41 protein-coding genes, 1 tRNA gene and 2 pseudogenes (1 of these 44 running past the window's edge) are annotated in these 57,671 nt (G+C 69.5%); 35 read left to right on the forward strand and 9 right to left on the reverse strand.

The features are described from left to right. Nucleotides 1–97 precede the first annotated feature (97 nt). A pseudogene (locus NBM05_RS07195) lies at nt 98–5,140 on the forward strand (Lhr family ATP-dependent helicase); the annotation flags it as partial. A 1,171-nt stretch (nt 5,141–6,311) separates the two neighbouring features. Further along, entirely contained in the window at nt 6,312–6,530 is a 219-nt protein-coding gene (locus NBM05_RS07200) for a hypothetical protein (RefSeq protein WP_254166159.1), read from the forward strand. Between the two features lie 90 nt (nt 6,531–6,620). On the opposite strand, the gene NBM05_RS07205 is transcribed toward NBM05_RS07200, so the two are convergent. Beyond that, nucleotides 6,621–7,694: an aldo/keto reductase gene (locus NBM05_RS07205; RefSeq protein ID WP_254166161.1), complete on the reverse strand. Its 1,074-nt coding sequence runs from the start codon at nt 7,692–7,694 to the stop codon at nt 6,621–6,623. Between the two features lie 167 nt (nt 7,695–7,861). After that, nucleotides 7,862–8,383 (reverse strand): isopentenyl-diphosphate Delta-isomerase, encoded by a 522-nt coding sequence (idi, locus tag NBM05_RS07210; RefSeq protein WP_302183779.1) that lies wholly within the window; start codon nt 8,381–8,383, stop codon nt 7,862–7,864. Nucleotides 8,384–8,797: 414 nt separating this feature from the next. Between idi and NBM05_RS07215 the strand changes: the two genes are divergently transcribed. The 6 genes from NBM05_RS07215 (at nt 8,798) to NBM05_RS07240 (ending at nt 15,333) form a co-directional block, all read left to right on the forward strand. Further along, a complete protein-coding gene (locus NBM05_RS07215; RefSeq protein ID WP_254166165.1) occupies nt 8,798–10,324 on the forward strand; it encodes an amino acid permease in 1,527 nt (508 codons plus the stop codon). 50 nt (nt 10,325–10,374) lie between these two features. Next, nucleotides 10,375–11,334, forward strand: coding sequence for a pseudouridine synthase (locus NBM05_RS07220; protein WP_254166167.1), 960 nt, complete (start codon nt 10,375–10,377; stop codon nt 11,332–11,334). 208 nt (nt 11,335–11,542) lie between these two features. Next, entirely contained in the window at nt 11,543–12,670 is a 1,128-nt protein-coding gene (locus NBM05_RS07225) for a glycoside hydrolase family 76 protein (protein ID WP_254166169.1), read from the forward strand. Nucleotides 12,671–12,762: 92 nt separating this feature from the next. Beyond that, nucleotides 12,763–13,308 carry an NUDIX hydrolase family protein gene (locus tag NBM05_RS07230; RefSeq protein ID WP_254166171.1) on the forward strand — a complete coding sequence of 182 codons (546 nt, stop codon included), beginning with the start codon at nt 12,763–12,765 and terminating at the stop codon, nt 13,306–13,308. 201 nt (nt 13,309–13,509) lie between these two features. After that, complete coding sequence (gene tgt, locus NBM05_RS07235; RefSeq protein WP_254166173.1) at nt 13,510–14,823, forward strand: tRNA guanosine(34) transglycosylase Tgt; 1,314 nt, start codon at nt 13,510–13,512, stop codon at nt 14,821–14,823. Between the two features lie 12 nt (nt 14,824–14,835). After that, on the forward strand, nt 14,836–15,333 hold the full coding sequence (locus NBM05_RS07240) for an SRPBCC family protein (RefSeq protein ID WP_254166175.1): 498 nt from the start codon (nt 14,836–14,838) through the stop codon (nt 15,331–15,333). A gap of 97 nt (nt 15,334–15,430) precedes the next feature. Here NBM05_RS07240 and NBM05_RS15650 read toward each other — a convergent pair whose 3' ends face one another. Continuing rightward, nucleotides 15,431–16,507 (reverse strand): FUSC family protein, encoded by a 1,077-nt coding sequence (locus NBM05_RS15650; protein WP_254166177.1) that lies wholly within the window; start codon nt 16,505–16,507, stop codon nt 15,431–15,433. A gap of 101 nt (nt 16,508–16,608) precedes the next feature. Between NBM05_RS15650 and NBM05_RS07250 the strand changes: the two genes are divergently transcribed. The 4 genes from NBM05_RS07250 (at nt 16,609) to cls (ending at nt 21,826) form a co-directional block, all read left to right on the forward strand. Further along, a complete protein-coding gene (locus NBM05_RS07250; protein WP_254166179.1) occupies nt 16,609–17,904 on the forward strand; it encodes a hypothetical protein in 1,296 nt (431 codons plus the stop codon). Next, a complete protein-coding gene (locus NBM05_RS07255; RefSeq protein ID WP_254166181.1) occupies nt 17,901–18,869 on the forward strand; it encodes a hypothetical protein in 969 nt (322 codons plus the stop codon). The genes NBM05_RS07250 and NBM05_RS07255 overlap by 4 nt, the downstream gene beginning before the upstream one ends. 568 nt (nt 18,870–19,437) lie before the next feature. Next, nucleotides 19,438–20,250: a hypothetical protein gene (locus tag NBM05_RS07260; RefSeq protein WP_254166183.1), complete on the forward strand. Its 813-nt coding sequence runs from the start codon at nt 19,438–19,440 to the stop codon at nt 20,248–20,250. A 100-nt stretch (nt 20,251–20,350) separates the two neighbouring features. Beyond that, the gene (cls, locus tag NBM05_RS07265) at nt 20,351–21,826 is read left to right on the forward strand and encodes a cardiolipin synthase (RefSeq protein ID WP_254166185.1); all 1,476 of its coding nucleotides are present in this window, start codon (nt 20,351–20,353) and stop codon (nt 21,824–21,826) included. A gap of 50 nt (nt 21,827–21,876) precedes the next feature. Here the strand turns inward: cls and NBM05_RS07270 are convergent, their stop codons facing one another. Both NBM05_RS07270 and glsA read right to left on the reverse strand, forming a co-directional pair. Next, nucleotides 21,877–22,569: a hypothetical protein gene (locus NBM05_RS07270; RefSeq protein ID WP_254166187.1), complete on the reverse strand. Its 693-nt coding sequence runs from the start codon at nt 22,567–22,569 to the stop codon at nt 21,877–21,879. A 148-nt stretch (nt 22,570–22,717) separates the two neighbouring features. Next, complete coding sequence (gene glsA / locus NBM05_RS07275; RefSeq protein WP_254166189.1) at nt 22,718–24,556, reverse strand: glutaminase A; 1,839 nt, start codon at nt 24,554–24,556, stop codon at nt 22,718–22,720. 136 nt (nt 24,557–24,692) lie between these two features. On the opposite strand from glsA, the gene NBM05_RS07280 reads away from it, so the two are divergent. Then, nucleotides 24,693–24,765: transfer RNA gene (locus tag NBM05_RS07280), tRNA-Lys, on the forward strand. A 91-nt stretch (nt 24,766–24,856) separates the two neighbouring features. Here NBM05_RS07280 and NBM05_RS15875 read toward each other — a convergent pair. Beyond that, a pseudogene (locus tag NBM05_RS15875) lies at nt 24,857–25,078 on the reverse strand (helix-turn-helix domain-containing protein); the annotation flags it as partial. Between the two features lie 111 nt (nt 25,079–25,189). Between NBM05_RS15875 and NBM05_RS07285 the strand changes: the two are divergent. The 9 genes from NBM05_RS07285 to NBM05_RS07325 all read left to right on the forward strand — a co-directional run bounded on the left by NBM05_RS07285 (nt 25,190) and on the right by NBM05_RS07325 (nt 32,214). Further along, nucleotides 25,190–25,429 (forward strand): helix-turn-helix domain-containing protein, encoded by a 240-nt coding sequence (locus NBM05_RS07285; protein ID WP_254166191.1) that lies wholly within the window; start codon nt 25,190–25,192, stop codon nt 25,427–25,429. Beyond that, nucleotides 25,413–26,336 (forward strand): winged helix-turn-helix domain-containing protein, encoded by a 924-nt coding sequence (locus NBM05_RS07290; RefSeq protein WP_254166192.1) that lies wholly within the window; start codon nt 25,413–25,415, stop codon nt 26,334–26,336. The genes NBM05_RS07285 and NBM05_RS07290 overlap by 17 nt, the downstream gene beginning before the upstream one ends. Further along, nucleotides 26,329–27,450 carry a DUF2637 domain-containing protein gene (locus tag NBM05_RS07295; RefSeq protein ID WP_254166193.1) on the forward strand — a complete coding sequence of 374 codons (1,122 nt, stop codon included), beginning with the start codon at nt 26,329–26,331 and terminating at the stop codon, nt 27,448–27,450. Before NBM05_RS07290 ends, NBM05_RS07295 begins: the two co-directional genes overlap by 8 nt. A 3-nt stretch (nt 27,451–27,453) precedes the next feature. Beyond that, nucleotides 27,454–28,566 (forward strand): helix-turn-helix domain-containing protein, encoded by a 1,113-nt coding sequence (locus NBM05_RS07300; RefSeq protein ID WP_254166194.1) that lies wholly within the window; start codon nt 27,454–27,456, stop codon nt 28,564–28,566. Beyond that, nucleotides 28,566–29,399, forward strand: coding sequence for an RNA polymerase sigma factor (locus tag NBM05_RS07305; RefSeq protein WP_254166195.1), 834 nt, complete (start codon nt 28,566–28,568; stop codon nt 29,397–29,399). The genes NBM05_RS07300 and NBM05_RS07305 overlap by 1 nt, the downstream gene beginning before the upstream one ends. Before the next feature lie 34 nt (nt 29,400–29,433). Then, nucleotides 29,434–29,742, forward strand: coding sequence for a hypothetical protein (locus tag NBM05_RS07310; protein WP_254166196.1), 309 nt, complete (start codon nt 29,434–29,436; stop codon nt 29,740–29,742). A 2-nt stretch (nt 29,743–29,744) separates the two neighbouring features. Next, nucleotides 29,745–30,926: a transglycosylase SLT domain-containing protein gene (locus NBM05_RS07315; protein WP_254166197.1), complete on the forward strand. Its 1,182-nt coding sequence runs from the start codon at nt 29,745–29,747 to the stop codon at nt 30,924–30,926. Next, nucleotides 30,923–31,501 (forward strand): hypothetical protein, encoded by a 579-nt coding sequence (locus tag NBM05_RS07320; RefSeq protein ID WP_254166199.1) that lies wholly within the window; start codon nt 30,923–30,925, stop codon nt 31,499–31,501. Before NBM05_RS07315 ends, NBM05_RS07320 begins: the two co-directional genes overlap by 4 nt. A gap of 266 nt (nt 31,502–31,767) precedes the next feature. Then, the gene (locus tag NBM05_RS07325; RefSeq protein WP_254166201.1) at nt 31,768–32,214 is read left to right on the forward strand and encodes a hypothetical protein; all 447 of its coding nucleotides are present in this window, start codon (nt 31,768–31,770) and stop codon (nt 32,212–32,214) included. Between the two features lie 58 nt (nt 32,215–32,272). Here NBM05_RS07325 and NBM05_RS07330 read toward each other — a convergent pair whose 3' ends face one another. Further along, entirely contained in the window at nt 32,273–32,458 is a 186-nt protein-coding gene (locus NBM05_RS07330; protein WP_254166203.1) for a hypothetical protein, read from the reverse strand. Between the two features lie 159 nt (nt 32,459–32,617). Between NBM05_RS07330 and NBM05_RS07335 the strand changes: the two genes are divergently transcribed. The 12 genes from NBM05_RS07335 (at nt 32,618) to NBM05_RS07390 (ending at nt 50,873) form a co-directional block, all read left to right on the forward strand. Continuing rightward, a complete protein-coding gene (locus NBM05_RS07335; protein WP_254166205.1) occupies nt 32,618–33,271 on the forward strand; it encodes a hypothetical protein in 654 nt (217 codons plus the stop codon). Between the two features lie 36 nt (nt 33,272–33,307). Continuing rightward, entirely contained in the window at nt 33,308–33,640 is a 333-nt protein-coding gene (locus tag NBM05_RS07340) for a hypothetical protein (RefSeq protein ID WP_254166207.1), read from the forward strand. A gap of 34 nt (nt 33,641–33,674) precedes the next feature. Next, entirely contained in the window at nt 33,675–34,634 is a 960-nt protein-coding gene (locus NBM05_RS07345; RefSeq protein WP_254166208.1) for a type IV secretion system protein, read from the forward strand. 3 nt (nt 34,635–34,637) lie between these two features. After that, the gene (locus NBM05_RS07350; RefSeq protein ID WP_254166209.1) at nt 34,638–36,200 is read left to right on the forward strand and encodes an SCO6880 family protein; all 1,563 of its coding nucleotides are present in this window, start codon (nt 34,638–34,640) and stop codon (nt 36,198–36,200) included. An 11-nt stretch (nt 36,201–36,211) separates the two neighbouring features. Then, complete coding sequence (locus NBM05_RS07355; protein ID WP_254166210.1) at nt 36,212–37,837, forward strand: putative type IV secretion/conjugal transfer ATPase; 1,626 nt, start codon at nt 36,212–36,214, stop codon at nt 37,835–37,837. A 25-nt stretch (nt 37,838–37,862) separates the two neighbouring features. Beyond that, nucleotides 37,863–39,656, forward strand: coding sequence for a type IV secretory system conjugative DNA transfer family protein (locus NBM05_RS07360; RefSeq protein WP_254166211.1), 1,794 nt, complete (start codon nt 37,863–37,865; stop codon nt 39,654–39,656). A gap of 405 nt (nt 39,657–40,061) precedes the next feature. Beyond that, nucleotides 40,062–40,289 carry a hypothetical protein gene (locus tag NBM05_RS07365; protein ID WP_254166212.1) on the forward strand — a complete coding sequence of 76 codons (228 nt, stop codon included), beginning with the start codon at nt 40,062–40,064 and terminating at the stop codon, nt 40,287–40,289. 2 nt (nt 40,290–40,291) lie between these two features. Further along, nucleotides 40,292–41,149 (forward strand): hypothetical protein, encoded by an 858-nt coding sequence (locus NBM05_RS07370; RefSeq protein ID WP_254166213.1) that lies wholly within the window; start codon nt 40,292–40,294, stop codon nt 41,147–41,149. 3 nt (nt 41,150–41,152) lie between these two features. Further along, nucleotides 41,153–41,917 (forward strand): hypothetical protein, encoded by a 765-nt coding sequence (locus NBM05_RS07375; protein ID WP_254166215.1) that lies wholly within the window; start codon nt 41,153–41,155, stop codon nt 41,915–41,917. A gap of 151 nt (nt 41,918–42,068) precedes the next feature. After that, the gene (locus NBM05_RS07380; protein ID WP_254166217.1) at nt 42,069–42,545 is read left to right on the forward strand and encodes a single-stranded DNA-binding protein; all 477 of its coding nucleotides are present in this window, start codon (nt 42,069–42,071) and stop codon (nt 42,543–42,545) included. 160 nt (nt 42,546–42,705) lie between these two features. Beyond that, entirely contained in the window at nt 42,706–43,071 is a 366-nt protein-coding gene (locus tag NBM05_RS07385; protein ID WP_254166219.1) for a hypothetical protein, read from the forward strand. A 41-nt stretch (nt 43,072–43,112) separates the two neighbouring features. Next, nucleotides 43,113–50,873: a helicase-like domain-containing protein gene (locus NBM05_RS07390; protein WP_254166221.1), complete on the forward strand. Its 7,761-nt coding sequence runs from the start codon at nt 43,113–43,115 to the stop codon at nt 50,871–50,873. Between the two features lie 76 nt (nt 50,874–50,949). On the opposite strand, the gene mobF is transcribed toward NBM05_RS07390, so the two are convergent. Further along, entirely contained in the window at nt 50,950–54,576 is a 3,627-nt protein-coding gene (gene mobF, locus NBM05_RS07395) for a MobF family relaxase (protein ID WP_254166223.1), read from the reverse strand. Next, nucleotides 54,573–55,250: a hypothetical protein gene (locus tag NBM05_RS07400; protein ID WP_254166225.1), complete on the reverse strand. Its 678-nt coding sequence runs from the start codon at nt 55,248–55,250 to the stop codon at nt 54,573–54,575. Before NBM05_RS07400 ends, mobF begins: the two co-directional genes overlap by 4 nt. Nucleotides 55,251–57,092: 1,842 nt before the next feature. Between NBM05_RS07400 and NBM05_RS07405 the strand changes: the two genes are divergently transcribed. Further along, nucleotides 57,093–57,671, forward strand: partial view of a toll/interleukin-1 receptor domain-containing protein gene (locus NBM05_RS07405; protein WP_254166227.1) — the 5' portion only. Its footprint extends 330 nt past the window's final position; the window shows 579 of its 909 coding nt (coding positions 1–579); the start codon lies at nt 57,093–57,095; the stop codon falls past the right edge of the window.

Here is a 57,671-nt window from a genome sequence, read left to right on the forward strand (position 1 = left end):
TTTCAAGGAAAAGGCCGGCTACGGAGTTCATCCCTAGCCCCGGGGCCTGGGAGATGTGTAAAAGAGCCGGGCGCCGCCCCCCGCCGTCCCCGCCACCCCCACCGGGCTCGGCCCCCCGGAGGAGCCCGAGCCCTCCCCGGGCCGCGGCCGCCGGAAGGCCGCCCGCGAGGTCAACCGCACCAAGGTCCTGTACATCTCGCCGCTGAAGGCGCTCGGCGTCGACGTCGAGCGCAACCTCCGCGCCCCGCTGGTGGGCATCACGCAGACCGCGCGGATCCACGGCCGCGAGCCCCGCGAGATCTCGGTCGGCGTGCGCTCCGGGGACACCCCCGGCAAGGAGCGGCGCCGCCTGGTCACCGACCCGCCCGACATCCTCATCACCACGCCCGAGTCGCTGTACCTCATGCTGACCTCCAAGGCGCGCGCGAGCCTGACGGACGTGCACACCGTGATCATCGACGAGGTCCACGCCGTCGCCGGCACCAAGCGCGGGGCGCACCTGGCGGTCTCGCTGGAGCGGCTGGACCAGATCCTGCAGCGGCCCGCCCAGCGGATCGGGCTCTCCGCGACCGTGGAGCCGGTCGAGACGGTCGCGCGCTTCCTGGGCGGCACCGCGCCGGTCAGCATCGTGCGGCCCCCGCTGGAGAAGCGCTGGGATCTGCGAGTTTCGGTGCCCGTGCCGGACATGTCCAACCTGACCACGCCCGTGCCGCGCTCCGAGCTGCCGAAGGTACGCACCGGGCTCGACGCCGGCTCGGCCGCCTCCGGCAACGCGACGCTCGAGGACGCGCTCGGGCTCGACCTCGAGTCGCCGCTGGCGGTGGCCGAGGCCGAGCGCGGCGGCTCCGCCAAGCTGCCGCCGGACACCCCGCACGAGGTCGTGGCCTCGATCTGGCCGCACGTCGAGGAGCGGATCGTGGACCTCGTGGAGGCCAACCGCTCCACGATCGTCTTCGCCAACTCCCGCGGCCTCGCCGAGCGGCTGACCTCCCGCCTCAACGAGGTGCACGCGTTCCGGGAGGAGCAGCGCGGCAACGTCGCGCCGTCCTCGGGGCCCTCGACCCGCAGCGCGGGCTCCGGGATGCGGGTGGAGGCCCCGCGCCGCGGGCCGGCCGCCGCCCCGGCGGGACCCGGGGCCGCCACGGCCACCCTCGACGACGCCCGCGAGGACGCTCGGACGGGGAGCCGCGAGGACGCCCGGCCCGGGAGCTCCGAGGCCGCCCGGCCGGACGTCAACGACGCCGCCCACGACGCCGGCGCCCCCGAGATCCCCTACGCCCCGCCCGCGGTGAACCACCTGACCTCCGGCACCGCGCCGGCCGAGCTGGCCCGGGCCCACCACGGCTCGGTGTCCAAGGACCAGCGCGCCCTCATCGAGGACGCCCTGAAGTCCGGGCGGCTGCGCTGCGTCGTCGCGACCAGCTCGCTCGAGCTCGGCATCGACATGGGCGCGGTGGACCTCGTGATCCAGGTCGAGTCGCCGCCCAGCGTGGCCAGCGGCCTGCAGCGCGTGGGCCGCGCGGGCCACCAGGTCGGCGAGGTCTCCCGCGCCGTGATGTACCCCAAGCACCGCGGCGACCTGCTCTCCGCGGCCGTGACCGTGGACCGGATGCGCGCGGGGCGGATCGAGCCGCTCTCGATCCCGGCCAACCCGCTGGACGTGCTCGCCCAGCAGACCGTCGCGGCGTGCGCGCTCGGGCCCATCGACGTCGAGGCCTGGTTCGAGGCGCTGCGCCACACCGCGCCCTTCGCCGCGATGCCCCGCTCCGCCTACGACGCCGTGCTGGACCTGCTGAGCGGCAAGTACCCCTCCGACGAGTTCGCCGAGCTGCGCCCCCGGCTGGTCTGGGACCGCGACGCCGGCGTGCTCGAGCCCCGGCCCGGCTCGCAGCGGGTCGCGGTCACCTCGGGCGGCACCATCCCGGACCGCGGCCTGTACCCGGTCTATATCGTCGGCTCCGACGAGACCGACCGCGGCCCCAAGCGCGTGGGCGAGCTGGACGAGGAGATGGTCTACGAGTCCCGCGCGGGCGACGTCATCGCCCTGGGCGCCACGAGCTGGCGGATCGAGGAGATCACCCACGACCGGGTCAGCGTGACCCCGGCCCCCGGCCAGGTCGGCAAGCTCCCGTTCTGGCACGGCGACGGCCCCGGCCGCCCGGTGGACCTCGGCGAGGCCACCGGCCGCTTCACCCGCGAGCTGGCGAGCGCCTTCGAGGACGGCGAGGACGACGCGCGGGCGGCCGAGCGCCGCCTCGCCGAGTCGGGCCTGGACCAGTGGGCCGTGGACAACCTGCGCACCTACGTCACCGAGCAGACGGCCGCGACCGCGCAGGTGCCCAGCGAGAAGACCATGATCGTGGAGCGCTTCCGGGACGAGCTGGGCGACTGGCGCGTGGTCCTGCACTCCCCCTACGGGATGCCGGTCCACGCCCCGTGGGCGCTGGCGGTCGGCGCGCGCATCGACGAGAAGTACGGCCTGGACGGCTCCGCGATGGCCGCCGACGACGGCATCGTGCTCCGCGTGCCCGCGATGGAGGAGGAGCCCCCCGGCGCCGACCTGTTCATGTTCGACCCCGAGGACCTCGACGCGATCGTGACCGAGCAGGTCGGCTCCTCCGCCCTGTTCGCCTCCCGGTTCCGCGAGTGCGCGGCGCGCGCCCTCCTGCTGCCCCGCCGCGACCCCGGCAAGCGGACCCCGCTGTGGCAGCAGCGGCAGCGCTCGGCCCAGCTGCTCGACGTCGCGCGCAAGTACCCCAGCTTCCCGATCATCCTGGAGACCGTCCGCGAGTGCCTCCAGGACGTCTACGACCTGCCCGCCCTGCGCGGCATCCACGAGCGGATCGCGGGGCGGCAGATCGCGGTCCGGGAGGTCGAGACCTCGGAGCCCTCGCCCTTCGCCAAGACCCTGCTGTTCGGCTACGTCGGGCAGTTCCTGTACAACACGGACGCCCCGCTGGCCGAGCGCAAGGCCGCCGCGCTGTCCCTGGACCCCTCGCTGCTCGCCGAGCTGCTGGGCCGGGACGAGCTGCGGGAGCTGCTGGACCCGGACGTCGTCGAGGAGACCGAGGCCCAGCTGCAGCGGCTGGCCGAGGACCGGCGGATGCGCGGCGCCGAGGGCCTCGCGGACCTGCTGCGGCTGCTGGGTCCCCTGAGCGTCGAGGAGGCGGCCCGGCGCCTGACCGAGCCCGACGCCGCCGGCGCGGCCGCCGAGGAGCTGGTCGCCGCGCACCGGGCCATCCGGGTGCGGGTCGGCGGCGAGGAGCGGATCGCCGCGGTCGAGGACGCCGCCCGGCTGCGCGACGGCCTCGGCCTCCCCCTGCCGATGGGCGTGCCGGCCGCGTTCATCGAGCCCGTCCCGGACCCGCTGGGGGACCTGGTCTCCCGGTACGCGCGCACGCACGGGCCCTTCACCACCGCGGAGGCCGCGGCGGCGCTGGGGCTCGGGCGGGCCGTCGTCGAGACCGTGCTGGAGCGCTTCGCCGCGGACCGGCGGGTGGTCTCGGGCCGGTTCGTGCCCGCCGAGCTGCTGGCCCGGCGCCGCGGGGACGCCCCGGGCGAGGAGGCCGAGGAGTGGTGCGAGGCGGGGGTGCTGCGGACCATCCGGCGTCGTTCCCTGGCGAAGCTGCGCTCGCAGATCGAGCCGGTCGACGTCGCGACCTACGCCCGGTTCCTGCCCGCCTGGCAGCGCGTGCGCGCCGACGGCTCCGCCGAGGACCCCCGGGTGGGCGACGCCGACGGGCTGCTGACGGTGATCGACCAGCTCGCCGGGGTGCCCGTGCCGGCCTCCGCCCTGGAGACGCTGGTGCTCCCCTCGCGCGTGAAGCGGTACTCCCCGGCGATGCTCGACGAGGCGATGTCCGGCGGCGAGGTGCTGTGGACCGGCGTCGGGACCATCCCGGGGCAGGACGGCTGGGTCGCGCTGCACCTGGCCGAGTCCGCCGACCTGACCGTGCGGCCCGAGCCGGCGATCCCCCTGGACGACCTGAGCGCGGACGCCCGGGCGGTGTACGCGGCGATCGGCGACGGCGCCGACTTCGTCCCGCGCATCGCCGCCCGGGCCGGGTTCTCCCTGGCCAAGACCGGGGACGCGCTGTGGGAGCTGGTCTGGGCGGGCCTGGCCACCAACGACACCGCGGCGCCCCTGCGGGCCTTCCTCGACGGCGGGCGCGGCGCGCACTCCCGGCCCAAGGCGCCCGCGCGGGCCCGGTCCGCGGGTCGGCGCGGGGCGGGGCGGATCGCGACGGCGCGACGCGGCCGGGCCCCGGGCCTCGGCGGCGCGGCCGGCGGGCTGAGCGCGACCGGCCCCACCGGCTCGATCACGCCCGGGATGAGCGGGCTGACCCCGCAGCGCGAGCGCGAGCTCTCGGGCCGCTGGTCCCGGGTCAGCGCGTTCCTGGACGAGGAGCCGCTCGAGGAGACCGTGCGCGCCGTGGCCCTGGCCCAGCTCATGCTCGACCGCTACGGCGTGCTGACCCGCGGCGCGGTGGCCCAGGAGGAGACGCCGGGCGGGTTCGCCGCGGTCTACCAGATCCTCGCCGCCCAGGAGGACCAGGGCGACGCCCGCCGCGGGTACTTCGTGGACGGCCTGGGCGGGGCGCAGTTCGCGGCGCCCTCGACCGTGGACCTGCTGCGCTCCTCGATGATCGACGAGCAGCTGGAGGGCTCCGCCTCGACGCCGCGCACCCCGCAGGTGCTGGTGCTGGCCGCCACGGACCCCGCCAACGCCTACGGCGCGACGCTGTCCTGGCCGGACCCCGTGCCGGCGGCCGAGCTGCTGGGCGGCGCCGACGACGACGGCCGCCTGGCGCGCCCCGGCCGCAAGGCGGGTGCTCTGGTCGTCCTCGTGGACGGGCGGCCGGTGCTCTACGTCGAGCGGGGCGGGAAGACCATGCTGGCGTTCAGCGCGGACGCACGGGACCTCGAGCTCGCGGCGCCCGCGGTGGCCCGGGCCGTGCGGCTGGGCGCGGTGGACAAGCTCGTGGTGGAGAAGGTCAACGGGCTGGGGATCCTCGAGCGGGTCTCCGGGTCGCACGAGGGGCCGGACGCCCTCGGCTCCCTCCGCCAGGCCCTCGTGGACGCGGGGTTCTACACCACGCCGCGCGGCATCCGGATGCGCCGCGAGGCCGGGACCCGGTGAGGCGGGGATGACGCCGGCGCCGGGGCTCGGGCCGATCTCCCGCGCGCTGGGCCGGGCCCTCACGACCCACGCCGACCGGCGGGCCGCCCACCGCGCCCCGCGCGAGGAGGGACCGGGGTGACGCTGCACCGCCGCGCCGACGACGCCGCCCGGGCGGGGCGGCCGGCGGAACGCGAGCGGAGCCCGGCCGACCGTGCCACCGCGGCGGCGCGGCCGGCGGGATCCGCTACCACCTCGACGTCGGCCGCCTCGGCTCGACGCCGCCCACCGGCCTGGTCGTCTACCTCGACGGCGACTACTGGCTGCCCTCGCTCTCCCGCTTCCACTCCCCGCGCGGCCGCACGATGCGGGCTCGCGGCGGCCGCGGCGGAGCACGGCGCGGCGCTGCTCGCCGTCGACACCCCGACCGCGCCGTCGGCCTCGCCGGGTTCACCTGGTGGGTCCGCCACCGGGAGAACGCCGAGGCCCTCGTCCGCCTGGTCCGGCGGGTCGCGCGGGAGCTGCCGACGCCGCCGGGGCGCGTGTGGCTCATGGGCTACTCGGGCGGGGCGGAGCTCATCGGCTTCGAGCTGCCCCGCCTGGTCGAGAGGCTCGCTCAGGGGGCAGGGGGTGCGGGGCTGGACGGGCTTGGGATCTGCGGACGACGAGGGCTCGCCGCCCCGGCCCTCCGGGTCGCGGGCGCCGTCATGGTCGGCGGCGGAGGACCGTCCGGCGACCCCGGTCCGCCCCGGCGAGGCGCCGCGGGCCTGCCGCTGCTGTGGTGGGTCGGGGACCGCGACGGGTCGCCCGCGGGTCCCGCCTGGGCTGGTCGGCGGCCGCGGCGGCTCGGCGGGGCGCCCGGGCCTACCGCGGGGCCGGGTGGGCCGGCGTCGTGCTCCGGGTGGTCCCCGGGCCACGCACCGCTCGTACGACCTCCCCGCGATCCTGCGGGAGAGCCTCGCCTCCGGCGGGCCGGCGGACCGCGGCTGAGCTGAGCCGCGCGCCGGGCGGCACCGGGGTGCGCGGGCCGGCCCCGTCCACCGGCCGCGCGGCGTTATCACTCACGGCGTATCTCGTGGCGGCGCGCCCCGATGCGGGTACTGTGAGAGTGAGACCCGTCACGGGGAAGCATCAGGGACGATCCCCCGCCCGTCCCTCGACGAGCCGACCGGCTCGGAAAGGAACACTCGTCATGAACCACCGCCCGGAACGCTCCCGCAAACAGGTGCTGACCGTCTTCATCCTGACGATGGTGGTCGGCGCGGTCGCCGTCATCCTCATCGCCACCGCGACCAGCGCCTCCAACCTCTGGATCATCCCGGTCGTGATCGTCGTCGTGCTCCTGCTCGCCGGGCTGATGTTCTACGCCACCGGGGGCAAGAAGTCCAAGGAGCACCACCGGGGGCCCTGATCCTCCCCGGCCGGCGCCCGCGCGGGAGGCCCGCTCCCCGAGGGGAGCGGGCCTCCCGCCGGTTCGGGACGGGGCGCGGCGGCCGCGGCGTCAGTCCTGCGCGTCGATCCGGTGCTTCTCGAACTCCGCGTAGAACTCGGCCTCGGCGGGCTCCGGCCGGTCCTTGCCGTTGAGCAGCCGGTGCCAGATCGGGTAGTAGGCCGGCAGCTGCGTCGCCGCGGTGATGCGGTCCCGGGCCTCCGCGGGGAGGGCCGTCTCCCCGGCATCGAGATCCTCCGTCAGGTGCTCGAACCTGCGGGCGGCGACGACGATCCCGTTGACCCCTGGCCGGTCCATGAGCCACGAGATGACTACCTGCGGGATGCTCCAGCCGAGGTCTCGGGCGATCTCGTCGAGCAGCTCGATGAGATCGTAGGCCCGGTCCCAGTCGGTGACGTGGGGCTCGGGCCACCCGGCGCCCTGCCGTGTGTCCGAGGGGGTCTCCCGCCCGCGGCGGACCTTGCCGTTGAGCAGGCCCTCGCCCAGCGGGCTCCACCCGAAGGTCGCGACGCCGAGGTCCCGAGCGGCCGGGATGATCTCGTACTCGGCCTCCCGCGCCTCGGGCGTGTAGTAGACCTGCTGGGACACGGGCCCCTCGAGGTGCGCGAGCTTCGCCTCGTACACGGTCTTGGCCAGCTGCCAGCCGTTGTAGTTGGAGACGCCCCAGTAGCGGATCTTGCCCGCCCGGATGAGCTCGTTGGCGGTCTCGATGCTCTCCCGGATCGGAGTCTGGCCGTCCCAGGCGTGCAGGTAGAGCAGGTCCAGGTGGTCGGTGCCCAGGCGCTCCAGGCTGTCCTCCACGGCGCGGGTCAGGTGGATCCTGCTGGAGCCGCCGTCGTTGGGCCCCTCGCCGGTGGGCATGCGGGCCTTGGAGGTCAGGACGACGCGGTCCCGGTCGGAGCCCAGCGCCCTGCCGACCACACGCTCGGAGTCGCCCGCGGAGTACAGGTTGGCGGTGTCGATGAAGTTGATGCCGCGGTCCAGGCACTCCCGGATCGCGCGCGACGCCTCCTCGACGCCCACTCCGGCGATCTTCTCGAAGCCGCCGCCCGAGCCGTACGGAATGCAGCCCAGCGCCATGCGGGAGACGAAGAGCCCGGAGCTTCCCAGTCGTGTGTAGTCCATCAGCTCATCGTCGTGGCGGACTCGAGGGTCGGTCAAGGGGGGGGGCGGGCCTGGAGACCGGCACGGCCGGGCCTGGCCCGGGCGCCGGCGTCATCGGCCCGGACCCGGGCACCAGCGCGGTCGAGCCCGGGCGCCAGCGCGTTCGGGCCTGCCTCCGCGGCACCTGCTCAGCCGGCCAGCGCCTCGCGCAGCTCACGGCGCTCCAGCTGCCAGCCCATCCAGGGGCTGAAGGCGGCCGGCACCGCGCGCACGGCCGCGACGGCGTCGCGCGCTGGCACCCAGCTGATCTCGCAGACCTCCGCGGGGCGCGGCTCCGGGGTCGACGCCGCCCGCGCCACGTACACGGGGCAGAACTCGTCCTCGACGATACCGCTGGCGTCCACTGCCCGGTAGGAGAAGTCCGGGACCACCTCGCGGATCTCGGCCAGCTCCAGGCCGAGCTCCTGGCGAGCGCGGCGGGCGACGGCCGCGGGGAGGTCCTCACCGGGCCCGGGGTGCCCGCAGAGGCTGTTGGTCCAGGTGCCCGGCCAGGCCTTCTTCCCCAGCGCGCGGCGGGTCAGCAGCACGCGGCCCTCGGCGTCGAGGACGTAGCAGGAGAAGGCGAGGTGGCGCGGGGTGTCCTCCGTGTGGACCCCGGCCTTGGGGGCGGTGCCCACCGGGCGGTCCTGGTCGTCGAGGAGGACCACCAGCTCCTCCGAAGGTTCCGATGCTGCGGACGGGGATGCCGCCGCCGCGCCGGCGGCCGGAGCAGCGCCGGCGGCCGGAGCGACCTCGGCGGCCCGCGCGCCGTCGGCTCCCGGCGTCGCGCCGCGGGCCCCGGGCGCTCGGGGGTCGTTCCTGGGATCGCTGCGCACTGGGTGCCTCTTCTCGACGTCGTCCGGTGGGTCCGGCCCGCGGCCGTACCCCGCGAGCGCCCCTGAGAACACTACCGAAACCCCAGGCGGGGCGGAATATTTTGACGCCGCAGCGGTGGAGGGTTCACTCTTGACCTTCGTATAATAATCTTCACGTCGCCGGCGGTGGCAGCCCCGCCATCCGGCGTCGTGCCGTCGCACCGATGCCCCCGCATCCGGACCGCGCGGCTCTCCATCGAAGGAATTCCCATGTCACTCGGGCTATTTCGCACCAAGTCCATCGAGCAGAGCATTCGGGACACCGAATCGCCCGAGCACAGCCTCAAGAAGAACCTGGGAGCGCTGGACCTCATCGTCTTCGGCGTCGGAGTCTGCATCGGCGCGGGCATCTTCGTCCTCACGGGCACCGCCGCCGCGACCAACGCGGGACCGGCCATCGCCCTGTCCTTCGTCATCGCCGGCCTGGCCTGCGGCCTCGCGGCCCTCTGCTACGCCGAGCTCGCCTCGACCGTGCCGGTCGCCGGCAGCGCCTACACCTACACGTTCGCCACGATGGGCGAGCTGCTCGCATGGATCATCGGCTGGGACCTGATCCTCGAGTTCACCGTCGGGGCCGCGGCCCTGGCGACGTCGTTCAGCCAGTACCTCAACGTGGTGCTGGCCGGGACGCCGCTCGAGATCCCGACGGCCCTGGCCACCGCCGAGGAGGGCTACCTCAACCTCCCGGCCGGGCTGCTGGTGCTGGGGCTCACGGTCGTCCTGGTCACCGGCGTCAAGCTCTCCAGCCGCATCAACCAGGTGGTCACCGCGCTCAAGCTCGCGGTGGTCCTCGTGGTGATCGTCTCGGGCGTCTTCTTCATCAAGGTCTCCAACTGGGTGCCGTTCATCCCGCCGGCCGAGGGCGCCTCGGGCGAGCAGGGCAGCGCGCTGCACCTGCCGCTGGTGCAGACCATCTTCGGCATCGAGCCCAGCGTCTTCGGCGTCGGCGGCGTCTTCGCGGCCGCGGCCATGGTGTTCTTCGCCTTCATCGGCTTCGACATCGTCGCGACCACCGCCGAGGAGACCCGCAACCCGCAGAAGAACATGCCGATCGGCATCTTCGGCTCCCTCGCCATCGTGACCATCCTCTACGTGGCCGTCTCCCTGGTCATCACCGGGATGCAGAACTTCCGCGACATCGACCCCGACGACGGCGCCCCGCTGGCCACCGCGTTCGTCCAGGCCGGGCTGCCCTTCATGGGCGGGCTGATCGCGATCGGCGCCTGCATCGGCCTGATCGTGGTGTGCATGATCCTGTTCCTCGGCCAGACCCGCGTCGGCTTCGCCATGGCCCGCGACCACCTGCTGCCCGCCTACCTCGGCAAGACCCACCCGAAGTTCGGCACGCCGTACCGGTTCACCATCATCGCCGGGGTGTTCATCGCGATCCTGGCGGCGTTCCTGCCGCTGTCGACGCTGGCCAACCTGGTCAACATCGGCACGCTCTTCGCCTTCGTGCTCGTCTCGATCGGCGTCGTCGTGCTCCGCCGCAAGCGCCCGGACGTCCCGCGCGCCTTCAAGGTCCCGTTCGTCCCGGTGCTGCCGGTGATTTCCGCGCTGATCTGCGTCTACCTGATGATGAACCTGACCCTGGAGACCTGGATCCGCTTCGTCATCTGGCTCGCGCTGGGCATCGTCGTCTACTTCGCCTACTCGCGCCGGCACAGCCGCCTCAACCCGGCCAACGGGACCCAGGAGGAGCTGCACGAGGGCGCCTCCGGCACGCCCCGCGCCTGACCGAGCCTCCCCAGCCCGCCGATGGCCCGCCGCCCCCGCCGCAGCCGCCCGTGCCCCCGCGCGACGGCGTCTCCCCCACCCGGGTGCGTCTGCCGCGCGAGGGGCGCTGGGCGTGCCTCGCCGCGTTCCTCACCGAGCGCTTCCCGCCGTACGACGCCGGGGCGACGGCGGCCCTGTTCGCCCGCGGCGACGTCCTGGGGCCGGACGGCGGCCCCCTCGGCCTCGACGCCCCGTACGAGCCCGGTGGGCACGCCTGGGTCTTCCGCCCGCTGCCCCCGGAGGCCGGGCCCCCGATCGAGCTGCCCGTGCTCCACGAGGACGAGCACCTCCTGGTGGTCGACAAGCCGCACGGGCTGGCCGTGACCCCGCGCGGCGCCCACGTCCGGCGCACCGTGGTCACCGCCCTGCGCGCCTCCACGGGCAACGGGCTGCTCACCCCGGCCCACCGGCTGGACCGGCTGACCGCCGGCGTCCTGCTGCTGGCCAAGACCCGCGAGGCCCGCGGGCCGCTGCAGGCCCTGTTCGAGACGCAGCGGGTGGCCAAGGCCTACGAGGCCCTCGCCCCGCTGGACCCGCCGGGCGCCCCGGAGGTGCCGCGGCACCCGGCCGCCCCGCTGGAGCTGGCCTCCCGCATCGACAAGCGCCCGGGCGTCCTGCAGGCCCGGGAGGTCGAGGGGCCGCCCAACGCGTTCACGGCCGTGAGCCTGCTCCGGGAGGTCCCCGGGGCCGCGGGGCGCCTGGGGCTGTACCGGGCGATGCCGCGCACCGGCAAGACCCACCAGATCCGGGTCCACCTGAGCTCGATCGGGCGCCCGATCCTGGGCGATCCCCTCTACCCGCGCGTGCTGCCGCCCGAGGAGGCCGCGGAGCTGCCCTGGCTGCAGCTGCTCGCCCGCGGGGTGTCGCTGACCCACCCCCTCACCGGCGAGCGGCTGAGCCTGCGCTCGGCGCGTACGCTGGAACCCACGGCAACCGAGCAGCAGCGACCACCAGCGCGGGAGGCACCATGACCCCAGACCCCACGGCACCCGGACCGGACGTCCCCGCGTCCCGGCGCGACGCCGGCCCCGGCACGGCCGCGCCCGGCCCGGCCGACCCCGGCTCCGCCGCGGACCCGCGCCCACCCGCGCGGGCCGCCACGGGCGGGGCCGCGCCGAGGGCGGAGACCCGGCGGCGGACCGGGGCCGTCCCGAGCGCCCGCGGCGGGCGGCCGCCTCGGTGACCAGGCTCTACGTCCACCGGCTCCTGGGCGTTCCGGGGACCCTCATCGCCCGCTCCTGCGTGCCCCCGCGCGAGGGTCTCGCCGCGCGCGCGACCCGCTGGAACTACTGGTGGCAGGCCCACCTGCTCGAGGCGATGGTCGACGCCGGGGAGCGCGAGCTCGCCCTGGGCCGCCCGGACGAGGCCGCGCTGTGGCTGGACCGCGGCGGGCGCCTGCTGCGCGGGATCCGCTGGCACAACCTCGGCAGCTACACGAACTCCTACTACGACGACATGGCCTGGCTGACCCTCGCGGCCCAGCGGCTCAACGCCCTGTCCCGCCGGGCCACGGGACGCGGGTCCGCGATCGCGCAGGAGGCGGGCCGCGCGCTGTACCCGCGGCTGGCCCGGGCCCTCACGCCGGAGCTCGGCGGCGGTGCGTTCTGGAACACCGCCGAGGACTACAAGAACGTCCCCTCCACGGCCCCGATCGCGATGGCGCTCGCACGCGCCGGCCGGCACGAGGACGCCGCGCCCCTGCTGTCCTGGCTGCGCGAGAACCTCTTCGACGAGGAGCGCGGATACCTCGACGGGATCCGCCTGGTGCCCGCCCGCAGCGGGGAGCGGGTCCCGCAGGTCGATCGGAGCGTGCACTCCTACAACCAGGGCACCGTCCTGGCCGCGCACCTCGAGCACCCCGCGGGGGACCTGCGGCACGCGGAGCAGATCGTGGCCGCCGCGGCGCGGAACCTCGCGGTCGACGTCGAGGTGGAGGGCACCACGGTGCGCGTCCTGGACACCCGCGGCAGCGGGGACGGTGGCCTGTTCGCCGGCATCCTGGCCCGGCACCTCGCCGCGGCCGCGCAGGACGAGCGCCTGGCCGCGGAGACCCGCGCCACGGCCCGCGACCTCGTGCTGGCCACCGCGGAGATGCTCTGGAGCGGGCGCCGCGAGTACGACCCGGACCTGCCGCTGAACGAGATCGGGGTGGACGTGACGGAGATCCGGAACAGCGCCGTCGCGGTCTTCTCCCCCGACGCCGCCCGGCACTGCTCCGATGTGCTGGGGGCCGGCGTCGGCGCGGAGCTGTCCTCCCAGGTCCAGGCGTGGACGATCCTCGAGGCGGCCTGGCGCCTCGAGCGGTGAGGAGCCGCCCGCTATTCAGCGGGTAGCCGAACCTCGCCGATTTCGGCCCGCGCGGCTAGGTGGGCCGCCCGCGGGTGAGATAGAACCGACACATGAGCAGTGTACGTACCCCGGATCCCACGCCGGGCTGGCTTCCCGAAGAGGAGCTCGCCCAGGCCCGCCAGCGCCTCCCCATGGTCTACATCCAGGCCATCCCCGTGGTCCTGGACCCGCTGGGGAACATCACGGAGGTGGGGCTCCTCCTGCGCCCCAACGAGGAGGGGACCATGGTCCGGTCCTTCGTCTCCGGCAGGGTGCACTACCGCGAGACGGTGCGCGCGGCCCTGCTGCGCCACCTCGAGAAGGACCTCGGGCCCCTGGCCATGCCGCAGATGCCCTTCACCCTCGCCCCCTTCACGGTGGCCGAGTACTTCCCGGCGCCGTCCCAGTCGGGGCTCACGGACGAGCGGCAGCACGCCGTGGCCCTGTGCTACATCGTGCCGGTCACCGGGGACTGCGAGCCCCGGCAGGACGCGCTGCAGCTGTCCTGGCTGACCCCGGACGAGGCCGTCAGCCCCTCGATCCAGGAGGAGTTCGAGGGGGGCGCCGGCGACCTCGTCCACCGCGCGCTGGCCCACGCCGGCTGGGGCCGGTGCTAGCGGCCGCGTAGGCAACCGGGTGGGCCGAACGGGGCGTCCCCGGGCCGGTGTCGAGTCGGACGGGTCGTCGCCGAACGGGTCGTCGCCGGGCCGGCGGCGGACCGGGTCGACCGCCTCGGCGTCGGGCCTCCCCGGACCGGGTGGCCGGCGCCATGACGGCCGTCGCAGACCGCTCTCCCCTCGACCCCCTAGGATGTACGGGTGCTAGATACGACCTTCCCCAGCGACCAGTTCGGCTTCCGGATCGGCGCGCGCCTGACCGAGACGGTCGGCGCCGACTCCTCGGCCGACGCCCGCGCCCGCAACGACGGCGGGGAGTTCCTCGGCCGCACCGGGGTCATCAGCACCCCGCACGGCGAGATCCGCACGCCCGCGTTCATCCCGGTGGGGACCAAGGCCACGGTCAAGGCGGTGCTGCCGGAGTCGATGCGCGAGCTGGGCTCCCAGGCCCTGCTGGCCAACGCCTACCACCTGTACCTGCAGCCCGGCTCGGACGTGCTCGACGCCGCAGGCGGCCTCGGGTCCTTCATGAACTGGCCCGGCCCGACCTTCACCGACTCCGGCGGCTTCCAGGTGATGTCGCTCGGCTCGGGGTTCCAGAAGGTCATCGACATGGGCACGGTCTCCGGGGCGGCCGGCGCGGACGGGCGCCCCCTGGGGGACGACGACGTCGCGGCCGGCAAGCTGCGCATGGCGCACGTGGACGACGACGGCGTGACCTTCAAGTCCCACCTCAACGGGGACCTGCACCGCTTCACCCCGGAGGTCTCGATGGGCGTGCAGCACCGGATCGGGGCCGACGTCATGTTCGCCTTCGACGAGCTGACCACGCTCTACAACTCCCGCCCCTACCAGGAGCAGGCCCTGGAGCGGACCCGACTCTGGGCGCTGCGCTGCCTCGCCGAGCACCGCCGGCTGACCGAGGAGCGCTCGCACCGGCCCTACCAGGCGCTGTTCGGCGTCATCCAGGGCGCCCAGTACGAGGACCTGCGCCGCACGGCCTGCCGCGACCTGGGCGCGATGGGCTTCGACGGCTTCGGGATCGGCGGCGCGCTCGAGAAGGAGAACCTGGGCACGATCGTGCGCTGGTGCAACGAGGAGCTGCCCGAGAACAAGCCGCGGCACCTGCTGGGCATCTCGGAGCCGGACGACATCTTCGTCGCCCTGGAGAACGGCGCGGACACCTTCGACTGCGTCTCCCCCACGCGGGTCGCGCGCTCGGCGGCGGTCTACTCGCCCGACGGCCGGTTCAACGTCAACAACGCCCGCTTCAAGACCGACTTCGGCCCCGTCTACGAGGGCTGCGACTGCTACACGTGCGCGAACTACTCGCGCGCCTACCTGCACCACCTCTTCAAGGCCAAGGAGCGGCTCGCCGCGACCCTGGCCTCGATCCACAACGAGCGGTTCATCGTGCGCATGGTCGACACCGCGCGCGAGACCATGGCCTCGGGTGACTACTTCGCGTACCGTGACGAGTTCATGGGACGCTACTACGCGAGTTCCCGGGGCTGAGAAAGGCACCTCATGAGCATTCTGGCCACGGTCCCCCCGGACCACATCGTCTCCGTCTCCGCCGACGTCGCGGCCTCCCCCGCGGAGGTCTTCGGCGCCTTCGTCGACCCCCTGCGGCTGGCCGGCTGGTACGGCCCCGAGGGGTGGCTCGTGCCCGTCCACACCATCTCGCTGGACGCCCGCCCGGGCGGGACGCTGCGCCTGGTCATGGTCAACCACGCCGATCCGAGCCAGGCGGTCCCGATGTACGCGACCTACGTCAGCGTCGTCGAGGGCGAGCTGCTGGAGCACCGCGAGTCCCTGCCCGGGCCCAACGGCGAGGCGACCGACGCGAGCGTGTTCCACCGGATCGAGTTCCTCGAGCGCGAGGTCGAGGGCCGGGCCGGGACGCGCGTGGTCATCAGCCAGGGTCCCATGCCCCCCGAGATCCACGAGACGGTGGCCGCGGGTTGGCGCTCGGCGCTGCGCAAGCTCGCCGCCACCGTGGAGTCGCAGGTCCGGACCGCATAGGGGCGGCGCGGGACGGCAGGATCCGGCCCGCATAGGGGCGGCGCGGGACGCCGGGTCCGCCGCGCCCCGGAACGGCCCCGTCGGCACCGCTCCGGGCCTACCCGGCCCGCTTCCCCCCGCGGCGCCCGATCAGGCGCAGGATCGGCAGCGCCCGCGTGTCCGCCTCCCGCTCCTCCGTGGTGCGGAACAGCAGCACCAGCGCCAGGCCCACGGCCGCGCCGATCGCGGTCTCGGCCATGCGCGCCGTCAGGATCTCCTGGGTCGACGTCGGGTGGGCCAGCTGCAGCATCAGCAGCGCCAGCGGCGTGATGAACAGCAGCGCGAACCCGTAGTTGCGGATCACGAACAGCTCGGCCAGGAACTGGAAGAGCACCACGTAGACCACAAGGTGCCACTGCTGCAGGCCGGTCGAGAGCACGAAGGCGGCGACCAGGATCCCGCCGAAGGTTCCCACCACCCGGTGGATGCCGCGGTACAGGCGGGCCGCGACGTCGGGCGCGGAGATCGGGGCGACCGCCGCGACCATGGCCCAGTAGAAGTGGCTGAGCCCCGAGGCCTCGCCGAGCACGCCGGCGATCAGCGCCGCGCCGGCGTACAGCAGCCCCTGCCGCGCGATCTCCCGCGGGGGCATGACGAAGCGCGCGGCCACGGGAGAGACCGGGCCGCGGTGGCCCTCGCCGATCAACCGGGCCAGCAGCCCCACGAGGAGGCACCACACCACCGACAGCGCGGCGACCGCCAGCCCGAGGCCGAGGTCGGCGGAGGGCGGCAGGCTGCCGATCGCCCCGGCCGCGAAGAGGTAGAAGATGGCCCCCGGCGGCTTGAGCCCCAGCATCGAGCTCACGACGGCGCCGACGCCGCCCGCGAGCGCGACCACCGGGATCACGACCCACGCCGAGGCGCCCGTGAAGGACAGCAGGGCGCCCAGCATGATCATGGCCAGCAGCAGGCCCCCGGCCTCGCACTGGTGGCGGAAGCGCTCGCGCAGGGGTTCCTGGCGCCCGTAGATCGCGGTGAAGGCGCCGAAGGAGGCGAAGATCGTGAGGTCGGGACGCCCCAGCAGCAGCATCGCGACGAGGGGCACGGCGATGCTGACCGCGATCCTGAAGGCGGGGACCTGGTCCGATCGACCGGGCGAGAAGGCGAGCAGCTGGCGGATGTGACCGGTGGGCACGGGGACGGGGGCTCCTTGTCTGACGGGGCGCGGCGAGACGCGCCGTTTAATAGTAAGTCCATCGCCCCACATCGGCGGACGCGAGCTTGTAGCTTTAAACCATGCCCCGCGGAACCCCCCTCGCAGACGATCCCCTCGATCTCTGGCGCTCGATCGCCGAGCTCAGCCCGAGGGCCCTGCCCGAGCCCGGATTCGCCCGGCGCGACGTGACCATCAAGGACTACCTCCGGGACCACCGCTTCCCCTGGGATCCCGTGACGGGCCACCGGGACGGCCGCGGGACCTGGCGGCACACGGTCTTCGCCGGGCTGCTGCCCTACCGGACGCTGCTCGTGAGGGCGGGTCTCGCCTTCGACGCCGACGGCGCCCGCACCGGCACCGGCCCGTCCTCCCGGGACGACCGCGCGGACGCCGCGGGCCGCCCGGCGCCCGGACCCGGTCCAGAACCCGATCCCGCCCCCGGGCCCGCCCCCGGAGGAGCGGACCCCTACCGCATCCCCTCCTCGGACCTGACCCCGCTCCTCGCGCTGCAGGTGGATCAGGACGGCGTCGTGGACGTGGGCACGCTCGCGGTCTCCCGCGCCTGCTGGGCCGCGCTGGCCCTCTCCGGCTTCGGCCGGGCCGTGACGGACTTCGGCTCCGACTCCCGGACGTGGCGCGAGGCGATGCTCGGGACGCTGCGGGCCCGCGGGGTCCGGCTCTCGGACGGGTCGGGCGGGGGTTCCCGCGCCCTGGAGCGCGCGGACCTCGTGGAGCTCGTCGAGGAGACGCACCGGGTCTTCGAGGCCGGCGCCCTGCGCAGCGAGCGCATCGTGAACTCCCCCGTCCGGGTGGCCAGCCTGCGGACCGACGGCCCGACGGCGCGCATCCCGGCCCTGCCCCTGATCGACCACCCCGCGGCCGCCGCGCTGGACGAGGCCGCCCGCGGGAGCCGGTTCCGCCAGGCGGCGGCGGGCCTGCTGGGCATCGAGGCGCCCGAGGTGCGGGAGGACGTGGCCGCCGCGCCGCGCCTGATGTACTCCGGCGTCGCGCCGCGCGAGCTGCCCCTGGGCGTCGCCGAGGCCGAGGGGGCCTCCGTCGCGACGCAGTTCTCCGTCAACCGCGCCCTGGCGGAGCTCGGCGGGGACGAGGGTCTCTGGTCCGTCCCGGCCTCCCTGGTCCACGGCGTCGACCCCGCCCGGGCCCGGCGCATGCTCGTGGCCGCGCTCCTGACCCGCCGGGGCGCGCCCTCGCCGACCTGCCGGACCCCGCCGAGGCCTTCGACCCCGAGCCCGCGGCGTCGGCCGGTCACCGCTCGGTGCACGCGCTGCACCCGGACCTCGCGGGGTTCGGCGTCGTCAGGGCCCGCCCGCTGGAGCGGGTCCTCGCCGGGCGGGGCGGCTACGGGGCCCGCGTGAGCCTCCTGCCCGGGATGGAGGAGGCCGGGCTGTACCCCGGGCTGGTCCCGGGGGAGGCGGTGGACGCGGTCGACGCCGTCGACGCCGTGCTCGGAGCCCTGGAGGAGCGCGAGGGCGCCCCCTCGCCGGCCGAGTACGAGGAGTGGGACCGGCTCGCCGCGCGCGTCGTCGAGAGCCAGGATCGCGTCGAGGCGCTCCTGGCCGCCCGGCAGCGCTGCCACGAGGTCGTGCCGATGCTGATGCGCGCGCAGAACACGATCAGCCGGACCGCCCGGCAGCTCGGCGGCGTGCGCGGGACGGAGCAGGCCCTCGAGGAGGAGCTGCGCGCGGCCGAGGCCGAGCACCGCGCCGCCTGGGACCGCACCAGCGAGCTGAGCGACGTGATCGCCGCCCACCTGGGGGCCGCGCCGGGAGTCGTCCGCCGCACGGTGACGCTGGGCCGGGCGGGGCCACCCTGGCGCGCGCGGCTCGAGGAGCTGCGGGACCGTCGGGCGGAGACCCAGCGGACCGAGGAGGCCTCCCGCGCCCGCCGTGACGCGCTGCAACGCGAGCTGAGCCGGGCGCGGGCCGACGCGGAGGCCCTGCGCGAGGAGCTGCAGGAGTCCGCCGCGACCGTGCGCTCCCTGCAGGACGAGCTCGCGGCCTACCCGCACCGGCGGCACGCCGTGGACCAGGAGTGGCTTGCGGGCGACTGGCAGGAGGACACCGCCTCCGCGCCGTGGCTCGACGCCGAGGTCCAGGCCGCGCGCGTCGAGGCGTACCGCAGCGCGGCGCGGCTCCACGGGCTGGTCCTGCGGCTCCAGACCGCGGAGGTCCGCGCGGGCCTGCTGCTCGCCCGTGAGCTCCTCGGCGCCGGGGCGGAGCAGGCGCCCGACGCCGCGGCGGCCGGTGAAGACGCCGCACCCGACGCTGCGGCGGCCGGCCGGGACGCGGCCTCGAGGCCGCACCGACCGGCCGGGACGTAGCTCCCGACGCCGCCGCGGCGGCCTGGGAGACGCTGCTCGCGGTCTTCCCGGAGGTCGACGTGCCCGTCGAGCTCCTCCGCGGATGCTCGCCCGCTCGGGCACCACCGGCTGGACTGGCTGATCGTCACCGAGGCCGACCGCGTCGGGCCCGGCGTCGCCTACGCGGCGCTGCGCCGAACCCGGCGGGCCGTGATGCTGCCGTCCCCGGAGGCCGGGCGACGCCGCGCCCGCGGGCCGGCGGACGGACGCCGTGAAGCGGCCGGGAACGGGCGCCGCACGGAGCGCGGCACCACGCCCGGCACCACGCCCAGCCCGGTGCCCGGCACCGCGCCCGACGCCGGGGCCCCGTTCGAGCACCCGACCCCGGACGTCCCCCGGACCGTGCTCTACCACGTCCCCCCGGAGACCGCCCAGAGACGCCTGGCCGAGATCGCCGGCTGCTCCCCGGACTGGGCTCCGGCCTGGACCGATGCGCTATCGTTGGCTCGGCGGCAGTCGCGTCATCCCGCCTAGATACGGCGGCAACCACGAGGAGAGGCAGGGTGGTCGGAGCATGATGGAGCACGGCATGCCCACGCTGAGCTCGACGCCCCTCCGGCGCCTCGGGCCCTGGACGGCGCTGTTCAAGCACACCCCGCTCTACTGGGCGGGCCTGCTGGTCGTCTGGGGCAGCGCCACCGTCGACCGCCTGGCCCAGGACATCGCCGGCGCGCCCTCCACCCTGCACGAGGCCCTGCCGCTGATCCAGACGATCTCCTGGCTGGTCCTCGTGGCCTACTCGGGCTTCCTCGTGCTGCTCTGGCCCCGGGCGGAGAGCTTCCCCGACCTGCCCTCGGGGCTTCCCCACCGCCTGGTGCGCGCCGTGCCGCCCACGGTCATGACGGTCGTGTTCCTCACCGTCATCCAGGCCGGCGTCGTCCTCATCGAGCACCTGGCGGGGTCGGTGGGCCCGGAGCGGCCGCTCGTCGCCGCCACGGTGTACGGGCTGGAGGCGGCGAGCGGTGCGGCGGCCTTCTGCGCCCTGATGGTGGCCGCGGCGTCGCTGGCCTCCCGGATCCGCTCGCGGGCGCTGTACGTGCTCCTGGGCTGGGCGGGCTACCTCGCGGTAACGGCCGTGCAGAGCCTGGTGACGACGCTGGTGATCTCCCCCGGCGGCGGCAGGTTCTGGAACGGCATCAGCGCCGACGGCTCCGGCATCAACGTCTACCTCAACGCCATCCCTCTGCTCTTCCCGTCCTCCGTCCCCGGCCGGGACGCCCTGAGCACGGGGGCGCCCGAGATGCTGAGCGTCGCGATCAACCTCGTGGTCACCGCGGCGTGTGTGGCGATCGCCGTGAGCCGTGCGGCGGCGGAACGGGCCGAGGAGCGGCCGGCGGGCTGAGGTTCTGCCGGCGGGCTGATCCGGTCCCGCCGCAGGTCACGGGCGTCATGCGTCAGGGCACGGCCGGGCCGTCCGGCAGGCTTCCCGTACACTCGGACGGGTGAACTTCTCCCTGCTCAACATCCCGTGGTTCCCCGGTTGGGTCGACGGCATCATCTTCGCGCTGGACATCATCATCCGCATCGTGGCGTTGTGCTGGATCCCCTACAACCGCAAGCCCTCGGTGGCGTTGGGCTGGCTCATGGCCATCTTCCTGATCCCCTACGTCGGCATCGTGATCTTCCTGGTCATCGGCTCGCGCTACCTGCCCAAGAGCCGGCGCGAGCGGCAGTCGCGGATGAACGAGCTGATCCGGGAGCGGATCGGCAACAAGCCCATCCTCGGGGACCAGGGCCACCTGCGGGAGTCCGACGTCGCCGCGGCGATCCTGAACTACCGGCTCGGCTCCCTGCCCATGGCCGGCGGCAACCGCTTCTCGCTGCTGCCCGACAACCACGAGGCCATGAAGGTCATGGCGCGCGCCGTCGACGAGGCGGAGGAGTACGTCCACTTCGAGTTCTACATCGTCGCCTACGACTCCTCGAGCGCTCCCCTGCTGGACGCGCTGTTCCGCGCCCACGCCCGCGGCGTGAAGGTCCACATCCTGATCGACCACATGGGCTCCGTGGGATACCCGGGGTACGCGCAGCTGGTCAAGCGCCTGGACCGGGAGGGGGTCTCGTGGCGGCGGATGCTGCCCCTGCGCCCGTGGCGCGGCGAGTACCAGCGCCCCGACCTGCGCAACCACCGCAAGATCCTGGTGATCGACGGCGAGGTGGGCTTCTCCGGCTCGCAGAACATCATCGACCGGTCCTACAACAAGAGGGCGAACCTGCGGAAGGACCTCGCCTGGAAGGACCTGATGCTGGACATCCGCGGGCCCATGGTCGCGGAGCTCAACGCGCTGTTCATCTCCGACTGGTACGCCGAGACCGGCGACCTGCTCCTCGACGAGGTCGACCAGGACCTGCCCTCCCTGGACTCCGGGGTGATGGCCCAGGCGGTGCCCTCGGGGCCCGGGTTCGAGACGGAGAACAACCTGCGCCTGATCAACCACCTGATCTACAACGCCGAGCGGCGCATCATCATCTGCAGCCCGTACTTCGTCCCCGACGACTCGCTCAAGATGGCGCTGACCACCGCGGCCCAGTCGGGCATCGACATCACGCTGATCGTCTGCGCCAAGGGCGACAAGTTCTTCCCCCACTTCGGGCAGCGCTCCTACTACGCGGGCCTGCTGCAGATGGGCGTCAAGATCCAGCTCTACCCGGCGCCCACCGTGCTGCACACCAAGTTCATGCTGGTGGACGACGACGTGTCCCTCATCGGCTCCTCCAACATGGACCAGCGGTCCTTCTCGCTGAACCTCGAGGTCTCGATGCTGATCCTGGATCCCCAGATCAACGCCGAGGTGGACGAGCTGGCCCGGCAGTACATCGAGGTCTGCGACGAGGTGGACTATGCGCAGTGGCTGCGCCGCCCGCTCTACACCAAGGCGACGGAGAACGTCTGCCGGCTCACCTCGGCGCTGCTGTAGGGGCGGGGCGGCACCGCGACGGATCCGTCGTCAGGTCGGCCCGCGGCGGGTCAGTCGAGCTGCCCGTGCCGCCAGGCGCCCGCGGCGGACTCCAGCTCCTCGGCGGTGGTGATCAGCCGGCGGGAGGCGCGGGTCAGGCGCGCTCCGACGCGGCTCGAGCCGGGGTCCGTGAAGAACTCGCTGGCCCGGGCGCCGGCCTCGGCCCCCGCCGGGTGCACCGCCACGTCGTTGCGGTCGGCGGCCACCGCCTGGCCGAGCGCGACGACGCGGCAGAAGGCCGCGAAGCGCTCGAGGGCGACGTCGAACTCCCCCGTGTACGCCCCGGTGAGGATCGCGTCCACGGTGCGGCACAGCTCGTCGGCGGCGGGCGGGTCCGCGACCCCCGCGACCACCCGGGCGACCTCGGCGCTGCCCTGCCCGAGCTCGTAGTACCGGCCCACGACGTCGGGATTGCGGCGGACCGTGTCCCGCAGCGCGTAGATGCGCCAGAGGGCGCCGGGCAGAGAGACGCCGGGGGCCTCGGCCCACATCTCGGCGATCGCGTCCAGCCCGTAGTGGTCCGTGAACTCCACGAGGCGCGCGGTGACCGCCGGGTCGCTGGTGCCGCGGCCCTGGCACAGGATCGCCCAGGCCGACGAGTGCGCGGCCTGCGAGATGGTCTCCGGGTCCTCGCCGCCCTCCCAGTGGTCGAAGAGCTGGGGCGAGAACTTCACGGGCTTGTGGTGGCGTTCTGTGGAAGACATCGGTCCCAGCCTACGCCTGTCGCCCGGGAGCGCGCCCGGTGCCGACGGCCCGCACCGTCCTGTCCGGCGGGCCGCACCCAGCTGGCGGGCCTCACCGCATCCGGCGGGCCGCATCGCACCCGGCGGCCCGCACCCCGTCCAGCCGGCCTCACCCCATCTGGCTGGTGCGCAGGCCGATCTCCCGCAGCTGGTGGCCCACCTGGCGGTACCCCTCGCGCGCGATCGCCTGCCAGACCAGCAGCGCGAAGGCGGGGTCCTCCCGGTCCAGGCGGTCCAGGACCGCGGCGGGGAGCAGGAAGTACTCGACGTCGTCGAGCGCGGTGACCCGCAGGATCTGCCGGTCGGAGAAGCCCAGGCAGCCCTCGCCGAAGGTCATGCCCGGGGACAGCTCGCCCACCGTCAGCTCCTCGCGCGCGGCGTCGCCGCTCGGCCGGTCCCCCGCCTCGTCCATGCGGACCGGCAGGCTCTGGCGCACCCGCCCGGAGATGATCATGTGGATCCCGGCGAAGTCCTCGCCGGGGGTCAGGATCTCCTCGCCCTCCCGCGCCTGGCGGCGCTCGAGCAGCCCGCCCAGCCGCTGCCGCTGCTCCGCGGAGATGTGCGCGGCGAGCGGGCTGTCCAGCAGGCCCACCCGCTCCGGCCGGCTGTCCTCGGAGCCGTAGCGCTCGATGATGAGGTCCTCGGCCCAGGCCGCCGCGCTGTCCTTGGTGTCGAAGGTCCGGATCCCCTCCGGCAGGGGCAGCAGGCCCTCCGGGTCCACCACGACCAGCTCCCTCCCCTCGCCCGCGAAGCTCTCGCGCAGGTTCCGGAAGATCTCCGCGGAGGCGTCGAGCACCTTGCCCACGCGCCGCCCGTCCACGATCACGGTCACGACGTCGCCCTCCACCGCGTCGATGATCGCGCGCACCGAGGAGTCCACCGCGGCGAACATGAGGTCCCCCTGCAGCTCGACCACCATGGCCCGCGCCGCGTACTCGTCCAGCACGTCCTGCGCCTCCTGGTTGCGCCGGACCTGCGAGGGCGACTCGGAGACGGGGTAGACGCCGCGGACGGTCGCCTGGGCGGCGGCGGTCGCGTGGGCGAAGTGCAGCTGGAGGTCCCCCGCGAGCCGGCGGCAGGTCTCGACGCCGCGCACGCTGCTGCCGTGCTCGTCCAGCGGCGGCGAGTACACGGCCAGCCCCATCTCGCCGGAGAGGACCGCGATGATCCCGCCCCCGACGCCGGACTTGGCCGGGATGCCGACCTCGGTCATCCAGTGCCCCGAGTCGTCGTACATCCCGCAGGTGGACATGACCGACAGGACCCGGGCGTTGACCGCCGGCGTCGCGGCCCGCACGCCGGTGACCGGGTTGACGCCGTTGTTGGCCAGCGTGGCGGCCACGAGCGCGAGGTCGCGGGCGGTGACCGAGATCGAGCACTGGAGGAAGTAGTCGTCCAGCGCCTGCTCGACGTCGCCCTCGATGATCCCGAAGGACTTCATGAGGTAGCCCATCGCGCGGTTGCGGTCCCCGTAGCGGCTCTCCTGCCGGTGCGAGGCCTCGTCGACGTGCAGCTCCCGGCCCGCGAACCGGCCGTAGGCCTCGAGGATGCGCGCGGCCCGGCCCTCCCGGCCCGGGTCGATGAGCGCCGTCGTCGCGATGGCCCCGGCGTTGATCAGCGGGTTGTCGGGGCGGCCGTTGGTCTGGAGGGAGATCTCGTTGAAGGCGTCGCCGGAGGGCTCGACGTCGATCCGCTCGTCGACGAACCCGAAGCCGTGGTCCTCCAGGGCGATCGCGTAGGACAGCGCCTTGGAGATCGACTGGATGGTGAACTCCTGGCCCGCGTCGCCGACCTCGTAGACGTGCCCGTCCACGGTCGCGATCGCGATCCCGAACCCGTCCGGGTCGCCCTCCGCCAGCACCGGCGTCGAGTGGCTGGGCTGGCCCTCGTCCAGGGTGCTGATCTCGCGGTGGACGGTGCCCAGGTACTGGCTGATCGGTGACTCCATGCCCCCAGCCTAAAGGGCCGGGACGGGACCGGGGGAACGACGCCGGGCGCCCCCTCCCGAGGCCCCGCGACGTTCGCGGGGGTCCGCCCGGCTCGTGTACAGTGGGAGTGCTCTGCACGCCGTCGCGTGCGGGCGTGCGCCTCTAGCTCAGTTGGTAGAGCATCGGACTTTTAATCCGTGGGTCGTGGGTTCGAGCCCCACGGGGCGCACAGACGAGGATCCCGTTCCGGCCATGGCCGGGGCGGGATTTTCTGCATCCTGAGCGGGAATCTCGATCGGTGCTGAGGCAACGGGCCCAAGAAGGTCGCCGACAGTGATGCCGAAGTAGCCAGCAATCACTGCCAGGTCATGGATCACAAAGGCGGTCTTGCCTTTGAGGCGCGTCGAGAGGTTTGGCTGTGAAATTCCCAAGGCCCCAGCCAGCTCAGTCTGACTGACTCCCTTCCGGGCCATCCAGGCTCGCACCTCATCTCGAACTGCAAGTTCGAACTCAGAGATGCCCTCTGCGGAACGTCGTCGCATCTCGTCCTCCTCATCGCTTGACGGCTAGCTGATACGACCAGCGTATACACAAGACGATACAAGTGCAATATACGTTTTGCATATAGACTTTTTTCGTATACCGTTGCTCCCATGACGACAGCACTTGAAGTCGGACTCAACGTCCGCGCAGTCCTTGCACGGAAGGGCTGGTCACAGGCCAAAGCAGCTGAGGCCATCGGCATGAGCCGCGTGGCGTTCAGTCATCGGATCAACGGGAAGTACCCGTTCAACGTGAAGGAACTAGCTGATCTGGCGAGAGCTCTCGGAGTCTCGTACAGCTCTCTGGTCACGATCCCAGAGGAAGGAAAGCGCGATGAACGAGCAGATTGAGCACTACGAGACGACCCTGGTTGATGAAACCGAACAGCTGACCGAAGCACAGGCGAGTCGCCTGACGAAGGAGATCCGCAAGGGGCTGTCCAGCACTCATCACCTGATCCGCATGGCGTGGGAGAAGCGCGCGTGGGTCTCGCTGGGGTACGAGAGCTGGGACGCGTATTGCTCGGATCAGTTCGGAGATCTGATGCTGACGCCGCCGAAGGAGGACCGTACAGCTACCGTCGCTGAGCTGAGCGAGTCAGGCATGAGCCTTCGTGCGATCGCGTCAGCTACTGACCTCTCGAAGAATACGGCGGCACGCCTGCTGAAGCAGGCCGAGGACGAAGGGCTGGTGGATGCCCGGGAGGACCGAGTCGGTGTCGACGGCAAGGTCTACGCGTCGCCGAAGCCTAAGCAGGAGAAGAAGGCCTCTGCGCCCGCTCCTGAGTCGGAGGCCTCGGAGGGGAAGCTGGATGAGCTCGATGAGTCGATGCTCGACATGGACGCCGATGACATCGGGATCGAGGGGTTCACCGCTGCACCGGAGACGGTATCTGCTACTCCCGACCTCAGCGTTGAAGATGCACTGGAGGAAATCACTTTCCCCGGCATGGAGACCGCCGAGGACACGGTGGAGGACCACGGTCTCGAAGAGGTGATCGAGAAGGTCAAGGCCGCTGAGATCTCGATGAAGTCCTCGTTGGAAGCCTCCAGCATGAAGTACGCGCCGGAGGAGATCACCGACCGCATCGTGGGCGTGCTGACGAGCTCCCTGCTGGCCTCTGCCGGGATGCTCGACTGCTTCCGCCTGAACCAGGCTCCGATTACCCAGCCGTCAATGATCTCCAAGCACCTCGAGGTCGCGGTGGCAACGCTGGACCGCGTAGTGGAGCAGCTGAGGAGTGATGCAGATGCCTAGCAGTCACAGGCGTGAAAAAGCGGAGGCCGTCAATCCTTTGACCGAGACGACGACCCCCGCCCAGTTGAAAACCACAGCAAGAAACCGGGCCCAACTGCGCTCATCCTACCAAGCAGGAGATACCCCCGTGTCGAAGTCTTCCGGCCCTCGGATCAACCCGGACTCCCGGTCCACGCTCTGGCTGACCGTCGTGCTGATCTGCACACTCGGGCTGACGTCGTTCATGGTCAGCTTCAACGGCCTGCACGATGTTGCCGGGTGGGTCGGTTTGCCGGTGTGGATGCGCTGGGCGGTGCCGGTGTTCATCGACATTGCGATCCTGGCGTACTCCATGGCCGCGGTGATCCATCGTTCTCGACAGGAGAAGGTCTGGCCGACCTGGACGACGCTGGGAGCCTTCACTCTGATCTCGGTGATCGCCAACGCAGCGCACGCGCTGGCGGCCGGCGAGACGGAGACGACTATGCAGAGCTGGATCGGTGCTGGCATCGCAGCCATGGCCCCGGTGGCGGTCTTCGCCGCCACGGAGGAGATCTCGCGTCTGGCCTTTGCCGCGGCACCGGCGCTGCCGGAAGTCGTCGCGGAAGCGGAACCGGAGGCCACGGAAGCGGATGACGACGCTGCGGAAGATACGGCGGCACCCTTGCCGCTTGCCGAGGTGCCAGCGGAAGCGACCCCGGCGGAAGCACCGGTGGTCGCGGACGAGCAGCGGCCCGCTGATCGCCCGGTCTCTGCACCGGCAGCACCGTTGCGGAACGAACAGGCGGCATCTCGCATCTTTGACCCTCAGCCGGCTACTCAGTTTGCGTCTTGGAAGCCAGGCGAGCCCGTGAGGGAGCCGCAGGGGCCCGTCAAGGACGTCCCGGGGCCGGTTGAGCGGCAGGGGCAGAAAGAGCCGGCGGAAAGCCGTTCCGCCCCGGCTGAGCCTGCTCCTTCCGAGTCGGATCCTGATGGTCTGGTCGCGTGGGTGAAGTCCCAGCACGCGGAAGGCGTGGCCGTCACTGGGAAGATGGTCGGCGCGTTCCTCGGCAAGTCCGACCGGACCGGCCGGAACCGGCTCACCGCTCTGAAGGAAGAGCGGCCGGAACTGTTCGAGCTCGAGGAGGCGAAGTAACTAATGTCGATCGCGGCCACCAGTTGGGTGTTCACTCACTCCCTGAAGCCAGCGCAGTTCGTCGTCCTGTTCTCCGTCGCTGACGAAGCAGAGTCGGACGGCGCGTGCTACATGGGCCAGAAGAAGCTGGCTTGGAAGGCTGACTGCTCCGTCCGCACCGTACAGCGGCAGCTGAAGGAGTTCGAGCAGATGGGTCTCCTGCACATCGAGCGTCGCTACCCGGAGTGGGCACGAGGTCGAATGACAGATGCCATCGTGCTGCACCTGGATCAGGCCGGCACCAAGGGGGCCTACCCCGGCCAGGCCGAAATCAAGAAGCAACAGGATGAGGATCGCCGCCGTTACGAGGTGCCCGTCGATGTTGTCGAAGATGGGCCTGACAGCGCTGACGCTGATCTACACGACAATTTGTCGCCTAGATGCGTTTCGCCTAGTCAGGATCAAGGCGACATTCTGTCACCTAGACCGATCTACCCGACAGTTTCGAACGATCTAGGCGACATTTTCGAGTCCAAGGACTCGGGTGCCTTAAAAGGAACGCGTGCGCGCTTAACCCGTCAGTCCCGTCAGTCTGAGAACGATTCGAACTCGAAGACGGAGCCGGCTGCGCCGGAGACGGACGGACAGACAGACGAGGATTCCTCCCCGGCGAAGGTCTGCCGGGGCGTGTCCCTGGATCAGCTCCGCGGCCGTCTCGGTTCGGTGCTGTCCGGAGTCTCCGATGAGCAGCTCGAGGTCATGATCTCGATCGTGCTGGATCGGGCCAGCGGGCGGGTCAAGTCTCCGTTGGCGTTCGTCGCCGCCGGGATCAACCGTGAACCGGCCGAGCTGCGTTCCCAGGCGGAGGATCTGCTCACGGTCAAAACCGGGGCCACCGCGGCGGACTGGGATGACTTCCTAGCCGATGAGGTTGGTGCTCAGCTGGCCGAGACCAGCGGCACGGCTGCATTGCGGACGTGTCCGGTGCACCAGATCGACCACCTCGGTACTTGCCCGTCATGTCGTGCCGATTCCCTGGCCACGCAGCCCGAGGACGCGGTGTCGGGTGCCGCTGATGGCCGCACCTACCGAGAGCAAGTGCGGCAGCAGCGTGAAGCTCGAAGAGGAGCCTCGTGATGAAGACCTACAACAACAGCTGGACCGAGGAGATGCTGACGGCTTGGAAGCAGACCCGCGGCACGATCTACTCGGTGCTCAACGGCAGTGGGCGAGCCCGTGACGTCGACGATGTCTGGCAGAAGACCTGGCTCGCCGCGGCTGAGAACCTCGACGCCTACGACCCCTCACGGGGAACGTTTCGGCAGTGGATCGGGGGCATCGCTGACAAGCAGGCCCGCCGGCACGTGAGGGACGACTACCGACGGAACCGGCTCGACGACGAGATCGAGCACGCTGCGGACTCCGGGATCACCACGGTCTACGACGTCGTGGCCGAGAGCTCTGCCGAGCAGGTCGTCGCCCGGCTCGGGGACTGGAACCACGCCTCCGAGGTCCTGGCCATGGTCCGCCAGGTGATGAAGCCGGAGCTGTTCGAGCGGTCCATGCACCTGATCGTGGCGTGTGAGGGCGACGTCGCACGCGCGGCGAAGCAGCTGGGTGTGCAAGCGCCGGCACTGCGGGATTCGCACCGCAACGTCATGGACATGGTCCACGTCGTGGATAAGGCGCTGCGGTTGCACTGGAACCGGCGCGAGCACGGGGCCGCCGGGAGCTCGGTGAAGGTCCGTGACCTGCTGGCGTGCCTGCCGCATGAGGACGAGGCGTCCCGGGTGTGGCAGCAGGTCATCACCCGCGCGGTCATCGTCGCCGGTGGCTTCGCCCAGGTCACTCCTTCGCAGATCGCCGGGCTGATCGGGTGGTCTGAGAGCTATTGCCGGCAATGCCTGAAGCGCACGGCGCATCTGCTGATGGTTGCCCGCTCGGTGATCGAGAACGGCCGACTGGACTGACTGATCCCCACGAGTACTGGCGGGAATACTGTGTATGAAGCTTTTCAAGAGGAACGAAGAGGAAGTCCCCCAGGACGAATACGCTCCGGAGGGGAACAAGCTCCGCGACTACTTCGACAGCAGCAAGGACCTGATCCAGGATTTCAGTGACTGGATCTCAGGTTCCCGGTGGCGTGCGGCAGCTATCGGCCTGTTGACCATCGTCGTCGCCGTGCTGTGGTGCCTGGGGATCGTTTACCTGATGGGTGGCTCCTCCAGTAACGATGAGTCGGGGTTCACACCGGTGGAGAACGGCGTGGAGGTCGATGAGCACCAGCACAGCCATGGTGAGGCCACGCCATGAGCATGGCCGGGAAGGCCGCGAAGTTCGGCATCAAAGCGGCCCTGCTGAAGCTGTTCGGTCCGATTTTGGCGTTCTTCGGTGTCGCCCTGCTGCTGTTGGCGTTCATGCTTTTTCTGCTGATCAATGCCGGGCTCTCCGGGGGTGCGGAGCAAGCCGAGTCGGAATCACAGCGGGTGGAGACGGCCGGCAACTCCTGCTCGATCACTTCCGAGGAAGGCGAGGGCGGTGACGCTGAGGGGAAATCCACGAGTGTTCCCGCGGAGTATGCCGAGGATGTGAAGAAGGCTTCGGAGGAGGCGGGCATCCCTGAGCAGATCATCGCAGCACAGATCCAACAGGAATCGCAGTGGGATCCGACGGCGGGTTCGCATGCCGGTGCTCAGGGTATCGCGCAGTTCATGCCGGCCACTTGGGCCACCTACGGTGAGGGCGGAGACATCCACGACGGGCACGACGGGATCGCTGCTCTCGGGCGCTACATGAAGGACTTGAAGGGGCAAGTCTCCGAGCAGGCCGGTGATGATTCAGATGAACTGATCCGGCTGACTCTCGCGGCCTACAACGCAGGTCCCGGCGCTGTTCACCAGCACGATGGAGTGCCGCCCTACGACGAGACGCGGCACTATGTCGAGACGATCACCGGTAACGGGCAGACGAAGTTCTCCGAGGATTGCAGCCCGAAGGGATCCGCCACGGCGTGGGACGGGGACCTGGGGGACGGTGAATGGACGAACCCCTGCCCGGGTTGCCAGTTCACGAGTGGGTACGGCCCCCGTAATGTCCCTGGCCTACCTGCCTGGGCGCAGAACCATGTGGGAGTTGATCTGGCAACACCAGGTGCCGGCAACAGCAATGGCACGGACATCATCGCTCCCACCGATATGACCGTCGTGGGTTTCCTTGCCGATGACGGGTGCGTGATGACCCGACAGAAAGAAGGACCCGGGTTCTTCTTCGCGTTCTGCCACATGAACTCCAACGAAGTCGAAGACGGCCAGGAGCTCAAGCGCGGCGACATCATCGGCGTGGAAGGCAACACCGCCGGCGGCGGCGGTGGAGGCGTAGCCACGCACTTGCATCTGGAGATCTACGATCCGGAGTCCCCGGACCCTCCCATGCCATACAACGACCACAACATTGATCCGGAGCCGATTCTGAAAGAGAAGGGGGCCTGGCCCGAATGATGACCACCACGAAGAAGATGATCGTGCCTGTGATCGGGCTGGCGGTCCTGGCGATAACCGGGTGCGGCTCCTCAGAGGAGGAGGCCTCGGAGGCCTCACCGTCACCGAGCGAGATGCAGGTGGCTGATGGGCACTGCATGGACGTTGACGCGGCTCACCGAGACGACCCGGATTCCGTCGGGTACACGGCGGCCTCGGTGATGCACTGCTGGGACTCGACGATGGACGCCACGATGACCGACGCTGCACTGCGGGCGGCGCCATTGATGAGCGAGGAGTGGGCGGCCCAGCAGACGCAGCCGGAGCGCAACGCGATCCAGGGCCAGTTCAGCGCCGCGGCCAAGCACGAGGCTTATTCGGTGCCCGAGGTCTCCCGGACAGGCGGAGACGTGGACCAGAACGTCGATTACGACAAGGTCGCCCGTGGGTTCACGATCGAGTGGGAGTGGCAGGGCCGCGACGGCGAGACCGTTCCCGGGGGCAGCGCGCAGATCATGGTCTACATGGAGATGCACAGCGGGAAGTGGGAGGTCGTGGGTCATCACACGACCACGGTTCAGGAGGAGGACCGGTGAGACAGCGGGAGCGAGAGGCAGGTGTCCCAAATGGGACACCTGTAGGTGCAGGCCAGCGCCGCCGTGCCCGGTGGCCGTGGCTGTTGTCTGGCCTTGTAATTACCCTCGTCGTGCTCGTGGTGGTGGGTTCCCTGATCTTCGATGCCGGCCTACGGGCGGGGAGGGAGCAGAGGACAGTTCCATCTGCTGCACCGTCGGAGAACGTCACCAGCTCGTCCTCCGCGAGTCCCACGTCAACCCCGACGGCGACGGTGTCGTTCCCCGCGATGGATTCCGTTCAGCGTGGTTCGCCCGAGGGCGTGGCGCGTGCTGCGGTGGCGTCGCTGACCACATGGGACACCGTCCAGGATGCGTCCGAGCATGACGCGGTCGACCGCTCCGGGCCGCTGTTCAGCGGGTGGCTCGAGGGACAGCAGAACGGGACGCAAGAGACGAGCTCGCGCTGGGCAGAGGAGCTCGTGGAACAGGGTGCGTTCACGGAGCCGAAGATCAGCGATTATGACATCGCCTCGGAGTACAAGAATCCGGCGTTGACCTCCCCCACGGCCGATACCGAGGGGCGCGAGGTTCGCCCCTACCAGTTCTCTGCGCGGTGGGATTGGATCCGTGGGGATGGTTCGCCGGCGATCCAGTCCGGAGAGCGTGTGTACACGGTCTGGGTTGTGGAGGAGTCGCCAGGCCGGTGGTCGGTGCTCGAGTATTCCTACCGGTAGCAGTCGACACGTCGAAGGGGGACACCAGTCATGGTGTCCCCCTTCGACGTGTCCGGGGCTAGAACATCACCCGGTAGCCGACGTAGAGCCCACCGAGGATCAGGAGTACCCCGCCAAGCTTCGTGGTGAACAGGATCGTGAGTATGACGCGGAGGATCCCCAGGCCGACTTTGAAAAAGATCAGGCCGATGACGACTGCCGCAGCTAGCACCACTGCGTTGATAGCGATAAGTGAGCCGAACATTTCGTCAATCCTCCGTTGCAATTTGCAATACCAGATTAACATGCGGGCTGATCTGCCTCCAGATTGTTACACCTTCTCCTGCCTTACGAGGAGCATGAGCCGGAGCAATAACTCCTGAGTCCGTGGACGCACGGGCATTCATGGAGGAAGGAGGATCAGTTGATTCTCGCTGCGGCTGGAAGAGATTCATCCCTCGAGCTGCCTGAGCTCACCAGTTGGGTCGGGATGATGCTCGGTGCATGTTTCCTGGCGATCGTGCTTGGTCTGGTCATCGTCTGCGTAGGCGTTGCTTTCAGCAAGCAGGGCAAGAAGCTGTTCGGGGTCCACTGGGACCCCCTAGACATCGCCAAGGCCGGGGCTGGGGCTGTCATCCTCGGGTCGGTTTCCGGCGCGGTCCTGTGGGGCTCCCAGCTCTACGCGCCCGCGAAGATGACCGAACCCGAGCGTGTCACCCCGGCCTACGAGACCGTCAACGACTGCGAGCCAGTGAGCTTGAAGACCGCTGACGACCTCGAGAAGACCAAGGCCGTGATCGGCGAGAGCAGATTCGAAGAACAGAACGATGTTCATTTTGACTTTGACGGCGACGGGAACATTCTCAGCGGCGACGTCGCGAAGAACTACAACGTTGAGCTGCATTTCAAGCCCCAAAAGGGTGGAGATGAGTGCTCCGAAGAGTTGGACCCGTGCTACCAGGTCAAGGTGAATTACAAAACCAAGGGAGATTTCCTCGGAATGGAACGCGATGAAGACGCGTGGTGGGAAGCCAACGGTTACGACGCAGCGACGTGTGGCCCTCCGAAGAAATTCTGAATCCCGAAAGCAAATCTCAATTCAAGGAGAAATCTCATGAACGCTCTCGCTACCGAAATTGTCATCGGCGCGAGTCGGGCCGGGTCGCTGATGGCCGAGGCCTACGACCCCGGTGTCACCCCTGACGGTGGCGCGCCGTGGATGGCCACGGGCCGGACCGTCGTCGGATACATCGCCGCGACTGCGCTGCTGGGCATGGTCGCTGTGCTCATCGTTGGCGCCCTGCTCTTGGGGATCTCCAAGATCTCCCACAGCGGTCAGCTGCAGCAGATCGGCGTCGGCGTCATCCTGTGGGGCTTGGTCGTCTGTGCCATCATCGCCGCCGCTTCCGGACTCGTCTACTGGGCCTCCGGCCTGGCCATCGTCTAGAAGTCGCGTCGCTATAGAAGGAGGTGAGAAGCAGATGGCTTTCGATTTCAAAGCGATCTTCGACGATTCCGGGGAGAGTTTCTTCGGTGTGATCGAGAACTTCGCCGTACAGGCGAACCAGTTCTTGGTCGACGCCTTCTCCGCTAGCGACGTCGACGAGTCCTGGTGGGCGGCTGTCCTTGGCACGGCCAGCAACGATGGCGTGCTGATGATGTGGATGCCCGTCGTAGCGCCCATGATCGTGCTGCTCGTGGCCCTGCAGGTGGTGCTCTCGGTCTTCCGGGGATCATCCATCGGCTTGGCCCGAGCAGCATGTGGGGCGTTCTTCGGCATCCCGATGACCTACATCATGGTCTGGATCGTGCAGATGTTCACCGCGGGCATGGACGAAGTCGCGGCGTACATCCTCGACCGTGGCGGGGATCAGAACATGGCGGTGTTCATGAGGATCTTCGGCATCCAGATCACCGACGGGAAGCTCACGGGCATCCAAGAGAACTACTTCATGTGGCAGGGCGTGATGGACAAGTCCGGCGGCTGGGTGCTGATCGTTCCGCTGCTGCTGATGTTCCTCATCTGGGGATTGTCTCTCGTACTCGGATTCGTCATGGCCCTGCGGTCGATGGGGATCATCATCCTGTCTTCGCTGGCCGGCTGGGCGGTGTCGTCCCTGGCCTTCGAGGTCACAAAGAGCTGGTTCGGGTCCTGGCTGAAGATCGTCGTCGGGCTCGGCCTGGCCAAGCCGTTCGCGGCGGGGCTGATCGTTCTGAGTTCCACCGTGTTCAACTACGCCGATTCCGGGATGCAGTTCGCCGCCGGTATGGCCGGGTTGGTCCTGGCGATCGCCATGCCCTTCGCGGCCGTCAGCTTCGTCAGCTTCACCGCCGCCGGTGCGGTTAGCGGGCAGGAACAGTCGCTGGGTCGAGCAGCAAACGCTCCCATTCGGGGGCTCGGTCGTGGTGCCGGGGCGCTGTCCCGGCTGAGGAAGAGGTAATTCATGAGTACACAGTCCGAAGAGTACGAGCTCGACACCGTTACATTCCCCCGCAAGGAGAAGCGTGGGATCATCCTGGGTCTGGACCCGGCGCCGTTGATCGCGGTGAGCATCGACATCGTCTTGATCCTGCTCATCTCCATCGTGGTGCCGTTCCCCTTCGGGATCCTGCTGGCACTGTGCCTGATTCCGGTCGGAGCATTCCTCGGCTGGGCCCGGTACAAGGGCAAGCACCTGTTCGAGTGGATGGGTATCGGGAAGCGTCACCTGCAGCGCAAGCTCTCTGGCCAGAACACCTACGCTGCGGCGGGGCCGGATGAGGACGCTAATGCAGAGCGGAGGGCGTTGGAGAAAGCCCGGAAGGAGGACGAACGGGCGGAGAAGGAGGCCTTGGAGTGGGAGGAGGAAGTGCCCGCCAAGACTCCCCCGCCGGTTCACATGCGTCTCCCGGGCGCGGCGAACGAGCTGAAGGCCTACCGCACTGTGAATGGTGACGGTCTCGTTCATGATCCGATGCACCACCGGGTCGTGATCACCGCGCGGCTGAAGTCTCACAACTTCACCCTGCAGGACGACACCGATCAGGCAGAGATCCTGGACCGGTGGGCCAACGTCCAGGACGTCATCGGTGCCCACCGGGTCGTGGAGCACATCGTGCCCACCGACGTCACCACGGTGGCCACCGGTCAGCAGATGCAGCAGTTCTACGAGGACGCCGCGCGGCGCGGAAATGCCGGAGCGAAGCTGAACCCCGTGGCCCATGAGGGATACATGGATCTGCTGAGCCAGAACGTGATGACTCATCACCCGCAGTACCTCACCTTCGCGCTGCGGATCCCGGAGATGCGCGATGAGATCAAGAGCAACGGCGGAGGCATGGCCGGTCTGCTGCGCACCACGGATTACCACATGGGGACCTTGGAGGCTGATCTGTACTCCAACGGGTACGAGATCGACCACTGGGTCGGGGTAGACGAGCGGCTGGAACTGCTCCACGAGGCGTTCAGCCCTGAAGCCATCGGCTTGCTGGAGGGTGTCTCTGGGAGGGGAGGCCCCCGTGGAGCGAAGCGATTCTGGGACCACCTGCGCGTTGACAACGTCTGGCACCGGGCCTTCGTCATCGAGGAGTGGCCGCTGAAGCCGGTCCGCCCGGGATTCATGGAGAAGCTCGTGCTGGACCTGGAGTTCCGGCACAGCGTGAGCCTGCTGCACAAGCGCGGCAACGATGAATCCGCGCTGCGCAAGATCAACAACGAGATCAAGGACGCGGACAACGCCGAGAACATGGCGCGGCGGATGGGACGGCGCGTCTCGCGTGAACAGGAGCGAGAGCGCGAGGACCTCGAGTCGCGTGAGGACCAGATGGTCGGCGGCGCTTCGGAGACCGCCTTCCGTGGCTTCGTGACGATCACGGCCGATTCGAAGGACCAGCTGGAGCAGTACACGCGGGATCTCCGCTCGGCGGCCGCCCGTGCATCGTTGCGGATCGAACCGGCCTACGGGCAGCAGTTTGAAGCATTCCTCGCCGGAGCGTGCCTGCTCGGTCTCGGCGCGGACAAGAGGTAAAGGGGACACTGATGACGAACCAGCCCAATGAGCTTCCGGAAGAGCTCGGCATCCTGCACTTCCATTCACGTGAAGACGAGAGGGACGAGGCGAAATCCGACCGGCTGCAGGTGCGGAAGCTGCGCCGCCGGTATGACCGCGAGGTCAAGCGGCAGCGGATCAGCTACATCCCCGGCCGCCGGTACGACGCCGGCGGCGCGAAGCGGAAGTGGAACTTCCGCGGGGGCCTCGGAGTTTCCGGCCGGCTGCGTCGCGCTACCAGCTTCGTTGCCGCCGGCGCGTACCCGTTCGTCGCTTCCGGAAGTCTCGGAGTTCCGGGTGTCTGCATGGGAGTCGATGAGTCCGGCGGTGGCGGGTTCTACTTCGACCCGTGGGAGCTGTACAAGGCCGGGGTCATCAAGGGCATGTCGATGGTCATCATCGGCTCCGTCGGGCAGGGGAAGTCCACCTGTGTGAAGTGCCTGGTCGCGCGCATGGTCCTGGCCGGCCGACGTGCCCTGATCATGACGGACAAGAAGGGCGAGTGGTCGAAGGTCGCTGACTTCGTCGGCGGCAAGTCCATCACCATCGGTTCCGGCATGAAGCACCGGATCAACCCTCTCGACGAGGGCCAGCGGCCGTCCACCGATGAAGAGGGCCGACAGATGACCGACGAGGCGTGGCGGCAGCGCGTGCGCGCCCGGCGGCTCGCTCTGCTGCGCAGCATTGCCGGGATTCTGCTGGATCGGAAGGTCACGGCGAACGAGGACAAGGCGCTGCGGCAGGCTCTGGACGTTGCCGTTGCCGCAGCCGCGGAACGTGCGGAAGCGGCCATTGCCGCTGCCGCACAGCGGGCGGAAGCGGAGGAGCGGACCGAGCACGAGGTCCAGGCGTTGCGCACACCGGTCATCCCCGATGTGCTTGAAGCGCTGGAGGCCCCGACGGAGAAGTCCCAGAGCAAGAAGGCTCTGCTGGAGGGTTATGAGTCGATGGAGGCCACGCTCTCGCGCATGGTCGACGGCGACCTGCAGGGGATGTTCGATGGCCCCTCGACCATCCAATTCGACGCCGAGGCGCCGATGATGGTGTTCAACACCCAGGCGCTGGAAGGTCTGTCGGACGAGGCACGGAAGATCGTCTACGCCTGCACCCAGACGTGGGCCGAGGCGGCGGTGACCTCTCGGGACTTCGGCCAGCGGGTCATGGTCTACGAGGAGGGCCTGGACTCGCTGAACGATCCGGGCAGTCTGCAGCGGATGGTCGCGCAGTGGAAGCTCGCGCGTGCCTACGGCATCTTCAACATCCTCGTCTTGCACAAGCTCTCCGACCTGGACATGGCCGGTGACGTGGGCTCCAAGACCCGTGCCCAGGCACTATCGCTGCTCGGGGACTCGGATATTCGCGTGATCTATCACCAGAACTCCGACCAGAAGAACCAGACCAAGTCGACGCTGGGGCTGACCTCACGTGAGTGGGAGAAGATCGAGGGCTTCACGGAAGGCCGCGGCCTGTGGAAGTTCGGCGGGCTGGGGTTCGTAGTGCGCAACATCCGCACCGCTCCGGAGATCCCGATTTTCGACACGGACAAGCAGATGAACATCGACGACTCCGACGAGACCACTGGCGAGGACCACGCCGAGGATCTGGTTCCCGCCTGAGCGGGGATCAGGGAGGGAGAGCATCATGAACCAGAACAACGGCAACGTCGGCGGGATCCTCCTCACGGCAGCACTGATCCTGGTCGCTGTGCTGCTGGGAGGCCCCTGGCTGATCTTCGGGCTGGCCACCTACTTCGCGTGCGGAGCCTGGACCAACTACGGGCTCCGGGAGATCTTCTCTGGGTATGCCGGCGGTCTGGACGTCTCCGGGCTGGAGGGGCACACTTGCCTGCCCTCGGCGGGATGGTCCCGCGGGGTCGCCATCGCCTTGGTGATCCTGATCTTGGTGGTCGTCGTCGTGACGATCCTGGCCTGGCACGCGTGGACGCAGTCCGATATCAAGTTCGTGCGTGATCTGAAGGACCGCGAGGGCATCGCGAAAGGCCGAGAGGTTCGCCGGAAGGCCGGTCGCAAGGCACTGAAGCAGAGAGCGAAGTCGATCCGGCCCACCCTGGATAAGCCGCGACTGCAGGATGTAGGACGGACTCTGGGCAGCTCGCACTATCAGCAGGTGTGGCAGTCCATGGAGGACTCCGTGATTCTTCTGGGCCCGCCGCGCTCCGGTAAGGGCTTCTACATCATCATCAACGCGATCCTGGATTCTCCCGGCGCGGTGATCACCACCTCAACCCGCGGGGATAACGTCGCTGCAACGCTGGAGCTGCGCAAGAAGATCGGTCCCTGTACCGTTTTCGACCCGCAGGGCCGCTCCGGGGTGAAGTCGACGTTGAAGTGGTCCCCTTACCAGGGCTGTGAGACCGCCGCCGGCGCCTCTAAGCGGTCGCAGGTGCTCATCGGGGCGTCGGGGCTGGGTACGTCGTCGAACAACCAGGAATGGGCTCAGCAAGCCGAAATCATCCTGATGTATCTGCTGCATGCCGCGGCACTGGGGAGGGTACGCGTTGCGGAGTTCACGAACTGGTGCCAGTCCCCGGCCCTGGCCGGGGATGCCGTGAAGATCCTGAGCGAGGCGCCGGCGGCGACGCCGGGCTGGGCGGAGAATCTGCGCAGCGAGGTCGAGTCGGATGCTCGGACCCGCGGCAATAAGTGGATGGGCGTGACTGGAGCGACGGCCGGGCTGACGATCCCGGAAGTGGCCGAGGCGCTAGATCCGGGCCCCGGTGAGGAATCGCTGGATCCCCGGACCTTCATCGAGCAGAAGGGCACCCTCTACCTGGTCGGGTCGAAGTCCGGGGGCGCGGCGATCGCACCGTTCCTGGTGGCTCTGATGGACGAGATCGTCGACGTCGGCCGGGAGATGGCCTTCCAGTTGCCGGGGAACCGCCTGGACCCGCCGATGGCGCTGGTCCTGGACGAGATCGCGAACATCGCGCCGTGGAAGCAGCTGCCGACGATCATGGCCGACGGCGGCGGCGTGGGCATCTCCACGCTGGCCGTGTTCCAGTCCCCCGCACAGGCTCGTGGCCAGTGGGGCGAGCAGGACGCCCAGGCTCTGATCGACAGCGCGATCCTGCAGATCCAGCTCGGCGGGTCGAACAATGACACGGAGCTACGGCGATTCGTGGAGCTGGCAGGCCAGCGCGAGGTGAAGCAGAAGCAGAAGTCATGGTCGAACCAGGGCACCACGCACTCGAACAACCTCCAGGACAAGCAGGTGTTCACCGTGGCCGAGCTGCGGCGCATCCCCTCCGGGTGGGGCCTGCTGCTGAACCGGAATGCTCGCCCGGTGCTGATGAAGATGGTCCGCTGGATCGACCGGAAGGACGCCAAGGAGATCAAGGCCTCTCAGCGGGCCTTCGAGGATCAGATGAAGCAGGCTCGGGTTGATAAGGCCCCGCCGGCATCGGTGAGGTCGTGAAGGTCCAATGGGTAGCTCCCTTCGACGCAAGCACGGTGCGGCAGCCTCCGCGTATCGCGAGGGCTACCTGCACTCCCCCGCCTGGCAGCGCTTCCGACGCGAATACTTCGAAGCGATCGCCGCGGCGGGGAAGGTCCCGGTCTGCCAGGTTTGCCTCCGACGCGGAAAAGACGAGAACCCGTTGGATCTGCACCACATGTCCTATGACCGGGTCCATCAACGCTCGGACGGACGGTGGGTCTCGGCAGAACGCCCGGAGGATGTGATCCTGATCTGTCGATTACATCATCAACGACTTCACGAGATCCTCGATTTTTCCCGCTCCTACCGGGGGTGGTCCAGGCATCGGGCCTCGATCCGCATCATCACCAATATGAGAGACGAAGTGAGAAGGAACCAGCCCTCATGATCCACGGCAAGACCACCTGTTTCCTCTGCCAGCGGCCCTACCGTGACGGGGCTCGGTTCCCAGTGGAGATCGACGAGAGCGAGCAGGTCTTTATTGACCTCAGGTGTCACGACGCAGTCACGAACCTCACCAGAGCACAGGGGATCTCACGTTGGGACGCCGTCGTGCAGCTGATGGATCGGATCGAAGCGATGTTGCTGGGGCATCCCGGAGAAAGGAAGTAACGATGGCACTGGATTGGTCAGCACTGAAGCCCGTCGAAGAGAAGGAGGAACGAGACGCCGCGGCCGGTGAGGCTGAATGGGATGACATCGCCGCGCAGGAATCCGCCGGCGACGTGGGCGCGTTCCTCGACTCCTCACTCGATGGGGCAGACAGCTCCCAGCCGCGCTTCTTGGGGAAGCGGTGGCGCGAGATCACCGACCCCGTGGAGAAGCGCGAGGCGTGGGGTTGGTTGCGGGAATGGGTGGACTGGTTCGTCCTGGACTACAACCTCTCGACCGCTCTGGTGCCACCGTGCTGGTTCAAGCATCGGGAGCTCGTCGCGGAGCTGTGGGCGGCCGCCAACGCCGAGTACAAGGTCTGGGAGGAGGGCGCGGCCTCGGTCATGCCGCTCACGTCCTGGCACAACTACTTGCCTGGGGTGTACGAGCGGCTGAAGAACTCCTCGGCTCAGCGGTGTGTTTCCGCGAAGAAGCACAATCCCCCGCCCGAATACGGCACCAGCCGAGAGCCTGGAGCTCTGCAGGTCGACGAGGCCCTGTGGGCCGATCATCTCGTGGAGGTTATCGACATGGAGGACGAGCTCGAGGCCGGGCAGTGGCGCATGGTCATCGCAGATGAGCAGGGCAACGTCACCAGTAGTGAGCCCGTGACGGTTGGGGCAGGCGCCGAGCCCTCTCCGATGTTCGTGCGTCAGCCGTATCTGGCCTTCGATGGTGAGGGCCAGCCCCGGGCCACGGCGGCGGCGGTGGGCGAGAACCTGACCCGGTCGTGGTGGGAGTACCGCGAGCACGAGACCGACGAGTGGGTGCTGCGCATGAGCTCCATGCGCGACATCAGCCAGACCGAGACGGAGGAGTAGATCATGGCTGAGGAACTGGATCACGACTACGAACAGCTGCTCGAGGAGCTGTTCGTCATGGCCGTTGAGTCCGCGCGGAAGCTGAAGATGAAGGCTCCGAGCAAGGAGCGGATGAAGCAGGCGTTTAAGGACCCGGACTGGGCGCCGAAGGACAAGTCCGAGTGGGACAAGCACGTCGAGGTGAAGAACGAGGACGGTAAGCGCGTCGGCTTCGTCGACACCGAGGACCCGATGGTCACCAACCTGAAGGACCTCTCCCCGGAGGGGCTTCACTCGGATGAGCGTGATGCCACCAGACGTGGCGGCGGGGAGATGATCAACGTCGGCGGCGATCACTGGGTGCTGGCTGAGACCGTGGCGGAGAAGAACAAGCTGCGCGGCGGGACCCTGACCGACCGGGAGACTGCGCACGACTGGCTGCAGGAACACGGATGGTCGGTGGTGACATCAGAGACTGAGATCGACGACGTCGATCCCGGCAAGGCCAGCTTCATCGACGGCGCCGATGTCGTTGTGCCGGAGACCGTTCCGGAGGCCGTGGTGCACAACGCACGTGTGGAGACCTCCCCGACGACGAACACGCGCGTGGCCGGCGCGGCGAACGTCAACGGCGCGGACGTCTCCGGGTGGGACGAGATCGAGGCCGACGTCGAAAGCTACGGTGCCGCGCCGAACGATCTGCCGCCGGATACCGGCCCGCAGCGGAAGGCCTCCCCCAGCGTGCAGGCTGAGCCGGCCAGGCCGCAGGCGAGTCCGTCGATGGACTGACCGACGGACTGGTCTTCGTGGTGAGGATGAGCCGCCTACCCCGCTGGGGTGGGCGGCTTTTCTCGTACTGGCTGGTACGTAAGTCACTGTCGAATCGGGCCGGCCGGGGCAATAGGTCATGACAGACATCACCGAGGAGAGGAGCTCTGTCATGGCACGACCGAATATCAACGACTTCCGCGTCACCGGGAACCTGGTCAAGGATCCCGAGGCGGTCCAGTTGAAGTCCGGGAAGCGGCTGACGACGTTCACGTTGGCGGAGAACAACCGGCAGTTCAACCGCGAGGCCCAGCAGTGGGAGGACGGGGAACCGAACTACTTCGACGTCGCCGTCGACGCTGACAGCTCGCGGCTGGGGAATCTGGCGCAGAACGTGGGCGAGAGTCTGCACAAGGGTGATCGGGTCTCCGTGGAGGGCAGCTACACCGCCAGCCCATACGTGAACAAGAACGGTGAGGCGGGGATCAACCACAAGATCTGGGCCTCGGAGGTCTCGCCGTCGCTGATGTTCGCCTCCGCGGATCTGCACCAGAACCCGCGGGCCGAGACCTCCCCGAGCGCGCAGGCCGAGACGGCCACGACCTGGGAGGCCGCGCAGCCGGGATCGGGCGGGCCTGACATGGGCTGATACCCGCCAGGGAATGTTTGGTTCATCACGACAATGAGGGGCTTGAGAGGGCAACCAGGTGATTGGTTGCCCTCAAGAGCGCGTGAAGGAGTATCTAGAATGGCCGGAAACGATCAGGGCCAGGGCGACCTGTTCTCGCAGCTACCGGAAGGACACGACGATGAGGCGAAACTACGAGGCGAATCCGGGGTCGGACCCGCAGCAGGTTCAGGACAGCGTGGAGGAGGCCCTCGCCGCGGAGGCCAGGGAGTGGGAACAGGACCCGGACCGGTGGATGCGGATCGGGGAGGATCCGGTAGACGAGGCCCCGCTGGAGGAGACCATGGAGACGCTGTACCCGGGGGCGACTCAGATGGACCTGGTGCGGTTGGCGGCGTTAACGCAGCGGCAGGAGCTGCTGCTGCAGCGGGCGTGGATGGTGGATCTGGCGGATCGGCCGTCGATGACTCCGCGGCCGGCGGTGGAGACGACGCCGCGGCTTCAGGCCTACCTGCAGGGGCTGATCGAGAAGGTGCAGACGCTCTAGCCGGCACGCCGCGACAGTTCCCGACGCCGACGAGCCTGCTGGTGCCCTCGGGGGCGAAGGCGCGAGCTCGGGCGAACCTCGACGCCGTCGAAGTGCTGCGCGAGCTCGAGGAGCAACGACGCTACGCCACGGCGGGAGAACAGGACATTCTTGTGCGGTTCTCCTCGTGGGGCGCGTGCCCCCAGATGTTCGAGGACCGCGAGGACTGGGCGGAGCTGCAGCAGCGGATGCAGGAGGTCATGACCGCCGAGGAGATTTCGGCCGCGCGGATCGCCACGATGAACGCCCACTTCACGGACCCGCTGATCGCCCAAGGCCTATGGGGCGCCATGCACGAAGCAGGCGTAGTGGAAGGCACCGTGTTGGACCCCGGTTGCGGAGTGGGGAACCTGCTGGGCCACGCACGGCAGCACGGCAACTGGGCGGGGCAGGACACGAGAACTTTCCACGCCGTCGGGGTGGAGCTGGACCCGTTGAGCGCGAAGATCGCCGCGGCGCTCTACCCGCAGGAGACGATCCGCTCCGAGTCGTTCGAGAACACGCGGATCCCGGCCGGGGCGGTCTCCGCGGCAGTCGGCAACGTCCCGTTCGCGCAGTACCGGCCCTACGACCCGATCGACAACCCGGAGAACCTCTCCCTGCACAACTACTTCATCCACAAGTCGATGAAGCGGATGGCGCCGGGCGGGTACGGCGCGTTCATCACAAGCAGCTGGACCATGGACGCGAAGAACACCACCGCGCGGGCCGCCATCGCGGAGCACTCGGACCTGGTGGGCGCGGTGCGACTACCCAACGGCATCTTCCAGCGCGTGGCCGGCGCGACGGTCCAGAGCGACGTGCTGGTCTTCCGCCGGCGCGAGGAGGCGACGCCGCCGAACCGGGAGGCGCAGCAGAGCTGGGTCGGCGCCGGCTCCGAGACCGGCGAGCTCGACGGAGAGCAGGTCACGGTCCCCACCTCGAGGTACTTCCAAGAGCACCCGGAACTCGTGCTCGGGACCCCGGAGCTGCAGCGGATCGGGATGGCCCAACAGCCGGCCCTGGTCGTGGCCGGTGGTGAGGTCGAGACCGTCTCCGCGCAGATGTCGAACCTGCTGAAGCAGCAGATGGCCACCGCGCGCGAGACCGGGCTGGGCTACGCCCCGGTGCTGGACCCCGAGGTCTCCACCGCGGCGTTCGCCCCCGGCGGGTTCGTCGAGCCCGGCGACGTCGTCGACGCGCGCTTCGAGGGCCAGGTCCGCGTCGACGAGGCCGGGACGGTCCAGCGCCTGGCCGGGGACATGACGTGGAAGCAGGTGCCGGCCACCCGCGGGGTCAGCGAGGCCGAGCGCCGGGCCCTGGTGGGGCTGAAGGCACAGGTGCGCACCGTGATCGACCGGCAACAGGCCGGCGAGGAAGTGGCCGAGCCGCTGCGGGTTCTGCACGAGCGGTACGACCGGTACGCCGAGGAATACGGGTCGATCAACCGCTACCAGATCACCCGCGGCGCCGTGCCCTCGGACTCATCGGTCGCCCGGGCGGTCGAGCGGCAACGGAAGAAGTGGGCGGAAGGGTTCACGGACCTGACCGCTGCCGAGCGGGCGGAACTGCAACCGGACGAAGAGCTTGCCGCGCAGTGGCGGGCGGAAGCGGAAACGCCGCGGGAGGACCGGAAGCGGCAACCGCACCTGAGCTTTCTCCGATCTGATCCTGACTACGGGAAACTGCTGGGGCTGGAAGTCTTCGACGAGGAGAACCAGCAGGCGCGGAAGTCCGGGTACTTCGCGGAAGGGCACTTCCGGCCGGTCCTTTCCGCCCGGTCCGCGGAAACGGCAGCCGACGCCCTGGCGATCACGTTGGACGAGGGCCGCCACGTCGGCCTGGCACGAGTCGGGCAACTGCTTGGCGTCGACGAGGAGACCGCGCGGCAACGGCTGGGCGAGCTCGTCTTCGATGACCCGCAGACCGGGGAACTGGTGCCGGCGGTGCGGTACCTCTCCGGGGACGTGCGCGAGAAGCTGCACGTGGCGCGCGAGGCCGCGGAGGGCAACGACGCCTACGCGCCGAACGTCCACGCCCTGGAGCAGGTGGTGCCGCCGTGGGTGAGCCTGGATGCGGTGGCGATGCAGCCCGGTGTGCAGTTCGTGACGCCGAAGCAGTACGAGCAGTTCAGCGAGGACGTGCTCGGTGCCTCCGCGACCATCGACCATGCCCCCGGCGCGGAAGGCGGGTGGCTGGTCGAGCAGATCGGCCGCTCCCGGCTGAGCGCGCGTGTGCGCTACGAGTTCGGGACCGAGAAGGCCAACCCGAGCTGGATCCTCGGGCGGCTGATGAACAACACGCCGGTGACGATCACCAAGACCGTGCTGGTCGACGACAAGGAACGTCGCGTGCCGGATGAGAAGGCCACGGCGCTGGCCCGGCAGAAGGCCAGCGCGCTCTCCGCGGCGTTCGTGACCTGGGCGAAGGCCGTCCCGGAGCGGAAGGCGGTCATCGAGGAGCAGTACAACGCTCAGATGAACGCCTACGTCCCGCCGAACTACCAGCAGACCGGGGACGAGCTGGGTCTGCCGGGCCTGGCCACGGACAAGGAGCCGCACCCGTACCAGCGGGAAGCGGTCGCGCGGATCGTCAACGAGCCGGCGGTGCTGCTGAACCACGTCGTCGGCGCCGGGAAGACCGGGTCGATGATCATGGGCGCGATGGAGCTGCGCCGGACTGGGGTGGCGAACAAGCCGTGGGTCGTGGTCCCGAATCACCTGGTGGATCAGGTGACCCGCGACTTCGCGCAGTGGTACCCGGCCTCGAACGTGCTGACCATCGAATCCGGTGCCGACGCGACGGAGCGGCGACGCTATGCGGCGCTGTCGGCGGCCGGGGACTGGGATGCGGTGATCTGCCCGCAGTCCACGTTCTCGAAGATCTCCGTCTCTCCGGGCAAGCTGCGTCGATGGCTGGAGGAGGACCTCGAGCAGCTGCACGAGGACAAGCGCAAGGCAGCTGCTGAGTCCGGAGGCAAGGTGCGGGTGAAGGCCCTGGCCGGGGCGATCAAGACCGCGGAGAAGCGCCTGGCGCGGATCCAGTCCGGCAAGGACGTCGGGGTTCCGTTCGAGGAGACCGGGTGCGACTACCTGTTCATCGACGAGGCGCACCACTTCAAGAACCTGCGCCGGCAGTCGGCGTTCCAGGAGCTGGACAACCCCGGGTCGGACAAGGCCACGGACCTGGACTACATCCTGCGCACCCTGCGGGAGATGAAGTCCACGCGCGAGGGATCCACGACGGAGACGCCGGCGGTGGTGACCTTCGCGACGGGCACGCCGGTGGCTAACTCTTTGGCCGAGGAATGGGTGATGGGCCACTACCTGCGCCCGGACCTGCAGGAGAAGTTCGGCGTCGGGTCCATCGGGGACTTCGGGACGACGTTTACGCGCGCGGAGGACTCCGTGGAGGTCAAGCCCTCCGGGGTCGGGTTCCGCATCGTCAACCGGGTCGCGGCGTTTGCGAACGTCGAGGCGATGATGCAGATGCGCTCGGTCTACACCTCCACGGTCACCAAGGACCAGATCCCCGGGCACATGCCGGCCGTGGCCGACGGGAAGATGCGCGCGGTGGAGCGGGAGGCCTCCCCCGCCGTGCAGGACTACGTCGCGGACCTGGTGGAGCGGGCCGAGAATCCTGGGCAGGACGACTATCTGGTCGAGATCCTGGGCCGGGCGCGGAAGGTCGCCCTGGACCCGCGCACCGTCGGGCTGGAGGCCGAGGAGGACGGCGGCCGGCCGCGCTCCGTCGCCGAGGACGTCATGCGCATCCATACCCGCACCGCGGAGCGGACCTACCTCGACGCCGAGGGGAACCCCTCGGCCACGCCCGGCGGGCTGCAGCTGCTGTTCTGCGACATGGGCACCCCGGGCGGGGCGAGCGGGTTCAACATGTACGAGGCGATCCGCGACGAGCTCGTCGAGGCCGGCATGGAGCCGGGACGAATCGCGTTCATCCACGACGCCCGCACGGACTCCGAACGGGGTGAGCTCTTCGCGCGGGCCCGGCGCGGGGACCTGTCGGTGCTGATCGGCTCCACGGAGAAGATGGGTACCGGCATGAACGTGCAGGACCGGGTGACCGCGGTGCATCACGTCGACATCCCGTGGCGGCCGGCGGACCTCGAGCAGCGGGAAGGCCGGGCGTTCCGGCAGGGGAATCAGAACGCGGAGGTTGAGGTCGTCTCGCACCTGACCTCTGGGACGTTCGATGCGTACATGTGGCAGACGATCGCGCGGAAGTCTTCCGCCCTGGATCAGCTCAACCGCGGCACGGCCGGCAACACGGTCGAGGACATCGGCAGTCTGACGATGAGCTCGCAGGAGATGGTCGCTGCCGCTTCCGGTGATCCCCGGATCGCGACCTGGCTGGAGCTGAACAACGAGGTGTTGCAGCTGGAGAACCTGCAGCACGCGGAAGTCGGCAACCGGCAGTCTTTCGAGCGTGGCATCGAGGCCAGCCGGCACCAAATCGGCCAGTTGGAGGGCTTCGAGCAGTCTCTGGAAGCCGCGCGCGGCAAGGTGCCGGCCGGGGATTTCCGGATGCAGGTCGGAGCGGAAGTCTTCGACAACCGGGCGGAAGCCGGCAACCGACTCGTGCAGGGCCTGCGGCAAGCGGCAGTGAAGCTGCGGGAGGAACCGAACCAGCGCTTCCGCGTGGCCCGAGCCGGCGGGCTGGTCCTGGTGGCTTCTCACGAGCAGGCCGCGCGCGGCCGCGCGGTGCACCTGAGCTTCGAGGGCGTGCAGGGGGTCTATGACCGGGTGCTCTACGATGACCTGCTCGAAGGCAACGTCTCGGGCCAGGGCTTGGCCAGCCGCATCTGGAATCGCGCGACCGGGGTGGATGAGAAGCTCGCCGAGGTCCGGCAGAGCTTGGAGGCTGCGCGGGCCGAGCTGGTCGACGTCGAGGACGCCCTGGACGGGAACACCGGGTTCTCTCAACAGGAGCGGCTGGACGAGGTGCTGTTGGAGCGGGACCTGCTGGGAGCTCAGCTGGGCCTGGAGGCACCGGATTCGATGACTGGTCAGGAGCCGGAGAGCGAATTCCTCGACGATGACGAGGCCTGGAAGCTCTACGGCTCCCTGGAGGAGATCGAGGGCGAGGATCAGCTGCGCGACGGCGACGTCGTGGAGGTGACCAAGGGCGGCGGTGGTTTCAGCACTGGTATGTACGTGGCGCGCCGACTCGATAACCACCTGGTGCAGCTGCGCCCGGAGGACAGCACCGATGAGGAGGACTGGACCCGGCTGACCTACAGCGTGTCCTGGTCCATGGTGCGCCGGCAACGCTCCGCACTGTCGCCCTGGGACGAACGCGTGCTGGCCACCACCGAGGCCGACGAGACGTATACCGGCCGGCAGCTGAAACGCCGGCAGAACATCGAACCGTCAGGCCAGGTCATCGTGCGCGGGCGGAGGTTCGACGGCGAGAGCGAGCTGGCGGAGCCGGAGATCGTCTCGGGCACGCTCGTGGCCGTGGACGCGGCACCGCTGGCCCCGGTCGTGACGCTCATCCCGGAGGGTGAGCAAGAACAGCAGCGGTTCAAGGTACGGGCCAACACGAGCGAGCCCGTGATGATCCGGCCCGACGTCTACGATGCCGAGGAACTCGCGCGTCAGGCCGCGGAAGCAGAAGCTGAGCAGGAACGGCAACGCAACCGCGTGAGCATCGGTCGCGCCCTGCCGGGGGATGTGCTGCTGGAAGACGTCGACGACGTCGGGGAACGCGGCTGGACCCTGGATGCCGACGGCACACAGTTCGTGGAGCCGGAGAGCGAACGGACGCTGGGAGGAACCCACCGCCGGTTCGCCGCCTTCGACGGCGCCGTGCAACCAGGGCGGAACCTGAGCGAGGAGGAGCAGGCGGGCCTGTTCGGGAACTCCTTGGAGGACGTATCAGCGTCTGATGTGCGCGTTGGGGACGTGCTCGATGGGCGACGCCTGGACTCCAAACGCGGCGTGGCCGGGGACGTGGTCATCGTCGCCGTCGACGGATACAGCACCCTGGAGCTGCGCTACCGCGCGGTCGAGGACCCGCCGTGGGAGCAGGCCACGGAAGTGAAGAAGCGGGAGGACACCAAGGTCGGGCCCGTGAAGCACCGCCGGTTCGGGGCGCTCTCGCACACCGAGAAGGTGATGCTCGCGACCGACGCCGACCAAGTGCCCGTGGAGCGGCTGGACGAACGGGTGAACGGCTCGTGGGTCATGGTCAAGGACACCACCGAGGGCAGTGGCCGCGGCGCCCAGGCGTGGGTGACCGGGCGCCTGGAGGGCGTGAACCATGACGGTCCGCCGAAGAAGCGGTGGATCGGCACGCGGGAGATCGGCCCGGATCGCACGACGCTGTTGAACCTGAGCGTGGACGGGCAGGCCCGCGAGGTCCAGTTCACCTCGCCGCGGGAGGAGGTGATCGTACTGACCGGGGCCTACCCGGGGGAGGGCATCGACTTCCGCGGCGTGGCCGTGGAAGCTGCAGCTGCGGCGGCCGTTGCCGCGGAACAGGCCGCAAGCTCCGAGCTGTCAGGCTTCGAGCTCGGCGCGGCGGCACCGGAAGAACTCCTGTTGCCGCCGGCAGCGGAAGCGGCAGAGTCCGCCGCGGCAGCCTCAGAAGTCGGGACAACACCGGAAGCAGCCGCGGAACCTCCTGCCGCCGAGCCCGAGACCGCCGCCGTCGAGACGGACGATGCCCCTGGGAACGAGGAGGACGCCTCGCCGTCGGTGGAGGAGCCGTCCTCCACGGCGGAGAGCCCGGTGGAGGCCGGCGCGCAGGCTGAGCCGGCCTTCGAGGAGGACCTGGAGGTCGACGAGGTCCAGCCCGGTGATCGCGTGCGCGTGTCGGGAACCGATGCCATCAGCGGCGGCTCGATCGACGAGGTCGAGGGGACCCTGCTCGAGGTGACGGAGGGGGCCGAGGAGGAAGCCGGCACGATCTCCGTGCAGGACGAGGCCGGCCAGACGCATCACGTCCTCGCCGTGGGAGAGAAGCTCGACGTCCCCCGCACGGGCGAGGATTGGTCTCGGCCAGGTGATGATCGGCAGCTACGCTCGGATGGCCAGTCGCTGACCACAGCGCAGGTGCGGCCCGGGGATCGTGTCCGCTCCCCCGGCGGCAGCTGGCACGAGGTGTACGACGTTCAGCGGTTCAACGGGCAGTTCATCGACATCACCGCGATGGGTCAGGATCACGTGATCAGCACGGCGCGGTTCCACGCGAGGGATCGACTGCAGGTGGACCCCTACCCCGAGGCCGAGCAGCTGGGGACGATGAAGATCCGTCAGGCGCGCAGCGTGCGCGTCGGCGATGTCGTCGACGTCGGGGACGTCGGCGGGGAGGTCCTCTACGCCGCGTCGTTCGACGACGGCGTGACGGAGTATCAGCTGCTGACGGAGCAGGACGAGTTCATCCATCAGCGCTGCTACTCGGAGAACCCGGTCGGGGTGCGGATGCCGCTGTGTGCTGAACCGCGCTCCGGGATCCGCGGACCTGGTGAGGCGGTCCCGGTGCGGTCGTTGCAGCCGGGCGACCTGATCCACACGCGCGCCGGCGCGGCGCCGGCGGTGGTGAACCGGGTCGAGGAGGCGGAGGAGACCGTCTCGGTGCGGTATCAGCTGCTGGGTGACAAGCTCTCGCCGCCGAGGAGCCTGGTTAAGGGTTCCGGCGAAGGGGTGAAGATCTACTCCCGCAGCGAGGTGGCGACCGAGCCGCCCGTGCCACGGGCCGCGGCGGGTCCGGGGCCGGAGGTGGCGGCGGTGATCCCACCGGCTGGGCCTGGCATGGACTGAACCGGCTAGGCAGATGAGGCGATGCCCTGCACCTTCGTGGGTGCAGGGCATCGTCGTGTCCGGGGCGGTGACGAGGTCATCCGAGCTCGGGCGCGCGGTGTTGCTCCTGTACGGCGGGGTCTTCCACTTCGGGCATGTCCGGGTAGTCCTCCGGGTTCCACTCGGTCTCGCTGATCGCAGCGTAGAGGTCCTCCCAGTCGATCTCCGGTGCCGGCAGCTGTTCTTGCTCCTCCTGATCTGCCGTCTCGAGGATGCGCTGCAGCCGGTCCCAGTAGAACGACAGGCGCTTCTCCGACTGGTTCGGGGCCTCACCCAGGGGAGTGTCCGCGTCCTCCTGATGCGATAGGGCCCGCCACTGCAGGATCTCGCGTAGCGCCGTCGGGTGCTCGGCCTTGGCCTGGATCAACCATGGTTCGTCTTTGTCCAGGTGCATGATCTGCTGGGCGCGGGCGTCGATCTTGCCCATCATCTGCTGCTGCACTTCGGCTTCGTCCGGGGTGGTGTGTTCGGTCGGGACCACCAAGAGCCGCGGCTTCTCCTCCTCCCCCAGTCCCCGCAGCTGCGCCACCGCCTCCGGGATCGTCTGCACCGACTTGGGCAGCGTCTCCAGGTCGACGTCGTGATCCTTCACCAACCGGACCAGTTGTTGGATCGGCTGCTGGTCCGCGGAGTCCATCGGTTCCTCGCCGGTGGTCTCGCGGATCCAGGTGTAGGCCCGGCGGGTCGCTGAGACGGTGAGCACGTAGTCGAGCTCGTTGGTGCTGCGGCCGAGGTCGTTGGCCCATCCGTGTTCGGCGTCTTCCTGCTCGTGGGCGGTCAGGTCCGTGTCGGAGTGCTTGATGATCCCGGCCAGGGTCTCCAGGGGGTTCTCTGTGGCGATGGGGCGCATCATCTTCCACGGGTCCGGGGTGCCCTGACTGGCCGCGTCCTCGTCGGGAGTGTTCAGGTAGACCCGGTTCGATTCCTTCCCGCGGGTCATCGCCACGTACAGCGACTCCCGAGAGAAGGATTCGTCGGCGGTGACGTGGCCGGTGTCCACGGTCATCCCCTGGGAGCGGAAGACCGTGCACGCGTAGCCCAGCTCCACGGATTCGGCGAGGTAGTCCTTGGGCAGGGTGACCTCAGCACCGGTGTCCTCACGCCGGGCGGTGACCTCCCCCGAGTCGGCGATGTTGGTCAGGGTCATGCGGGTGCCGTTCTTGATGTAGTCCCCGTTCTCATCCAGCAGGGTGCGCTGGTTCATCCGCGCGAGGATCGTGTCTCCGAGGTAGCCGGGTCCGTAGCGCAGGGCGACTTCCTGGCTGGGGTCGACGTCGCCGGATTCGACGCGGTCGGTTTGGGCGCGGTCGTTCAGCGCCTGGACCTGATCTTTGCGTGCGGCGATCAGCACGGAGGACTTCCCGGCGTCGATGTCGGCTTGCCAGGAGGTGTAGGCGGCTTCGAGGGCGTCGTTGGAGATGTCGATGCGCCCGTTCTCGAAGTAATCCTTGACGACCGTGCTGGACTGCCCATCGCGCAGCTTCAACGTCGTCGCGGCCTCCCAGTCGCTTTTGAACCGCCACACCGAGGTGAGGTTCGCGGCGCGCTGGGAGCGTTCCATCCAGCCGAGGAACCCACCGGCGTCGACCGCGTCGAGCTGCTTGGGGTCCCCGACCAGCAGCATCTTCGCTCCCGCGGCCTTCACCTGCGCGTGCAGCTGGTGTAAGTCCGCGGTGGAGGACATCGAGGCCTCGTCGATGATCAGCAACTGACCCTTGCGTAGCTGGTACCGGGACTGGTCCGCGATCGTATCGGTCAGCCGGGTCCGGGTCGCATCCAGGGCCGCGGACAGCTTCGCCGAGTCCGGGTAGCGCTGGACGCGTTCCTCGAGGTCGTGCAGCTTCCGGGTGAGGTTCGCGTAGCGCTCGGCGCGCTGGGCCACACCGGGGCCGACGGTCTCGTAGAGCCATTTCGCGGTGTTGTCGGTCTCCACGCCGAGGTCCTTGGCCAGCACCTGAGCTGCGGCCGCCGACGGGGCGAGGCCGATGATCGAGTCTTGACCGTGTTCGGCTTCCCAGGCGGCGCGTAGTCCGGCCAGGGTGGTGGTCTTGCCGGTGCCGGCGGGTCCGATGATCGCGGAGATCTCGGAAACATCGACGGCGACGTCGTAGGCGGCTTTCCGCTGGTCGTGGGCGAGGGTGTGCCCGTCCTTGGTGCGGAACTCCTCGAGGATCTGTTCCGCCTGGTCCTCATCGGTGAGGTGCGCGCCGGTCTTCGCGTCGGCGGCGACCATGAGGTCGTTCTCGGTGCTCATGATCTCCTCGGTCGTGAACCTCCACTCACTCGGAGTATCGAACGCGGAATGCCCGTGGATGCTCAGCCCCTCCTGGGTGAGGTGATCGAGCTCGTAACGCTGCGGGGTCAGCTGCACCGCCTGGCCCAGGGTGATCCGGGTGATGCGCTTGGCGGTGGCCTCCCGGTCGGCCAGGGAGCGGAACCGGACCGTGGCCATCAGCCGATGCGCGGAAGCGGCCACGTTCGCCTCGGTGAAGGTGGGGTGGTTCTCCGAGACTCGCGCGAGGACGAAGGAGGAAATCTCCTCCAGGGCGGCGTCGTTGAAGTCCGCGGCGGTGAACTGGGTGTGGTCCATACCGGTGGCCGCGGCAACGATCTTCGCCGGGGTCAACGAGAGCTGCCGCGCGCGGTTCTGCCACTGGGCCAGGCGCAGCTGCAGAGACTCCTTCTCCTGGGGCTTGCTGTTCCGAGTCTCCAGGGTGGCCTGCTGCCGCAGCTTGATGATCTGCGCCTTGGAGATCGGGCCGGCATGGGTGGCTTCCCGCTGCTCGATCAGTTCGTCCTTGCGTGCCTCAATGGCCAGGGAGCGGGTGGAGAACTCCGCGATGAGCGCATCCGGGATCCCGGTGAGCTCCACGCGGCGGTTCTTGTAGACGACGTCGCTCTCGCTGACCTGAGCGATGGGGTCCCGCTGCTCAGCGACCGCGCCGACGGTGGTGGCGAGTTCGTCGTAGAGGGTGGCGTTGTACATCTCGGAGATCGCCACCGTCCATCGGTGCAGGGTGTAGGAATCCAGGGTCACCCACTTCCCGTCCGAGACTCGCTGGACGCGGTTGGCGATCACCGCGTGGGTGTGCAGCTGCGGGTCACCCTCGCGGGAGTCGAAGTGGTCGAACAGCGAGGCGATCATCCCCTCCACGGGGACCTTGACGATGCCGCCGTCGCCGGCGCGGGACTGGATGACGTTGGCCTCGACCCAGTCCAGGCAGGTGCGGGTCGCGCGCTGGTGCGCGGCATGGACCTTCGCCTGCGTGGACGCATCCGCGACGGCCCAGAGGGCGGAAACGGACTTTGGCACCGAGAAGGTCAGGTCGAACCCGCCGACCGGCTTCCGCGTGCTCTTTGCCGCCTTGCCCATCGGCGTCTTCGCACCTTCCGGAGCCGTCGCGGAAGCGATCGGCTTCTTGCCCAGGTGCTGGCCAGTGGCAGGATTCTTGCCTTCCTCGTAGAGGGAGACGGCATCCTGCTGGGTCACCGTCGCCCCGGAAGCGAGCCCGACGGTGGCGGTCCCTTTGCCGTACCAGCTCCCGGAGGGGTCCCCGGAACCGGTGTAGTAGTTGGTCAGCTGCTTGGGCCTGTTCCGGGTGTCCCCGGTGGCGATGCTGGACAGGTAGTACTGGATGCTCATCCGTGAGATGGAAACGGTCATTTCCGCGGGGCCTTCTTCCGGTCGTCGGCGGCAACGTCTTTCCGGAAGCGTTGCCAGGTGGTCAGGATGGAGCGGTCGTGGGCGTCGAAGGTTTCCGGTTTCCGGTTCCGGAAGTACTTCCGCGCGAGGTAGTCCCAGTCGCGGACGATCTTCCGGATTCGGGTCTGCTCGGAACGCAGGGCTTCCGCTGCTTGCCGGGCGTAGGTATCGGCGCCGGCCATCTGTTGCCGCAGCTTCTGCTGGTTGCCCACCTGGGACTCCAGCTCACGGATCCGGTCAGCGGCCTGCCCGAGCTGGGCTTCCGCTGCTGAGAGTTTCGCGTCCTGCTCGCGCTTCTGCTCAGCGGCGCGGGCCTCGATCTCGTCGACGGTGCGCCGCGCGACCTCGATCCGTTCCTCGGCGTGCTCGGCCCGGCGCTGGTACTTACGGCGCGTGTGATGCAGCCGGCTGGTCAGCCGCCGCAGTTGCTGGTTCTCTCGACCAGTGCTGAGGAGCTGGGTGGAACGCTGTTGGTCCTCATCGGCAGTGCGGGGCCGGTCCGGCATTGGTTGGCCGCGGCGACGTCGATTGTCGGCCCGATTCCGGCAGGTCTTGGAGCAGTAGATCTGCCGGGCCGGTGCGCCGACGGGCAGGGATGTGCTGCAGGTCAGGCACGTTCTGAGGCTGGTGGTCATGCTGTGTATTGGTCAGATGAGCCCCGGACCGTCAGTCAGATGAGCCCCGGACCGGGGATCAGATGCGCCCACGGATGTGGGCGCGGTGCATTTCAATGCCAGACGTGTGTACAAATCTGGTGGTTGGTTCTCGTCTTCTGCTCGTCAGCTCTCTCCTGTGCTGGTGGGCTGGTCTGCTGGAGCTGTCTCGTTGTGCGGGTGCTGCTCCTGCTGGTGGGTGGGTCTGCTGGTGCTGACTCGTCCTGTGCGTGGTGCTCGTGCTGGTGGATGGTGGGCTGGTGCTCTTGGTCTGCTGATGCGTTCGCGTCTCCTGCTTGGGCGAGCTCGTCGGGAAGGTGCGTAGGTCTGCGGGAGGTGAGTCCTGCTGGTGCGGCTGAGGAGGGTGAGCCTCGCGTGCTCGGGGAGCTGCATCTGGGCGTGTGTTCGCGCGCTCGGGTCGGCCCTCGGTCGTCCGGGTGGGCTATCGCCCCACCCGGACCGCCGGCCCGCGACCGGGCTGGGGGTAGGCCGTCCACGGGCGGCGATCCAGGAACCGTCCTTCCCAGCGTGAAGGTGCCTCGCCGCCGGTGGGCGGACGAGCCGGCATGGGTCCCGATGTCCACCTGGGTGCGGGTCCCCACGACCGCGAAGCGGTGGGGGTCGTGGGGAGCCGTGCACAGGTGGACAGCGGGCCGCGCCACGCCACCCCGCTGGGACCAGGAACCCGACCACCGCGGCAGCCGCATCCGCTCTCGGGGGCGGAACCCGGCAAGGCCGTCCACCGGCGGCGTGTCCGGCAACCGGAAACTCTTGAGACCAGGCGGAAGCCAGCCGCCGGTGGGCGGGCGGCAACCCGACGCCCCTTCCTTCCGCGGCAGCCGGAAGGTTCCGCTTCCACCCCGGGGACCGGAAACCGGCAATGCCACCGCTTCCACGCGCACACCCGGCGCCAGGGCGCTTCCGCCAACCGCCCCCTCGGGCGGTTGCCGCCCAGCCCGTCCACGGGCGGCGATTCCGGGACCGGACCTTCCGGCGCGAAGGTACCTCGCCGCCGGTGGTCGGGCGGAACGGCACGGGTCCCGATGTCCACCTGGGTGCGGGCGTCCCAGACCGCGAAGCGGGTAGGGTCTGGGACGGCCGTGCACAGGTGGTCAGCGGGCAACGCCACGCTCCCGAGCTGGCACCAGAACCCAACCGCGACGGCAGCCGGCCTCACCGTCGACGAGGTGCTCGGCAAGGCCGTCCACGGGCGGCGAGTCCGGAAGCGAGCCTCTATCGACCAGGCCGAAGCCAGCCGCCGGTGGGCGGGCGGCACCACGACGCCCCTTCCAGCGGCAACCGGAACTCTTGTCCCCCACCTCGAGGACCGGAACCGCCCTCGTCTCCGCAAGCACAAGCACACTCGGTGCCAAGGAACTTCCGGCGCCGCGAGGCGGTGCCGGACAGAGTCCGTCCACAGGCGGCGATTCCGGAACTGGCCCTTCCGGCGTGAAGGCGCCTCGCCGCCTGTGCGTCGGACGGTCCCCTAGGGCCCACTGTCCACCTGGGTGCGGGTGTCCCAGGCCGCGAAGCGGGTAGGGTCTGGGACAGCCGTGCACAGGTGGTCAGAGGGCTGCGGGCTGTTTCCGAGCTGGGACCAGATCACGATCCCACTGGTAACCGGCCCGCCGTCGGCGACGCTTCCGAAGAGGCCGTCAACGGGCGGCGCGTACGGAAGTGAGCCTCTATAGAGCATGGCCGAAGCCAGCCGCCGGTGGGCGGGTGGCACCCCGACGAATCGCACCGGACCTCTCTTGTGAGCGAAACCAGCGCTGAGGAGGACACGTCAGGGAGCAAGGTACTTCCTGGGCCTAGGCTTAGTTCATGTCTCTCTCCCGTACCGAACGTTTCAACCTGAAGAGCAAGATCTGTGACGCCATCACAGATGACATCTCGTGTTCGACCCCTCGTTTGAACATGCTGTTAGCGGAGTTCGGACTCCAGGCAGTGGACTGGGGTGAAAACTCGTTGGAGTCGGTGCTTGGACCTGTCAAGGATCAAGATCTGCTTGAGCTTGGTCAGACAGTCCTTGGCCAGGATGCCGATGAACTGCGTGAGGCGATGTCCGAAGCTGAGTTTGGTAATTGGAATCCTCAGCAGGTTCGGCTGTTCATCTCGCATTCTGCACATCACAAGGGATTCGTCGCAGATGTCGCCAGCCGTCTAGCCGTAATCGGTGTACACGGGTTCGTAGCCCACGAAGACATGCGAGCTTCTATTCCATGGCAGAACCAGATTGAGGAAGCACTACGCACCATGGATGCCTTCGTTCTACTGACCCACCCCGAGGTCAACGACAGTGCATGGTGCCACCAGGAGGTTGGATGGGCCTATGGGCGGAGCGTCCCGCGCTATGCCATTCGGATGGGCGGGGATCCTCAGGCCTTCATCGCATCGCCCCAG

This window comes from Rothia santali, from assembly GCF_024199905.1.
Taxonomy (GTDB): domain Bacteria; phylum Actinomycetota; class Actinomycetes; order Actinomycetales; family Micrococcaceae; genus Rothia; species Rothia santali.

Excerpts from the sequence above, each read along its gene's own strand:
- glsA (WP_254166189.1), bottom strand. The coding sequence starts at position 24,556 with ATGGAGTCACCGATCAGCCAGTACCTGGGCACCGTCCACCGCGAGATC.
- NBM05_RS07260 (WP_254166183.1), top strand. The coding sequence starts at position 19,438 with ATGCCCACGCTGAGCTCGACGCCCCTCCGGCGCCTCGGGCCCTGGACG.
- NBM05_RS07360 (WP_254166211.1), top strand. The coding sequence starts at position 37,863 with ATGAACCAGAACAACGGCAACGTCGGCGGGATCCTCCTCACGGCAGCA.
- NBM05_RS07380 (WP_254166217.1), top strand. The coding sequence starts at position 42,069 with ATGGCACGACCGAATATCAACGACTTCCGCGTCACCGGGAACCTGGTC.
- NBM05_RS07270 (WP_254166187.1), bottom strand. The coding sequence starts at position 22,569 with ATGTCTTCCACAGAACGCCACCACAAGCCCGTGAAGTTCTCGCCCCAG.
- mobF (WP_254166223.1), bottom strand. The coding sequence starts at position 54,576 with ATGACCGTTTCCATCTCACGGATGAGCATCCAGTACTACCTGTCCAGC.
- NBM05_RS07320 (WP_254166199.1), top strand. The coding sequence starts at position 30,923 with ATGATGACCACCACGAAGAAGATGATCGTGCCTGTGATCGGGCTGGCG.
- NBM05_RS07330 (WP_254166203.1), bottom strand. The coding sequence starts at position 32,458 with ATGTTCGGCTCACTTATCGCTATCAACGCAGTGGTGCTAGCTGCGGCA.
- NBM05_RS07400 (WP_254166225.1), bottom strand. The coding sequence starts at position 55,250 with ATGACCACCAGCCTCAGAACGTGCCTGACCTGCAGCACATCCCTGCCC.
- NBM05_RS07365 (WP_254166212.1), top strand. The coding sequence starts at position 40,062 with ATGATCCACGGCAAGACCACCTGTTTCCTCTGCCAGCGGCCCTACCGT.
- NBM05_RS07305 (WP_254166195.1), top strand. The coding sequence starts at position 28,566 with ATGAAGACCTACAACAACAGCTGGACCGAGGAGATGCTGACGGCTTGG.
- NBM05_RS07310 (WP_254166196.1), top strand. The coding sequence starts at position 29,434 with ATGAAGCTTTTCAAGAGGAACGAAGAGGAAGTCCCCCAGGACGAATAC.
- NBM05_RS07215 (WP_254166165.1), top strand. The coding sequence starts at position 8,798 with ATGTCACTCGGGCTATTTCGCACCAAGTCCATCGAGCAGAGCATTCGG.
- NBM05_RS07200 (WP_254166159.1), top strand. The coding sequence starts at position 6,312 with ATGAACCACCGCCCGGAACGCTCCCGCAAACAGGTGCTGACCGTCTTC.
- NBM05_RS07340 (WP_254166207.1), top strand. The coding sequence starts at position 33,308 with ATGAACGCTCTCGCTACCGAAATTGTCATCGGCGCGAGTCGGGCCGGG.
- NBM05_RS07205 (WP_254166161.1), bottom strand. The coding sequence starts at position 7,694 with ATGGACTACACACGACTGGGAAGCTCCGGGCTCTTCGTCTCCCGCATG.
- NBM05_RS07290 (WP_254166192.1), top strand. The coding sequence starts at position 25,413 with ATGAACGAGCAGATTGAGCACTACGAGACGACCCTGGTTGATGAAACC.
- NBM05_RS07345 (WP_254166208.1), top strand. The coding sequence starts at position 33,675 with ATGGCTTTCGATTTCAAAGCGATCTTCGACGATTCCGGGGAGAGTTTC.
- NBM05_RS07240 (WP_254166175.1), top strand. The coding sequence starts at position 14,836 with ATGAGCATTCTGGCCACGGTCCCCCCGGACCACATCGTCTCCGTCTCC.
- NBM05_RS07295 (WP_254166193.1), top strand. The coding sequence starts at position 26,329 with ATGCCTAGCAGTCACAGGCGTGAAAAAGCGGAGGCCGTCAATCCTTTG.
- NBM05_RS07230 (WP_254166171.1), top strand. The coding sequence starts at position 12,763 with ATGAGCAGTGTACGTACCCCGGATCCCACGCCGGGCTGGCTTCCCGAA.
- NBM05_RS07355 (WP_254166210.1), top strand. The coding sequence starts at position 36,212 with ATGACGAACCAGCCCAATGAGCTTCCGGAAGAGCTCGGCATCCTGCAC.
- NBM05_RS07350 (WP_254166209.1), top strand. The coding sequence starts at position 34,638 with ATGAGTACACAGTCCGAAGAGTACGAGCTCGACACCGTTACATTCCCC.
- NBM05_RS07300 (WP_254166194.1), top strand. The coding sequence starts at position 27,454 with ATGTCGATCGCGGCCACCAGTTGGGTGTTCACTCACTCCCTGAAGCCA.
- NBM05_RS07285 (WP_254166191.1), top strand. The coding sequence starts at position 25,190 with ATGACGACAGCACTTGAAGTCGGACTCAACGTCCGCGCAGTCCTTGCA.
- NBM05_RS07385 (WP_254166219.1), top strand. The coding sequence starts at position 42,706 with ATGAGGCGAAACTACGAGGCGAATCCGGGGTCGGACCCGCAGCAGGTT.
- NBM05_RS07370 (WP_254166213.1), top strand. The coding sequence starts at position 40,292 with ATGGCACTGGATTGGTCAGCACTGAAGCCCGTCGAAGAGAAGGAGGAA.
- NBM05_RS07325 (WP_254166201.1), top strand. The coding sequence starts at position 31,768 with ATGGATTCCGTTCAGCGTGGTTCGCCCGAGGGCGTGGCGCGTGCTGCG.
- NBM05_RS07250 (WP_254166179.1), top strand. The coding sequence starts at position 16,609 with ATGCCCCGCGGAACCCCCCTCGCAGACGATCCCCTCGATCTCTGGCGC.
- NBM05_RS07315 (WP_254166197.1), top strand. The coding sequence starts at position 29,745 with ATGGCCGGGAAGGCCGCGAAGTTCGGCATCAAAGCGGCCCTGCTGAAG.
- NBM05_RS07375 (WP_254166215.1), top strand. The coding sequence starts at position 41,153 with ATGGCTGAGGAACTGGATCACGACTACGAACAGCTGCTCGAGGAGCTG.